The 56387-nt window shown below is 71.1% G+C and carries 53 protein-coding genes (2 of these 53 cut by a window edge); 26 read left to right on the top strand and 27 right to left on the bottom strand.

The features are described 5' to 3' along the window. The 9 genes from ACZ7OY_RS11995 to ACZ7OY_RS11955 all read right to left on the bottom strand — a co-directional run. Positions 1-648, bottom strand: partial view of a bifunctional DNA primase/polymerase gene (locus tag ACZ7OY_RS11995; protein WP_471911297.1) — the 5' portion only. It extends 204 nt beyond the left edge of the window; 648 of the gene's 852 nt are visible here — the first part of the coding sequence; the start codon lies at positions 646-648; its stop codon lies beyond the left edge, outside the window. Beyond that, the gene (locus ACZ7OY_RS11990) at positions 645-1385 is read right to left on the bottom strand and encodes a class I SAM-dependent methyltransferase (RefSeq protein ID WP_471911296.1); all 741 of its coding nucleotides are present in this window, start codon (positions 1383-1385) and stop codon (positions 645-647) included. Before ACZ7OY_RS11990 ends, ACZ7OY_RS11995 begins: the two co-directional genes overlap by 4 nt. A 100-nt stretch (positions 1386-1485) precedes the next feature. Continuing rightward, the gene (locus tag ACZ7OY_RS11985; RefSeq protein ID WP_471911295.1) at positions 1486-3327 is read right to left on the bottom strand and encodes an ATP-binding protein; all 1842 of its coding nucleotides are present in this window, start codon (positions 3325-3327) and stop codon (positions 1486-1488) included. Positions 3328-3646: 319 nt separating this feature from the next. Next, positions 3647-4015 carry a DUF6251 family protein gene (locus ACZ7OY_RS11980; protein WP_471911294.1) on the bottom strand — a complete coding sequence of 123 codons (369 nt, stop codon included), beginning with the start codon at positions 4013-4015 and terminating at the stop codon, positions 3647-3649. Further along, complete coding sequence (locus tag ACZ7OY_RS11975; RefSeq protein WP_471911293.1) at positions 3985-4359, bottom strand: RRQRL motif-containing zinc-binding protein; 375 nt, start codon at positions 4357-4359, stop codon at positions 3985-3987. The genes ACZ7OY_RS11980 and ACZ7OY_RS11975 overlap by 31 nt, the downstream gene beginning before the upstream one ends. Further along, positions 4356-4976: a GGDEF domain-containing protein gene (locus tag ACZ7OY_RS11970; protein WP_471911292.1), complete on the bottom strand. Its 621-nt coding sequence runs from the start codon at positions 4974-4976 to the stop codon at positions 4356-4358. Before ACZ7OY_RS11970 ends, ACZ7OY_RS11975 begins: the two co-directional genes overlap by 4 nt. Further along, positions 4973-6103, bottom strand: coding sequence for a conjugal transfer protein (locus tag ACZ7OY_RS11965; RefSeq protein WP_471911291.1), 1131 nt, complete (start codon positions 6101-6103; stop codon positions 4973-4975). The genes ACZ7OY_RS11970 and ACZ7OY_RS11965 overlap by 4 nt, the downstream gene beginning before the upstream one ends. Then, entirely contained in the window at positions 6100-6366 is a 267-nt protein-coding gene (locus ACZ7OY_RS11960) for a DUF6284 family protein (protein WP_471911290.1), read from the bottom strand. Before ACZ7OY_RS11960 ends, ACZ7OY_RS11965 begins: the two co-directional genes overlap by 4 nt. Positions 6367-6456: 90 nt before the next feature. Next, positions 6457-6618: a hypothetical protein gene (locus ACZ7OY_RS11955; RefSeq protein ID WP_471911289.1), complete on the bottom strand. Its 162-nt coding sequence runs from the start codon at positions 6616-6618 to the stop codon at positions 6457-6459. Positions 6619-7152: 534 nt separating this feature from the next. Between ACZ7OY_RS11955 and ACZ7OY_RS11950 the strand changes: the two genes are divergently transcribed. Together ACZ7OY_RS11950 and ACZ7OY_RS11945 are read left to right on the top strand one after the other, a co-directional pair. Beyond that, the gene (locus ACZ7OY_RS11950; RefSeq protein ID WP_471911288.1) at positions 7153-7920 is read left to right on the top strand and encodes a GntR family transcriptional regulator; all 768 of its coding nucleotides are present in this window, start codon (positions 7153-7155) and stop codon (positions 7918-7920) included. Then, the gene (locus ACZ7OY_RS11945; protein WP_471911287.1) at positions 7917-8486 is read left to right on the top strand and encodes a GNAT family N-acetyltransferase; all 570 of its coding nucleotides are present in this window, start codon (positions 7917-7919) and stop codon (positions 8484-8486) included. The genes ACZ7OY_RS11950 and ACZ7OY_RS11945 overlap by 4 nt, the downstream gene beginning before the upstream one ends. Positions 8487-8667: 181 nt before the next feature. Here ACZ7OY_RS11945 and ACZ7OY_RS11940 read toward each other — a convergent pair whose 3' ends face one another. Beyond that, positions 8668-9999: a hypothetical protein gene (locus ACZ7OY_RS11940; RefSeq protein ID WP_471911286.1), complete on the bottom strand. Its 1332-nt coding sequence runs from the start codon at positions 9997-9999 to the stop codon at positions 8668-8670. A 937-nt stretch (positions 10000-10936) separates the two neighbouring features. On the opposite strand from ACZ7OY_RS11940, the gene ACZ7OY_RS11935 reads away from it, so the two are divergent. The 9 genes from ACZ7OY_RS11935 to ACZ7OY_RS11895 all read left to right on the top strand — a co-directional run bounded on the left by ACZ7OY_RS11935 (position 10937) and on the right by ACZ7OY_RS11895 (position 21949). After that, the gene (locus ACZ7OY_RS11935; protein ID WP_471911285.1) at positions 10937-11359 is read left to right on the top strand and encodes a GntR family transcriptional regulator; all 423 of its coding nucleotides are present in this window, start codon (positions 10937-10939) and stop codon (positions 11357-11359) included. Further along, a complete protein-coding gene (locus ACZ7OY_RS11930; RefSeq protein ID WP_471911284.1) occupies positions 11337-12251 on the top strand; it encodes an ABC transporter ATP-binding protein in 915 nt (304 codons plus the stop codon). Before ACZ7OY_RS11935 ends, ACZ7OY_RS11930 begins: the two co-directional genes overlap by 23 nt. Then, on the top strand, positions 12248-13150 hold the full coding sequence (locus tag ACZ7OY_RS11925; RefSeq protein WP_471911283.1) for a hypothetical protein: 903 nt from the start codon (positions 12248-12250) through the stop codon (positions 13148-13150). The genes ACZ7OY_RS11930 and ACZ7OY_RS11925 overlap by 4 nt, the downstream gene beginning before the upstream one ends. Positions 13151-13554: 404 nt before the next feature. Continuing rightward, on the top strand, positions 13555-14283 hold the full coding sequence (locus ACZ7OY_RS11920) for a hypothetical protein (RefSeq protein WP_471911282.1): 729 nt from the start codon (positions 13555-13557) through the stop codon (positions 14281-14283). Between the two features lie 195 nt (positions 14284-14478). After that, on the top strand, positions 14479-14802 hold the full coding sequence (locus ACZ7OY_RS11915; protein ID WP_471911281.1) for a hypothetical protein: 324 nt from the start codon (positions 14479-14481) through the stop codon (positions 14800-14802). A 4-nt stretch (positions 14803-14806) separates the two neighbouring features. Further along, on the top strand, positions 14807-16306 hold the full coding sequence (locus tag ACZ7OY_RS11910; RefSeq protein ID WP_471911280.1) for a C2 family cysteine protease: 1500 nt from the start codon (positions 14807-14809) through the stop codon (positions 16304-16306). 5 nt (positions 16307-16311) lie between these two features. Next, positions 16312-17040 (top strand): hypothetical protein, encoded by a 729-nt coding sequence (locus ACZ7OY_RS11905; protein WP_471911279.1) that lies wholly within the window; start codon positions 16312-16314, stop codon positions 17038-17040. Positions 17041-17200: 160 nt separating this feature from the next. Further along, on the top strand, positions 17201-18097 hold the full coding sequence (locus ACZ7OY_RS11900; protein ID WP_351614876.1) for a glycosyltransferase family 2 protein: 897 nt from the start codon (positions 17201-17203) through the stop codon (positions 18095-18097). Between the two features lie 396 nt (positions 18098-18493). Then, positions 18494-21949, top strand: a complete 3456-nt coding sequence (locus ACZ7OY_RS11895; protein WP_471911667.1) for an AfsR/SARP family transcriptional regulator — start codon at positions 18494-18496, stop codon at positions 21947-21949. Between the two features lie 92 nt (positions 21950-22041). Here the strand turns inward: ACZ7OY_RS11895 and ACZ7OY_RS11890 are convergent, their stop codons facing one another. The 3 genes from ACZ7OY_RS11890 to ACZ7OY_RS11880 are packed head-to-tail and all read right to left on the bottom strand — an operon-like array spanning position 22042 to position 25280. Then, on the bottom strand, positions 22042-23733 hold the full coding sequence (locus ACZ7OY_RS11890; protein ID WP_471911278.1) for a bifunctional 3'-5' exonuclease/DNA polymerase: 1692 nt from the start codon (positions 23731-23733) through the stop codon (positions 22042-22044). 56 nt (positions 23734-23789) lie between these two features. Beyond that, positions 23790-24578 carry a Clp protease N-terminal domain-containing protein gene (locus ACZ7OY_RS11885; RefSeq protein ID WP_471911277.1) on the bottom strand — a complete coding sequence of 263 codons (789 nt, stop codon included), beginning with the start codon at positions 24576-24578 and terminating at the stop codon, positions 23790-23792. Positions 24579-24635: 57 nt separating this feature from the next. Then, positions 24636-25280, bottom strand: coding sequence for a LysE family translocator (locus ACZ7OY_RS11880; protein ID WP_471911276.1), 645 nt, complete (start codon positions 25278-25280; stop codon positions 24636-24638). 102 nt (positions 25281-25382) lie between these two features. Here ACZ7OY_RS11880 and ACZ7OY_RS11875 point away from each other — a divergent pair, with 102 nt between their 5' ends. After that, the gene (locus ACZ7OY_RS11875) at positions 25383-26498 is read left to right on the top strand and encodes a DUF2786 domain-containing protein (protein WP_471911275.1); all 1116 of its coding nucleotides are present in this window, start codon (positions 25383-25385) and stop codon (positions 26496-26498) included. A 119-nt stretch (positions 26499-26617) separates the two neighbouring features. Here ACZ7OY_RS11875 and ACZ7OY_RS11870 read toward each other — a convergent pair whose 3' ends face one another. After that, positions 26618-27151 carry a DUF4232 domain-containing protein gene (locus tag ACZ7OY_RS11870; protein WP_471911274.1) on the bottom strand — a complete coding sequence of 178 codons (534 nt, stop codon included), beginning with the start codon at positions 27149-27151 and terminating at the stop codon, positions 26618-26620. A 79-nt stretch (positions 27152-27230) separates the two neighbouring features. Further along, positions 27231-27764 (bottom strand): hypothetical protein, encoded by a 534-nt coding sequence (locus ACZ7OY_RS11865; RefSeq protein WP_471911273.1) that lies wholly within the window; start codon positions 27762-27764, stop codon positions 27231-27233. A gap of 771 nt (positions 27765-28535) precedes the next feature. Here ACZ7OY_RS11865 and ACZ7OY_RS11860 point away from each other — a divergent pair. After that, positions 28536-28796 carry a DUF397 domain-containing protein gene (locus ACZ7OY_RS11860; protein ID WP_351619530.1) on the top strand — a complete coding sequence of 87 codons (261 nt, stop codon included), beginning with the start codon at positions 28536-28538 and terminating at the stop codon, positions 28794-28796. A gap of 130 nt (positions 28797-28926) precedes the next feature. Here ACZ7OY_RS11860 and ACZ7OY_RS11855 read toward each other — a convergent pair whose 3' ends face one another. Further along, the gene (locus ACZ7OY_RS11855; RefSeq protein ID WP_471911272.1) at positions 28927-29427 is read right to left on the bottom strand and encodes an ATP-binding protein; all 501 of its coding nucleotides are present in this window, start codon (positions 29425-29427) and stop codon (positions 28927-28929) included. A 342-nt stretch (positions 29428-29769) separates the two neighbouring features. Here ACZ7OY_RS11855 and ACZ7OY_RS11850 point away from each other — a divergent pair, with 342 nt between their 5' ends. From ACZ7OY_RS11850 to ACZ7OY_RS11840, 3 genes are all read left to right on the top strand, one after another. Next, on the top strand, positions 29770-30594 hold the full coding sequence (locus tag ACZ7OY_RS11850) for a helix-turn-helix domain-containing protein (protein WP_471911666.1): 825 nt from the start codon (positions 29770-29772) through the stop codon (positions 30592-30594). A gap of 236 nt (positions 30595-30830) precedes the next feature. After that, the gene (locus ACZ7OY_RS11845) at positions 30831-32291 is read left to right on the top strand and encodes an aldehyde dehydrogenase family protein (RefSeq protein ID WP_471911271.1); all 1461 of its coding nucleotides are present in this window, start codon (positions 30831-30833) and stop codon (positions 32289-32291) included. A 166-nt stretch (positions 32292-32457) separates the two neighbouring features. Then, the gene (locus tag ACZ7OY_RS11840; protein ID WP_471911270.1) at positions 32458-33006 is read left to right on the top strand and encodes a DinB family protein; all 549 of its coding nucleotides are present in this window, start codon (positions 32458-32460) and stop codon (positions 33004-33006) included. Positions 33007-33152: 146 nt separating this feature from the next. Here the strand turns inward: ACZ7OY_RS11840 and ACZ7OY_RS11835 are convergent, their stop codons facing one another. Both ACZ7OY_RS11835 and ACZ7OY_RS11830 read right to left on the bottom strand, forming a co-directional pair. Then, the gene (locus ACZ7OY_RS11835; protein ID WP_471911269.1) at positions 33153-34559 is read right to left on the bottom strand and encodes a glutamate decarboxylase; all 1407 of its coding nucleotides are present in this window, start codon (positions 34557-34559) and stop codon (positions 33153-33155) included. Positions 34560-34586: 27 nt separating this feature from the next. Continuing rightward, complete coding sequence (locus ACZ7OY_RS11830; protein WP_471911268.1) at positions 34587-35873, bottom strand: ion channel protein; 1287 nt, start codon at positions 35871-35873, stop codon at positions 34587-34589. Positions 35874-36159: 286 nt separating this feature from the next. Between ACZ7OY_RS11830 and ACZ7OY_RS11825 the strand changes: the two genes are divergently transcribed. Next, positions 36160-36921, top strand: a complete 762-nt coding sequence (locus tag ACZ7OY_RS11825; protein WP_385527605.1) for a MerR family transcriptional regulator — start codon at positions 36160-36162, stop codon at positions 36919-36921. A 24-nt stretch (positions 36922-36945) separates the two neighbouring features. On the opposite strand, the gene ACZ7OY_RS11820 is transcribed toward ACZ7OY_RS11825, so the two are convergent. Continuing rightward, positions 36946-37311 (bottom strand): YbjQ family protein, encoded by a 366-nt coding sequence (locus ACZ7OY_RS11820; protein WP_351615510.1) that lies wholly within the window; start codon positions 37309-37311, stop codon positions 36946-36948. A 141-nt stretch (positions 37312-37452) separates the two neighbouring features. On the opposite strand from ACZ7OY_RS11820, the gene ACZ7OY_RS11815 reads away from it, so the two are divergent. Then, entirely contained in the window at positions 37453-38562 is a 1110-nt protein-coding gene (locus tag ACZ7OY_RS11815) for a DedA family protein (RefSeq protein ID WP_471911267.1), read from the top strand. A gap of 55 nt (positions 38563-38617) precedes the next feature. On the opposite strand, the gene ACZ7OY_RS11810 is transcribed toward ACZ7OY_RS11815, so the two are convergent. Together ACZ7OY_RS11810 and ACZ7OY_RS11805 are read right to left on the bottom strand one after the other, a co-directional pair. Then, positions 38618-40294: a threonine/serine exporter family protein gene (locus tag ACZ7OY_RS11810; RefSeq protein ID WP_471911266.1), complete on the bottom strand. Its 1677-nt coding sequence runs from the start codon at positions 40292-40294 to the stop codon at positions 38618-38620. A gap of 103 nt (positions 40295-40397) precedes the next feature. Further along, a complete protein-coding gene (locus ACZ7OY_RS11805; protein ID WP_162468575.1) occupies positions 40398-40889 on the bottom strand; it encodes an inorganic diphosphatase in 492 nt (163 codons plus the stop codon). A gap of 79 nt (positions 40890-40968) precedes the next feature. On the opposite strand from ACZ7OY_RS11805, the gene dacB reads away from it, so the two are divergent. The 6 genes from dacB to folE all read left to right on the top strand — a co-directional run bounded on the left by dacB (position 40969) and on the right by folE (position 48894). Then, a complete protein-coding gene (dacB, locus tag ACZ7OY_RS11800) occupies positions 40969-42600 on the top strand; it encodes a D-alanyl-D-alanine carboxypeptidase/D-alanyl-D-alanine endopeptidase (RefSeq protein ID WP_471911265.1) in 1632 nt (543 codons plus the stop codon). Between the two features lie 99 nt (positions 42601-42699). Further along, on the top strand, positions 42700-43833 hold the full coding sequence (locus ACZ7OY_RS11795) for a zinc-dependent metalloprotease (RefSeq protein WP_351615498.1): 1134 nt from the start codon (positions 42700-42702) through the stop codon (positions 43831-43833). 224 nt (positions 43834-44057) lie between these two features. Further along, a complete protein-coding gene (gene tilS / locus ACZ7OY_RS11790) occupies positions 44058-45266 on the top strand; it encodes a tRNA lysidine(34) synthetase TilS (protein ID WP_471911264.1) in 1209 nt (402 codons plus the stop codon). A 78-nt stretch (positions 45267-45344) separates the two neighbouring features. Continuing rightward, the gene (hpt, locus tag ACZ7OY_RS11785) at positions 45345-45905 is read left to right on the top strand and encodes a hypoxanthine phosphoribosyltransferase (RefSeq protein WP_152887790.1); all 561 of its coding nucleotides are present in this window, start codon (positions 45345-45347) and stop codon (positions 45903-45905) included. 183 nt (positions 45906-46088) lie between these two features. Beyond that, a complete protein-coding gene (ftsH, locus tag ACZ7OY_RS11780; RefSeq protein WP_471911263.1) occupies positions 46089-48128 on the top strand; it encodes an ATP-dependent zinc metalloprotease FtsH in 2040 nt (679 codons plus the stop codon). A 160-nt stretch (positions 48129-48288) separates the two neighbouring features. After that, complete coding sequence (folE, locus tag ACZ7OY_RS11775; RefSeq protein WP_471911262.1) at positions 48289-48894, top strand: GTP cyclohydrolase I FolE; 606 nt, start codon at positions 48289-48291, stop codon at positions 48892-48894. 118 nt (positions 48895-49012) lie between these two features. Here the strand turns inward: folE and ACZ7OY_RS11770 are convergent, their stop codons facing one another. From ACZ7OY_RS11770 to ACZ7OY_RS11745, 6 genes are all read right to left on the bottom strand, one after another. Next, on the bottom strand, positions 49013-49498 hold the full coding sequence (locus tag ACZ7OY_RS11770) for a DUF3180 domain-containing protein (protein WP_351615482.1): 486 nt from the start codon (positions 49496-49498) through the stop codon (positions 49013-49015). 84 nt (positions 49499-49582) lie between these two features. Further along, positions 49583-50194, bottom strand: a complete 612-nt coding sequence (gene folK / locus ACZ7OY_RS11765; protein WP_471911261.1) for a 2-amino-4-hydroxy-6-hydroxymethyldihydropteridine diphosphokinase — start codon at positions 50192-50194, stop codon at positions 49583-49585. Beyond that, positions 50191-50550, bottom strand: a complete 360-nt coding sequence (gene folB / locus ACZ7OY_RS11760; protein WP_351615476.1) for a dihydroneopterin aldolase — start codon at positions 50548-50550, stop codon at positions 50191-50193. The genes folK and folB overlap by 4 nt, the downstream gene beginning before the upstream one ends. A 248-nt stretch (positions 50551-50798) precedes the next feature. Then, the gene (locus tag ACZ7OY_RS11755) at positions 50799-51311 is read right to left on the bottom strand and encodes a nuclear transport factor 2 family protein (protein WP_471911260.1); all 513 of its coding nucleotides are present in this window, start codon (positions 51309-51311) and stop codon (positions 50799-50801) included. Beyond that, complete coding sequence (gene folP / locus ACZ7OY_RS11750; RefSeq protein WP_471911259.1) at positions 51308-52213, bottom strand: dihydropteroate synthase; 906 nt, start codon at positions 52211-52213, stop codon at positions 51308-51310. Before folP ends, ACZ7OY_RS11755 begins: the two co-directional genes overlap by 4 nt. 178 nt (positions 52214-52391) lie before the next feature. Further along, on the bottom strand, positions 52392-54203 hold the full coding sequence (locus ACZ7OY_RS11745; RefSeq protein ID WP_471911258.1) for a phosphatidylglycerol lysyltransferase domain-containing protein: 1812 nt from the start codon (positions 54201-54203) through the stop codon (positions 52392-52394). A gap of 234 nt (positions 54204-54437) precedes the next feature. On the opposite strand from ACZ7OY_RS11745, the gene ACZ7OY_RS11740 reads away from it, so the two are divergent. Both ACZ7OY_RS11740 and ACZ7OY_RS11735 read left to right on the top strand, forming a co-directional pair. After that, entirely contained in the window at positions 54438-55565 is a 1128-nt protein-coding gene (locus tag ACZ7OY_RS11740) for an alpha/beta hydrolase (RefSeq protein WP_471911257.1), read from the top strand. Positions 55566-55638: 73 nt separating this feature from the next. Then, positions 55639-56387 carry the 5' portion of a hypothetical protein gene (locus ACZ7OY_RS11735; protein WP_471911256.1) on the top strand. It continues 886 nt past the right edge of the window, so only the first 749 of its 1635 coding nucleotides appear in the window; its start codon is at positions 55639-55641; the stop codon falls past the right edge of the window.

Raw genomic sequence — 56387 nt, 5'->3', positions numbered from 1 at the left:
GCGCTGCTCCGCCATGGCAATGCCGCGATCGAGGTAGGTAGGCGTGCGGTGAGGGCACTCCCCGCCGCGGGCCAGTGCGGGCACCGTGACGCACGCCGGACGGGCCGGGGCCAGCTCCTTCACGGTCAGCGCGCGAACGGCGTCCGGCAGGGCCGTCATGGTGCCAGTGCCAGGGCCGAGCCATCGGGCGTAGGCCATGGTCGACTTGATGTCCACGCCGGGCCGTACGGCGTTGGCGGACTGCATGGCACCCCGGTAAAGCCAGTGCTCGCCCCGGGTCGTCGGCACGGTCCGGGTGGCAGGCAGGCTGGCGCGGGCCCAGTCGACGGCCGCCGCGTCGTCCAAGTCCACCACGGTCAGCCTGCCCCCGCCGGGGTGGTAGGCCACGGCGGCGGCGGTCCGCCACGCGCGGCCCCACGCGAGCGAGGTGAGCGTGTGCGGGTCGGTGGTGGCGGCGGCCCAGCCGTGGCACGGCTTCGAGCAGTGACAGGGCCCGGGATCCGCCATGGTGGGCCGTCCCTTGCACCGGTTGCCGGTGCAGGCAGGGCAGTTGCCGAACGGGAGCTTCCCGGCCCGCAGGGGCAGCACGGGAACACCGTGGGAGGCGAGCGTGAGCGCGGTGTCCAGCAGGTGCGGAACGGCGCTCACGCGGCCACCTCCAGCCGGGGAGCGAGGGAGGCGAGGAAGGCGAGGCCGATCCACTCGGTGTAGGCGGGCGGGAGTGCCTCGCGCAGGCGCAGGTGGTCGGTGGACCAGTCGATGGCCTTCGCGTCGCGGATCTCGTCCACGGTGGCCTTGCCGCCGCCCTTGCCGTAGGCGGCGACGTACGGGCCGTCCCGCCAGACTCCGTGGCGATAGCCCCGGACGTAGCCGCGGTGGCGAGGGTGGACGGGCTGAGGGAAGGTCCAGCGGCCGAGTTCGAAGTAGCGGTGCATGAGCACGGCCAACCCGAACTGTTCCCCGCACAGCCGGATGTCCTTGCGGACCTCGGAGCCGGCCACGTTCTCCATGACGTACGGCTGGCCCGTGGCTTCCAGGGCGGCGCGGGTCGGGGCGATGAGTCGGGGGTAGGTCCGGCCGATCGCGGCGTTGCGCGCGGCGTTCGTGCCCTTGGTCGGGGCGCCCTCTCCCTGGCAGGGAGGCGAGGCGTGGATGAAGTCGAATTCGTGGCCGTGGGCACGGATGAACTCGATCGCGTCGCCCTGGTGGAAGGCGTCACCGCAGTAGTCCGGCTGCGTCTCGATGTCGACGCCGGTGATGTGACAGTTCGGCCCGAACGCGCGCCGGTAGCCGTTGGTGGCGCCGCCGATGCACGAGAACGCATCGAGCACGCGGAAGGGTTCGAGCCCGGCGAGGGCTCGCCGGATGTCGCTGGGTTGGGTCATGCTGGAGGTCTCCAGTTCGTTTGGGTTGGGCTGGATTGGCGGCGGCCCCGGTTCTTGGCGGAAGGGGGGCCGCCGTTGTCGTTCGGTCGGGCGGAAGCGGTCAGGCTGCTTCCTGGCCCGGCAGGAGCCTGCCGTCGGCGGTCCTGTGCACGGCTCCGTCGGCGGTCAGGGCCCTGATCTCGCGGGAGACGGTGCCCTTGTTCAGGCCAATCCGGTCGGCCACGTCCTTGGCCGTCCGCGCACCGGCCTGAACGGCCGCGAGCACCTTGTCCCGGTTGCTCAGCGCACCGGACGATGCGGCCGTCTCCTTGACCAGGTGCAGTGGTCGCGGCGACTGCCCGCCGGTCGACTGGTCCGGGGTCCAGATCGACTTGGGCAGGGCGCGTACGCCCTCGTCGTCCAGGGTCCAGGTGCGGAGCATGCGCGGCCCGTAGCCCTTGAGGTAGCCGTGGCCCCGGTATTCGCGGCCGTCGGGGATCTGGTGGGGGGCGTAGTGCGCGCAGTCGTCCAGGGCGACCTGTGCCTGTGTCGTGCCGGCCACCCGCAGAGAGAACCTGGTGAGCAGGTTCGGTGCGATCAGCTTGTGCACGCCCGGCGCCCCGCCATCGGTCAGCGGGTACTGCGTCGCCCACCACAGGACGACACCGCGCGAGCGACCGAGCGAGGACAGCTCGATCAGCCGTTGCAGCCGGTCCTTGTCCTTGCTGATCAGGGCGAGGATCACTTGTCCCTCGTCCACGACGACGGTGAGCTGACGGCCGTCCCAGACCGAGATGCCGCGCTGCTTCATGTCGACCTTGCGGCGGGTCATCTCTGCGTGCGCGTCGTCCACGGCGTCCGTGATGTCCTCGTGCTCCACGGCGACGCGGCACGAGTTCTCCCAGATGTTGGCCTCTTCGCCCTTGCCGTCGATGAGCAGCAGGTCCCCGCGCAGGTGGGCGGTGGCCATCAGTGGGCGGAACGACCAGGACTTGCCGGTGCCGGACGCGCCGGACACCAACAGCCGCTCGTCGAACGGGATCAGGACCTCATCGCCGGTCTCGGTGTCCAGTCCGAGGCTCATCGCCATCGGATCGGCCGGGATCCGGTCCGGGGTCCACAGCGAGGAGACGCCCGCGGCTGCCGACCGAGTCGCCAACGTGAGGACGGCCCAGCCGCCGCGCGAGGCGGACGTGATCCGTATGCGCAGCGCGGTGCGGGCACCGAGCAGCGCACGAATCGAGTCGAGCTTGTCGGTGAGCGACTTGACCGTCCACGTCCCATCGAGGCGGATCTCGCACCGGATGCCGCCCGGCTCGATGGCCGGGGGCGTGGTGACCGTGCCGGACAGGCCACGGTCCGGGGCGTGCTCGACCCAGTACGACGGGTCGAGACGCTCCATGAGCTGCCGCTCCTCTAGCGACACCGACTCGTCCACTGGCACCCGCAACTTGCGCCGTCCGAGCGCGAGACCGGCCACGTTCGCGCCGATCAGCACGGCCGAGGTGGCGGCCGGCCACAGCGTCAGGTTCGAGGCGGACATGACCACGGACGCGGCGACCGTGGGCACGGCGTGCAGCGAGTGCACCTGAACCGCCCGAGCCTTGAGCGTGCTCGGGTAGTTCACGCGAGCGGCCTTGAGCTTGGCGCGGGTGTCCCGCTCGTGCCGCGCGGCTGCCTTGCTCGCCACCCGAGCCGCGCGACGGCCAGCCGCGAACGGATTGTTCGACGCGGCTCGCGCGCTGAGTTGCTGGGACTTGGCGGTGGCGTGCGTGGACCGCGCGGCGTTGTGCTCCTTCTGCGCGGCCATGAGCGCCTTGAGGTGTTCGGGGGTGCGCAGCTTGTCCCGCCGGTCCGCCTCAAGATCCCAGCGGGCGGCGAACGGAGCACACACCGGAGCGAGCGAATCCAAAGCGCTGTTGGTGGTGTTGGCGGTGTTCGACCATGCTTGCTTCCAGTCCACGAAAGGGTCCTCCAAGACCGTGGATGAGGGCCGGTGCGCCGTTGCGTGGCGGCACCGGCCCGCTCGGGTTGCAGGGGGCGGTGCTGTCGGTTGCGTCGACAGCACCGGTTGAACCCCTGCAACCACCTGTGACCTGCGAAGTTGCAGAGTTGAGCGGTGGGGAGGGGTGGGGGCCCTACGCGCACGCGCGCGTAGAGCGCCGGAAAACAGGGCCGTGCAACCCCCTCGCGGGGCCCTGAAAGGCCGTTCACGGCTCGGGGGGGTCTGGACCCACACGCGAGGGGGGCGAACGCCCTGCGGGCCGTCTACGACTTTCGGATCAACGGCCCTTGCGGCCGAGCCGCTTGGCGGCCTTGCCGTCGCCGCCGCCCACCGAACGGACGACCGTGACCACGCCCCACGCCATGACGGCGGCCAGCAGCGCGAGGATCGCAAGGTTGGCCGCGATGGCGGTGAGCACGCCTACGAGCAGCGGGCCGAAGTAGACGCCGGCCGCGACCGCCCCGGCACCGACCCCGGAGCCGAGCGCCACCCGCTGGACCGTGCGGTCCGGGGGTGCCTGGTGGATGTGCACGACCTGCGGGCCGGTGGTCTGCTGGACCGGCAGCGCGGCAGGGTCGGCGTAGACGTGACTGCCGTCGGGGAGCTGGACGACCGTCAACGGACGGTGTGCGGGGAGCTGTTCCATGACGCACCCTCCGGGGCGTTGTCGGGGAAAGCGCAGGGCGAGCACATGCCGAGCGACGGCGGGATGACGTATCCCGCGTCACGGCGACACTCCGGGCAGGTGCGGCGAGCGTGGTTGGCTTTCGCCAGCGCGGCCCACCGGCCCGGCGTCATCGGCCGGACCGGCAGGGCGAGGTCCAGACGGTAGAGATGGGCGACCAGCGGCGGACGCCCCCGGCGGCGCGGGCGTTCGAGCGTCGCGGCGACGTCCTGCCCGCCGGGGCGGAGCCCGCGGGCGCGGAGTTGGCGGCGGGTGGCGTAGCCGTCGGGGGCGAGGCGCCACCGGTAGACGGGCAGGGTGCTCATGCCGCACCGCGCCGGCCGGGGCGGCGTCCGGCGACCGAGCCGAGCAGCCGCCCGAGCCGCACCGCCCGGTGCGGCCCAGAGCGGCCCGAGCGTTTCGCCGCGTACATCGCTTCGTCCGCGCGGCGCATCAGGGCGGACAGGTCCTCGCCCGGGTGGTCGGCGGCCCGCACCCACCCGAGAGAAACGGTGGTGTGGGCGTCGGGGTTGGTGTCGACGGGCCGGGCCAGGACGCGGGCGAGGGTGTGCAGCCGGTCGGCAGCCGTGTTGTCGCGGTCGACGATGACGGCCGCGAACTCGTCCCCACCGAGCCGTCCCGCGACCCCGCTCGGGGCGGTGCCGTGGGCGAGGCGAGCGGCGGTCGCGGCGAGCAGGGCGTCACCGGCAGCGTGACCGTGCACGTCGTTGACCCGTTTGAAGTGGTCGACGTCTGCCAGGACCACGACGGCGCGGGGGTCGCGCAGCAGACGGCGGGCTCGCCGGGTGAACGCATCCCGCGTCCACAGTCCGGTGAGCGGGTCACGGCGCGCCGTGGTCAGCCGACGGTGCAGCCACCGGGCGTGGACCGCCCATCCGAGGACGGGCGGCGCGGCCGGTAAGAGTGCGGCGAGGGCGTTCACGGTGTCGCCGCGGGGGTGGTCGTGGCGCGTTCGGCGAGCAGGGCGTCGCGTAGCTTGCGCGCGTTCGCGGGCGAGGTGTGCAGGGTCCGGCGGATGCCCTCCCCGGTCACCTCGTGATCCGGTAGCCCGGCTGTCGCCTTGCGCGCCTCGGTCATCAGTTGCTCGAAGGTGCGCCGGGTGCGGGGCGTCTTGGCGGCGTCCGGTACCCGCCCGGTCGCCCGGTGCGGCCGGGGCGACGCTGCGGGGATCGGCCGGGCGGGCGCGGGGGCGATCGGGATCGGCTTCGCGGCCGGGACGACGGCGGGCATCGGCTTCGTGCCGGTGGTCGACTTGCCCAGGTCGACCGGGGCCGGATCGGGCACGACAAGCCGTGTCAGCACGACCGTGGGCCTGCTCGATACCGCCAGATCAGAGGTAGACCGTTCTCGACTGTTTTCGACTGATTTCTCCGTGTTCTCGATCGGGGTGGGATCGAGGGCGGCGGGGGTGAACATCGCGGCGAGTGCGGCGTCCGCGCCGGTCGTGACGCGCTCGCGCTGGACGTCCAGCAGCCTCGATCCGAGCGACGCGTCACCGGTCCCGACCCGTCGGGCCAGACGCCATGAGGCCCGGTCTGACCGTTTGCGCGCCCTTTCGCTGGGGTGGTTGGCGGCGCGGGCACGGTGGTAGGCGAGGGACTGCACGACGCCCGCGGACCGGCGCTCCGCCTCGGCGTCATGGCCGCTGATGTGGACGACGATGCGGCGGGCGAGGAACGCGGCCCCCTCGGCCGAGACGCACATGCCCATCGGGGTCACGGCGTAGATGACGGTGTGCCCGGCGTCCGTGCCCGCGGTCGCGGCCATCACCGACGCAGCGGCCGGCAACGCCCATAGCCCGAGGCGGATCGTGTGGGGCGAGGACTGGCCCAGCATGGTCAGACCGAGCAGGACCAGGGCGAGCACGGCCGTGGCGCCTTCACCGGCGGCGACCGCACCGAGTGCGGTCCCGCGCCCGTAGGCGGCACTGATGTTGCTGAACGTTCCGGCACCACCGGCAACCCCGGTGGCGACCATCGGGACGAACGCGGCCGTCAGCACGATCTTCTGTGCGCGGCTCAACGACCGGCGGGAGACGGTGGCGCTCATGCCGCACCCCCCGCTGGGGTCGTGCCGGCCGTGCGGTTGGTCAGCTTGGCCCGTTCGGCGAGTACGCGGGCGAGCGCCCGGCGGATCCGGCGGGCGTCGACCTCGTTCGGGGCGTGGTCCATGGCGATGATCTGCGCGTCGATCAGGTCGACGTCCGCCAGGATCAGCGGCATCTCCGACTCGATCGCGGACAGCTCCGCGTCGGTCGGCTCTACGAAGTCGGCGAACGCCGTGAAGGCGTCCAGAACCGTAATCTGGTCCATGGGTCGTGTTCTCCCTAGTCGGTGCTACGGCCCGACAGCGCCCCCGGAGTGGCTGCTCCGGGGGCGCGCCGTTGTAGGTGGTGGTGCGGGTCAGCCGCGCTTGTTCTTGTTGCCGCGGCCGTGGGTGGCGTCCAGCTCCGCGGTGGCGTTCTTGCACTTGCCGGACGCGATGCGGTCGTAGACGGCCTGGCTCTTCTTCACGCTCTCGGGCGAGGTCAGGTCGGACGACTGCTGCGACTTCTTGCCGAACATGCGGGTCTCCTGACGTGGTCGTGGGTGCCTCATCAAGCGGGCAGGGCACCGACCGACGGCCGATGCCCTGCCCGCATGACGAGTGACGGGAAAGCCCGCCACTGTCATCTCGCGGCTCCGTCCGCGCCTCACTCCCTTCCGATTGGCCGGCGCGCGGTCACCGCGCCACTCAGTCGTCACTCGCTGAGTGGATGCGCCCTGGATGCCATGGACTGGGTGCGGCCCAATCACCGGGATCCCCGTTGATCCGGGCCCTGGGTGTACACCCGAGGGTCAGACCAGCGGCTTAGCCGATGACACCGATCGATCCGTGAAGACGACGGGCTTCTACGTCTCCCCTGCCGCTCGAACCGCGTGTAGGCGGGTACGGCGGAGTCCTGCTGCGCAGGGACATGCACTCAATGGCGTTGCACCACCTGCTCAACTTGTTGGTACAAGCTGACAGGGATGATGCTGCACCCATGGGCAGACGGGCGTCAAGAGGTTAGGGGCTACATGTACCTACAAGTTGCGCGAGTGCGTCATGATGGGGCCATGAACAAGCAGCCGAAGTACCGGCAAGTCGCTGACGTTCTGCGTCGCGAGATCAACAACGGCGTCTATGCGCCGGGGGCGCGGCTGCCCTCTGAGAACGACCTACAGCAGCGCTTCGACGCGTCCCGGAACACGATCCGCAACGGTCTGAGCCTGCTCGTCAGCGAGGGGCTCATCTCGTCCAGCCAAGGGCTTGGATACGAGGTCAAGTCGCATGAGGTGTTCGAACTCAACGCGTCTCGGTTTGAGGACCTGACCTTCCCGCAGAACGGGGATGCCTACAACACCGACGTGACGAACGCTGGCCGGCGGCCCCACCAGACGTTCCGTGTCGAGGTGCTGCCGGCGACGGAAGGCGTTGCCGGGCACCTCAAGATCGAGGCGGGTACGAAGACCGTATTGCGGTTCTGTCATCGCTACGTGGACGACGTCCCGTGGTCCACGCAGGCGACCTACTATCCGGCGTGGCTGATCGAAGAGTCACCACGACTGGCTGAGCCGGGAGACATAGAGGAAGGCACGACGCGATACCTCGCAGCTCGGGGTATCGAGCAGGTTGGGTACTTCGATGAGATCGCGGCCCGGATGCCCACACCGGAGGAAGCCCGACTACTGGAGATCGGAGCAGGGGTGCCGGTGATGATCTGGACTCGAACCGGCTACTCGACAGACCGGCCGATTCGGTGCACGATCACCACGTTCCGGGGCGACCTCAACCGCATGAACTACGAAATCGGCGAGCTGTCGGCCCGAGGTGAGAGCGCGTGATCATCACTTCCGCAGAACCGCACGACGTGACCAAGCTGTTGGCCTTTCGCCAGGAAGCAGCCACCTGGTTGCGGGACCTTGGATCTGATCAGTGGAGTCGCCCCTACCCTGCCGACAAGTTGCTGGCCACGATCGAGGCAGGCACCGTGTTCATGCTTCGTGATGGCCACACCACAGCCGCCACGATCACGCTCACCGCGGACGCCGAAGACGGGCTGTGGACTGAAGACGAGCTGACCGAACCGTCGATGTTCATCAACAAGCTCACCGTTGCTCGCGAGTACGCCGGTCAGAACCTGGGTGGGCGGCTGGTCGATTGGGCTTGTGATCGCGCATACCGCGCAGGCGCCAAGTGGGTCCGCCTAGATGCATGGACGACGAACGAGGGGCTCCAGCGGTACTACCTCGGGCAGGGGTTCACTTATGTCCGTACCGTTCGCGAAGGTTTCGCCCCGAACGGCGGCCCGAGGGTTTCCGGTTGGTTGGCGCAGCGTGCGGCAGGGCCAGCAGATCACGGCTTCACGGATCGTGCGCCGACTCCCAAGCGGCTCCCGTTCGCTGCCTGAACCGAGTGTTGCCGCGCCTCGTTGGCCAACCTCCGGCAAGCGGGGCGCATCCGCAGCGATCAGACCGGTCGACGTCCGGCCTGAACGGGCGAGTCGGCCGGCAGACCCTTAGGCGCACCGCCGCTGCCCCAAGCCGCGCATGGGGCAGGGTCTGTGAACTCGGGACCTCCTGGCCCTGCAGCTACGTGCCAGCGTGTCCATCAAGGATTACTTCGGTTGCCAGCAAGCGGGCCAACATGATGTCAGGCCACAGCGCATCGGCTTCAGGCCCCTCAGGCAGGAGCGGCGGGGCCTCGCCATATCTAGGATCGTCCTTAGCGTGAACGATCCTGTTGCGAATGCCATACACGCGATCCGCTACCTGTGAGGCCAGAGAGACTTTGGGGTTTGAGGGATTTACTGTTTCTACGCCCGCAATCGGCCCCTTATTTCCGAAATGGCTTAGGTGATTGCCGGTATCAAAGAAGTCTGTCAAAGCCTCAGGTCGTACACATTCATCGATCAGTGTGCGTAGCTGCGCCGATTCGGACATGTGTGTTGATCGCTCGCCTACCATGAAAATGCGCAGCAGGTCGTCTCTGCTGGACTTGTTGAATAGAGGGTCGGAGAGTTCCTTGGCGATCTTCCTCAAGGCTCGACGCTTTACCGCAGACGCGAGGTTGTGCTCCAGGATCTGATAGTAAGAAAGGAAAGCGAGGGGTGGGTTATCTATGGCAGAAGCGGCGAAACCGAATAGGGTGGCCATCTCCGGTTTGATTGAAATCTCTGGGAATCGGATAACTGACGTGGCTGCCCTGCGCTGAAGGATGCTTCTGTCGCCTCGCTCTGCAAGCCACCTGTCGACGCTAAATCGAATGCCGTTTCTGACGTCAAGTTCGTAGAGTAGAGAGGAGACTACCTCACTAGCATCCTTCTCGATGCGGTCAGGTTCGCCACTGTCAAGATAGACCTTCACCGTTAGCCCGAAGGAGCCGAAACGGTCCCTTTCTCTGGGTGTGTACCTAGCGTAGGCGGTCAGCGCGTAGCAGGCAGGCGAGGCAGGGGATATCTCCAAGCAAGTGCCGTTTCCTGCGATATGGAGATCGGTGTGAACGTGATCCTCTCTCCTTAGGGTGGTGATCCTCAAATCACCTTCAGTGTGACGGCATACGGTTTCATTGGAGATGGTGGCGCGGCGCAGCCGCATACTGCCATTTCCGAGCATCCTGGGATCCTGCAATACCATCTCAGCATATCCGGCCTCTGGCGCTACGATACCGCGCAACGTTGAGTGAGGTACAACTCCCGATTGGAGCTGGCTTCGAAGGTCGGGGAGGGAATTGCGTGGCAGTGAAACGCCAAACCGAGACACCTGATTCTCGCGACGAGATGTCATTTTCTCGTAGGGGGTAAAGGTGACATGCCCGTCGCCCGCGTCTCTCAGAGATATCTTGAATTGAGTGAGTAGTCGAATGGCCTCCTCTTCTACCTCGTCGAACTCGTGAGTAAGAGATTCTTCTTCCTGTTCACTCACTCGCGCTCTCCCTGTTGCGATTGCCCTTACTGATTCCATTGACCAGAGTAGAGTGTTGTTTGCTCGGATGTCTGGTGTTTCAGGAAGGCGCGTTGAATGCCCCCCAGTCGCATAGGGTGTCTCCCACCTTCATGCTCATAGCGACCGAGCGCGCAGCCGGGCGTGGCCAGCCGGGGGCGAAGAACGGGAGGCCCACCGCGCTGCAGAAGCGGCGCGTGCTCGTGCCGTGCGCGGGCCTACATGATTGAGGGAAAGTTGCATCCTTCCTGAGGGAGGGGGTGTAGGCAACCTCTGTCCCGGACCGGGCTGCTGCTGGCTCTGACGGCAGTCGCCGATGGCAACGAGGACGCACGGCGAAGCACGACGGGCACACGTTCATGCAGGGCATGAGCCGCAAGCAGGCCCGGACGCCAAGGCCAGCAGTGGACCAGGACGACGTGTAAGGCGGAGGTCAGGAAGCGGGCGGTGGTGTCTGCCTCGCCAGGTCATGAGAGATCGGTACCCGGTCTCAGTTCCAGTCTCAGTTGTCGTTCGTTCCGAGAGGGTTCGCTTCCGTCCACTGTCGTCCGTCAGGCCGGTGGCCAGCGGCGTGTGACTCCTAACAGATGCCAGTGGACACCCCCGGACCAAGATCGGACAACTCGTAATGCGTAGGTCTCGGGTTCGAATCCCGAAGGCGGCTCAGTTCAACCCCAGGTCACGTCATTTGTGATCTGGGGTTTTCTGTTGTCCGGGGTGTGGTGGCGTGCGCGGCCGGCCCGGCGTGGGTTGCTTGCGTGGGCGGTGCCCGAGTGAGGCCCGAGTGAGGCCCCAGTGAGGCCCGAGCGATGTGTGAGCCGAGAGGCCGAGGCCGGCGTGGGTGCCGGGCAGGGGTTGACCTGTCCCGTTCCCTCAATGCATCATTCCACTAGTTCATTGGTTGAATGGGGGTTCGGTCGTGGGGTTCGCCTTCCGGATCGATCGGGGCGGCGGGATTCCCGCCTACGTCCAGATCGTCCAGCAGGTCCAGCAGGCGCTGCGGCTGGGCTTGTTGGTGCCGGGGGACCGGCTGCCCACCGCCCGCGCGGTGGTCGAGGCGACCGCGCTGAACCCCAACACCGTGCTCAAGGCGTACCGCGAGCTGGAGTCCCAGGGCCTGGTCGAGAGCCGGCGAAGACACGGGACGTTCGTGACCGGCACCCTCGGCGCCCCCACCGCCGCCGCCGACTCGCCCTGGCGGGCCGAGCTGGGGGAGGTGGCCGCGCGGGCCCGGGAGGCCGGGCTCGAGCGGGACGACCTTGCCGCGCTCTTCACCGACGTACTCGAAGACCTCTATCCCCCGAAGGAGCAGGAACCCGATGCCGCACCCCGACAGTCCTGACGTGGCGCTCGCCGCCGAGGGCCTCACCGCCCGGTATCGGCGCCGAGGTCCGGACGTCCTGGACGGTGCCTCCTTCACCGTCCCGGCCGGAGTGGTGTCCGCGCTCGTCGGCCCCAACGGCGCGGGCAAGTCCACCCTGCTGGAGCTGGCGGCCGGGATGCGGCGGCCGGACGCCGGCACGGTCGAGGTCTGCGGCGGTCCGCCCCGCGCCGGGCACCCCCGGGTCGCCTACCTCGCCCAGCACCGCCCGCTCTTCCACCGGTTCACGGTCGCCGAGACCTTGCGCACGGGCGCCCGGCTCAACGAGGGCAACTGGGACGCGGAGCTGGCGGAGCGGGTGGCGGACCCGTCGCGGTTCGACCGGAACGCCCGGGTCGGCGATCTGTCCGGGGGCGAGCGCACCCGGATCGCCCTGGCGCTCGCCCTGGGCAAGCGGGCCGATCTGCTGCTGCTGGACGAGCCGATGGCGGACCTGGACGTGCTGGCGCGACGGGAGGTGATGGGCCTGCTGATGGCGCATGTCGCCGACACCGGGACCACGGTGGTGATGTCCTCGCACATCCTCTCCGAGCTGGCCGACGCCTGCGACCACCTGCTGATCCTCGACGCGGGCACGGTACGGCTCTGCGGCGACATCGACGAACTGACCTCCGCCCACGCGGTGGTGACCCTGCCCGGCGGCGCGGACCGGCTCACCGGCCACACCGTCGTCGAGTCCCGTCCGGCCGGGCGCGGCACCAGCGCGCTGATCCGCCCCGCCGGACCGCTGCCCGAGGACTGGGACGTCCGGTCCCCCTCCCTGGAGGAACTGGCCTTCGCGTATCTCGCCGGGTCCGGGGCGCCCGGCCTCTCCCGCTCCACTCCGTCGCACGTCAAGGAATCCGCCGCATGAGCCCCACCGCCGTCATATCCGTAGCCGGCCCGGCCGCGCCCGGCCACCGGGCGCCGCTGTTGCGGCTCGCTGTCCGGCAGTACCGGATCCTGGCCGGCCTGGTCCTGCTGTCGGCCCTCCTCGTCGGAGCCCCGATCCTCCTCCATCACGCGGACTGGGCCGACGCCGTCGTCCTGCGCGACCGGGCCGGCGGCTACTACCGCTACCTCGCGCACCCCGGCATGTACGACCTGACGGGCAGGCTGCTGGACGACGGCGGCCGCATCTCCTTCCAGCCGGCCCTCCTCGCCGCGGTGGCCGCGGGTGTGCTGACCGCCCGCGAGTGGGAGACCCGCCGGGTCACCCTGGCCCTGACCCAGTCGGTCACGCCCGCGCGGTGGTTCGGCGTCCACTGGGCCACCGTCGCCGTGATCTTCACGGTGCCGACCCTGTTGCTGGCGATGCTGTACCACCACAGCGCCACCTTCGCGGCCGGGCACGATCTGCTCGTGCACGGAGCCGCGGTGGCGGGCGCCTGCTTCGCCATCGGCCCGGTCACCGTCGCCTACACCGTCCTCGGTGTCGCGGCCGGCGCGTACACCGGCACCCTGCTGCGCCGCACCTGGCCCACCCTGATCGCCGCGCCCGCGCTGACCTGGCTGGCGGCCGCCGTCCTGGTCCGCTCGCGCCTGGTCCTGCTGGTCGACTTCCCCCTCTTCGCCAAGGTGAACGGCTACCACTCCGGCGGCATCCTCGGCCTGCAGCTCTTCGGCGCCCAGCCCCAGGACAGCTATCTGATCAACTCCCTGGACACCGGCGACTACTGGCCCTACCAGCTCGCCTCCGGCGCGCTCGTCCTCGCCGTGGCCGCCCTCCTCGTCCTGTCCGCCCTGCGCATCGTGCGCCGCCGCACGGCGTAGTCCGGGCCCGCGCCGGGCGGACCCGCGGTCCGTCCGGCACGCCCCGGCCCGTCCGGCGAAGCCCGCGTCGGCGCGGCCGCCGGGGTGGTCTCTCCGGCACTGCCCCGGCCCGCACCCGTCGTGGTTCTCGGCCCGCGTCCTTCGTGGTTCTCGGCCCGCACCCGTCGTGGTCGCCGGCCCGCGTCCTTCGTGGTCGCCGGCCCGCCCGCGTGGCCGCCGGCTCGCCCGTCGGCCGTCACCCGGCCCTGCCCGACGCGTCGTTCACCGACGCCGCAGCGGCCTCTCTTCGATCCACCGGTACCGCCGGCACGTCACCCCGATGTGCCGGCCGGTGCCCCCTGCCCTGGCGCGGGCCGGCCCACAGGCAGCCCGCCGCCTCCTCACGAACCCGAAGCGAGCACCACATGCAGACCACCCACCCCGGCACCGACGGCCACGAGATCCGCCGCTACCTGGACGCAGTCGACCAAGCTGCCTCCGCCTTGTCGCCCGGCGCCCGCGCGCGGCTCACCGGCGGCCTTGCCGAACGCATCGCCGTCGCGCTGGCCGAACGGCCCGGCGAGGTCGCCGCGGTCCTCGCCGAGTTCGGTGACCCGTACGAGATCGGCGCCGACGCCGTCCGCGGGGCGGGCCCGGTCGAGGAGCCGTCCCCCTGGACCGCGCCCGGGCGGGTCGTGGGGCTCTTCACCGCTTGCACCGTCCTCGGCATCGTCGACCAGGTGTCGCCGAGCGATGCGGTCCACGACGTCCTCCGCTTCCCCGTCCTCCTGCTCATGCTCGGCGGCATCGCGGCCCTGAGCCTGTCCGGCTGGTGGAGCCGGGCACAGAAGTGGACCGCCCTCGCCTGGCTCTTCGTACCCAACTGCCTCGTGATCGCCGTCACCGCGCTCACGGGCGCCACCGTCACCACCGAGATCACCGGCCTCGACAACCTCGGGGTGGTGACCTTCGTCGTCGGCGAAGGCATCCGCGCCGGCCTGTACCGGTGGCTGTGGCTGCGCCGGTCGGAGCCCGCGCCGCGCCGGGAGCCGTCCGGCTTCCCCCGCTGGGCCAGCATCCTCGTCATCGCCGTCGCGGCCGTGTTCGTCGCCGTCGAGGCCGGTATGTGGATCACCGCGCTGCTGGGCTCCTGACCGCAGCCCCCTCCGGAGGCGCTCCACGGCATGCCCGGGTCCGGCGCGCGAGCGAAGGTGAGCGCAAGTGGGCGAAACGGTAAGGGACTTCGTGACAGTACGGTAACTGTCCGATACGCAAAGGTGCTTGAGCGTTTCTGCCCTTTGTTAGCGTGGGCTGACAGTGGCTTGCGGCCCATCGACTACGGGGATGACATGAGCAGACCGGGGGACGAACAGGGCGAGACGCCCGCGCAGTTGCGGAAGCGGGCGGAGGACCTGCGGGAGTGCGCTCGCAAAGCGAGGACCCTCGCGGGGTCGCTGGGCGGCTATCTCGACAACGCGGTGAAGCAGGCGACGCCCGCGATCTGGAAGGGGCCGTTCGCCGACACGTCCACCGCGACGCTGGGGGCCCGCAAGAAGTCGCTGGGTTCCATGGCCGGTGATCTCATGGCGGACGCGCGGCGCTGGGAGACCGAGGCACACAACCTCGACGAGGAGGCCGCCAAGGCCGCCAAGTCGGACAAGCCCGGGGGATGAGCCGATGCCTTTCGTCGGATTCGACAGCGCGAAGATACGCAGCCTCGGCCGCGACCTGAAGACGCTCGGCGACAACGCGGGCAAGCTGCACAGTGACGTCTCCGGGGTGCTCACCCAGGCTCAGAGCCTGCTGCGCGGAAAGCCCGCGACCACGAGCGCGGCCCTCCAGCCGCTGGTCGGCAACCCCCTGTCGGGCTGGCCGTTCGGCGGCGGCACCCTGCCGGGGTCGCTCGGCCACGAGCTGCACGACATGTCCGACTCGATCACGCGCCGCTGCAACCAGCTGGACCTGTGCAACGACCTTCTCGACAAGGGGTACGCCATCGACCCGGCGCTCGCCTTCGCCGACGAGAACGCGCCGGACGAGAAGAAGATCACCGATGCGCTGTCGGCCGTGGCGGCCCTGGACGGCAAGGACTTCGGCGACGACGGCAACCGCGACGACCTGGAGAAGGTCAAGAGCATGCTCGACGGCATGACCGCCGCCGAGCTCGACGCCTTCTTCGCCAAGGTCCCGGCCGAGGACCTGCGCCGCTACGGCGACCTGGCGAAGAAGACCGACGACAGCGGCATGTGGTGGTGGGAGTCCCACGACGGCATCCCCGACGACCAGTTCCGCGACCACCTCAGCCTGCTGCTGAAGAAGGCAGGCCCGTCGCACTGGGCCAAGCTGGAGGCGGCGTTCCCGGGGATCCAGCCGGGCTTCGACACCACGGACGCATGGCTCCAGGGCTACAACTCGCAGCTGAACCAGGGGGTGAAGGGCATGCACTACGGCACGCCCGGCGACCCCTTGTTCGCCACCCCGGGCAAGGTCGACGCGTCGAGCATCTCGCAGGGGCAGTTCGCGGACTGCTGGTACATCGCCTCCCTCACCGCGACGGCCCAGGCGAACCCGAAGTTCATCGCCGAGGGCATCAAGCAGAACCCCAACGGCACGGTGGACGTCCGTATCTGGGACAAGGACGGCAAGCAGCACTGGGTCACCGTCACCCCGGATCTGCCGATGGACGAGAACGGGAACCTGGTGTCGGCGCACGGCACCAAGGAGACCTGGCCCGCGTACTACGAGAAGGCGTTCGCCCTGATGTACGGCGGCGACGACGGCGGCACCCCGGACAACCACCAGGGCGACAAGCTCTACGACCGGGCCGAGAGCGGCGACTACGGCGCCACCGAGTGGGACAACACCGACAAGGCGCCGCCGTACGTGACCGGGCACGACTCCAAGTCGATCGACAACAACGTCGGCGCTCTCAGGAAGTCGTTCGAGTCGCACCACCCGGTGATCGTGGCGACCGGTTCGGTCGACCCCAAGGACGTACCGAACGAGTGGAAGAGCAGTTTCGTCAGCCGGCACGTGTTCTACGTCAAGGGGTTCACCGCCGACGGCAAGGTCATCCTCGGCAACCCGTGGGGCGGCGGCGCCCCGGACGTCGAGGCGACGCCCGAGCAGTACGAGAAGTACTTCAACAGTCCCCAGGAGCTGCAGGTGGCAGGGTGAGAGACATGAGAATCGCTGGGGCCGTCTGCCTCACGCTACTGCTGGCCGGCTGCGGCGCCGCGGGGACACCCGAGGCCTCGGACAGCACGGCGCCTCCGGCGTCCGCCTCGTCCACCCCGTCCTCCCGGCCCGCGCCGGCCGCCGACAAGGGCCCGGAGTGCGAGGGCGCCAGGAGCGCCGCGGGAGTGCATCTCCTGCGGGGCGGTGCCACGGCACTGCCGGACGGCGGCAAGGCGACCTACGCGGAGGCGGCGGCCGACGGCCGGCACCGCACCGCCGTGCTCTCCGCCGACGACGGCAGGCGGACCGTGGCGCCGGGGGGCAAGGTCACCCTCGGCGGGCACTCCTACACGGTCGCCCAGATCTGCACCTACCGCGTGGTCCTCACCACGGCGGACCACAGCGGCACGAATCAGGGAGCACAGATGGCCACGTGGCCGACGACGCAGGACGGTCACTGGCGGCTGCGCTGGCACGTGCCCGACAACGGGCCCGCCATGGGAGCCGTCCTGACCGACGTCCAGGACGGTCCGGCGCGGGCCTCGATCAGCGTGACGGCACCGGGCCAGGGTCAGCTCGCCTTCTACGACGACGTGCGCAAGGGCGGCACGGTCGAGATCGCGAACCGGCTGTGGAGGGTCGAGGCCATCGACCCCGGCAACATGGGCGTCGACATGAACGCGCCGGACTTCAAGGCGGGCCATGTGGACCTCCGGGAGCTCGGCGAGGCCTGAAACGGGCGGAGGTCGGTCGGTGGAGAGGCCCAACTCCCCCCGCTGTAAGGAAAATTGCCGCAAACGGGACGCAAAGTTAACCGGAGTCGAGGGAACTCCCTTACCTGCGGCAACATCTTGGTGAACGACGGGCATCTCCGTCGGCCGGATGGGGTGAGGGATGTTGGTGGAGCCGAGAATCGCCGTTGCGGTGGTGACCATGGGGAACCGGCCTGCCGAGGTCGACGCCCTGCTGGAGTCGGTGGCCAAGCAGGACCTTGCGCCCGCCCGGATCGTGATCGTCGGCAACGGCTGCCGGCTGCCCGAGTTCGCGCACCGGCTGGCGCTGCCCGGTGAGGTCACGGTCGTCGAGGAGAGTGAGAACCTCGGCTGTCCGGGCGGCCGCAACGTCGCCCTCGCCCGGCTGCGCGAGTTCGGTGACATCGACGTCGTGGTGGAGCTCGACGACGACGGGCTGCTCGTCGACGCCGACGTGCTGAGCCGGGTGCGGGAGCTGTACGCCGCCGACCCGCGGCTGGGCATCGTCGGCTTCCGCATCGCCGACGAGCACGGCGAGACGCAGCGGCGGCATGTGCCACGGGCCGGGGCGGCCGACCCGATGCGGGGCGGGTACGTGACCGGATTCCTCGGCGGCGGACACGCCCTGAGCATGGCGATGCTGGCGCAGACCGGCGACTGGCCGGCCGCGTTCTTCTTCGCGCACGAGGAGACCGACCTGGCCTGGCGGGCCGCCGACTCCGGCTGGCACATCCTCTACGCACCCGAACTGCTGCTCCAGCACCCGAAGACCTCGCCCGCCCGGCACGCCATCTACTACCGGGTGACCGCCCGCAACCGGGTGTGGCTGGTCCGGCGCAGGCTGCCCCTGCCGCTCATCCCCGTGCACCTGGGGGTGTGGATCCTGGTCACCCTGCTGCGTACCCGGTCGGCCGGCGGACTGCGGGCCTGGTTCGGCGGCTTCGTGGAAGGGTTGCGCGAGCCGGCCGGGGAACGCCGGCCCATGCGCTGGCGGACCGTCTGGCGGCTGACCCGACTGGGGCGGCCGCCGGTCATCTGAGAACGCGGACAGGGTCCCGGTCGTTCACCTCTGACGACCGGGACCCCTCGCGTTCCCGGACCCGGCCGGGGCGGCGACACTCCCCCGAGTTCCGCGTCGTCGACGCGTGCGCCGTCGGGGCCGGATCCGATGTATTGATCACATCAGGACTGGCCAACAGATCGCTAACATGTGGCCAACGGTCTGCTCCGTCGCCGCCGCTCGACCGGCTTGAAAGCGATGGGCGGTGCGGGCGGACCGGCCGTGCCACGTGGGCATCGGCGGTCGGACCGCCGCGGCGGAGTGGCGCGGCGCAGTGGCGGGATCCTGTCGTGCAGGGGCGAGAATCGGCCGTGCGCCGATTCCGCCGGAGGGCGCGAGCGGACAGGCGTGCGGGAAGGTGCAGTGAGCGGCGTGATGGGGTGCGCGCTGCGGTTCGGACTGCTGGGACCGCCTGTTCTGTACGACGCCTGCGGCACCCGTGACGCCTGCGGTGCTCGTGATGCTTGTGGCGCTCGTGACGCCTGTGGTGCCCGTGATGCCCGTGACGCCTGGGGTGTCCGCGACGCCCGTGACGCCTGTGGCACCCCCGATGTCCGTGCCGTCGGCAGTCCCAAGGTGCGGACACTGCTGGCCGCGCTGCTGCTGGAGGCCGGCCGCGTCGTCTCGGTCGGGTCGCTCAAGGACACGCTGTGGGGCGGCGCGCCGCCCGCCTCCGCACAGGCCTCGCTGCACAACCATGTGACCCGGCTGCGCCGGCTGCTCGACGACCCGGAACGGCTGCGTGCGACGCCGCCCGGATATGTGCTGCGCGTCGCCGAGGGCGAACTGGACGTCCATGTGTTCGAGCGACACCTCGCCGTGGCCCGCGGCGCGCATGCCGCCCGCGACTGGGAACTGGTCGTACGCGAGTGCCTGGCCGCGCTCGCGCTGTGGCGGGGCACCCCGTTGAGCGGGCTGCCGTCCGAGGTGGGCGGGTACGCCTTCGTCCAGCGGCTGAAGGAGGCGCGGCTGCTCCTGGAGGACTGGCGTTACGACGCCGAGCTCGCCGTGGGCGGCAGCCGGCTCGGCGCCCTGGTGCCGGAGCTGGCCGCGCTGGCCGCCGAGCACCCGCTGCGGGAGTCGTACCACCGCCAGCTGATGCTCGCCCTGCACCGCACCGGCCGCCGGGCCGAGGCCCTCGCCGTCCACCGCGATCTGCGCAGCCGTCTCATCGGGGAGCTCGGCGTCGAACCGGGCCCAGGCGTGCGCGAGGCGCATGTGGAGGTGCTGAGGGGCGCGCCCGGCGCACTCACCGCCCCTGCGGCGCCTTCCGCACCCGCTGCGTCTGCGGTGCCGCGCACCGTGCCCGCGGCACCCGCGGCGCCCGCGGCACCCACCGCACCTTGCGTGTCCGCCACACCTTGCGTGTCTCCTGCCCCGCGGGCACCGGGCGCACCGGCCGTGCGGACCGGTCCGGCAACGCGGACGGTTCCGGCGGCGCGGACCGTTCCGGCCGTGCCGGGCGAGACGGACACCCCACCCCCGCACACCCTGGCCGAAGGCGCCCCGCACGTGTCTGCCGAAGGCGCCCCGCACGCCCCGCACGCGTCTCCCGAAAGCGCCCCGCGCACCCCCGGTGAAAGCGTCCCGCGCGCACCCCGGCCCGCCCAACTGCCGCCCGCACCCGCCCACTTCACCGGACGCCTCGATGTCCTGGAGACCCTGCGGCGGACCCTGGCAGCCGACCCGCCCGGCGCGGACGGCACGCACGGCACGGACGGCACGCATGGTACGGATGCCAGGGACGGCGCTTCCGGCTTCTCTTCCCTCCCGCTCCCGCTGGCCGTCGTCAGCGGCATGGCCGGGGTCGGCAAGAGTGCCCTCGCCCTGCATGTCGCGCACGGCCTGCGGGACCGCTTCCCCGACGGCCAGCTGTACATCAACCTGCACGGTGCCACCCCGGGCATGACCCCGCTCACCCCCGCCCAGGCGCTGACCGCGCTGCTGCGCGACCTCGGCGCCGACCTCCGGCACATCCCCGAACACCAGGACGCGGCCACCGCGTTGCTGCGCTCCCTGCTCGCGCCGACGCGCACGCTGATGGTGCTGGACGACGCCGCGCACGCCGCGCAGATACGCCCGCTGTTGCCGGCCGGCCCCGGCTGCGCGGTGATCGTCACCAGCCGGTCCCCGCTGACCGCCCTCGACGGCGCCCGCCGTTTCCCGCTCGGCCCGCTCTCCGGGCAGGACAGCGCGGCGCTGCTGCGCTCGGTCTCCGGCCGCGACGGCCTCGACGCCACCCACCCGCTCGTCGAGCTCACCGGCCGGCTCCCGCTCGCCCTGCGGGTCGTCGCCGCCCGGCTGGCCGCCCGTCGGGCCCTCACCCCGGACGTCCTCGCCGGTCAGCTGGCCGCCACGGGACGGCTGCACCATCTGGAGTACGACGATCTGAGCGTCCGCCGCTCCCTGGCCGTCGCGCACGACGCGCTCGCCGCCTCCGAGCGCGAGACCGACCGGGACGCGGCCCGCGCACTGCGCCGCATCGGCGCGCTCGACCTGCCTGTGTACGGCGCGCCCCTGCTCGCCCGGCTGACCGGCACCGACGAACGCCGTGCCGAGGCCGCCCTCGACCGCCTGGTCGACGTGGCGCTCCTGGAGGAGACGGCGTACGGCCGCTACGCCCCCCACGACCTGGTGCGCGACTTCGCCCGTGAACTGGCCGACAAGGATCCCGGCCCGCACGCCGGGGGCGGACCCGCGCCCGCCGTCCTCGCCCTGCGCTGGTACGCCGCCGTCGCCGACCGGGTCCTCACCGCGATCGTGGAGCCCGGCTACGAGCAGGACGACCGCCGCTGTCCGACCCCGTCCCAGCCGCCCGGGCATCCGGCCCACGAGGTGGCGCCCTTCGGCAGCCCCGAGGAGGCCTTCGCCTGGGGCGACCTGGAACTGGAGAACGTCGTCGCGCTCGTACGGCGCCACCCGGCGGACACGGCCGATGCCGTCACCGCCGCCCATGTCTCCACTCTCGCGCGGCTCCTGTTCCCCTACGTCCAGCGCAGTGGTCGATGCGCCGAGATGGAGGTGCTGGGGCGGGCCGCGCTCGCCGCGGCGCGCCGGCTCGGGGACGAGGCGGCCGAGGCCCACGCGCTGGGCGACCTCGCCGCCCTGCACTTTCTGACCGGCCGCCAGAAGGACGCGCTGGCCCTCAACGACCGCGCCCTGGCCCTCTGGCGCCGACTGGAGCGGCTCTCCCGGATCCGGCGCTGCCTCAACAACCGGGGTCTGCTGCTCGAAGGGCTCGGCCGGTACGAGGAGTCCGGCGCGGCGCTGCGGCAGAGCCTGGAGTACTCGCGGCAGCTGAACGACCCGTACGGCGAGGCCGTCACCCACAGCCACCTGGGCAATCTGTACGAGCACACCGACCCCCGGGCCGCGATCGAGCAGCACCGGCGCTCCCTCGCCCTCGGCGACGAGATCGGCGCCGTCATCCTGCAGCACTCGGCGCACTGCAATATCGGCTACGCCCATCTGACCCTGGGCGAACCGGCCGCCGCGCTGCCGCACTTCGAGGAGAGCCGGCGCATCCGCGGCGGCCACGGCGACTGGCACGGCGAGTCCCAGACCAGGCTCGGCCTGGTGCGCACCCTGCGGCTGCTCGGGCGCGGCGGCCCCGCCGCCCGTGAGTGCGCCGAGCTGCTGCGCCGCGCGGACGCCCGCGCCGACCGCTACACCGGCGGGCTCGCCCGGCACCAGCTCGGCCTGCTGCTCCGGGAGCGGGGACGTGTCGAGGAGGCGTACGAGGAGTGGCGCGCGGCCCTTGCGGCCCTGGACGGGACGGACGAGGAGGCGGTCGTGGCGGAACTCGTGGCGCTGCTCGCCGGACCCCGCTGATTCAGCCGTCCCCCGTGCGCCGATCCAGCCGTCCTCCGCGTGTCCGAAGAACGCCCTGCCCGGCCGCCCGCCGGGCAGCGGACCGCGGCCGTTCACTTCGCGTCGGCATAGCACTGCACCACCGCCGTCGTGAACGGGAACCGTACCGGGGTGTCCCCGAACGTCAGCCGTCCCGCGAGGTCCGCCGCCTCCCGGATGGCCGCCACGACCGTGTCGGCCTCGTGCGCCGGACAGTGCACGATCACCTCGTCGTGCTGGAAGAAGACCAGCTCGGCCGCCATGGCGGCACAGGTCCGCCGCAGCGCGGCCAGCAACAGCAGGGTCCAGTCGGCCGCGCTGCCCTGGACGACGAAGTTGCGGGCGAAGCGGCCGCGGGCGCGGGCGTCGGTAGAGGCGTATCCCGGCATCCAGCCCTGCTCGGCGGGCTGCCCGGCCGGCTCCTCCTGCGGCATCCCCGCCTCCTCCGCTCCTTCGTCGCCGGCCCCGGCCGCGGGCGGACAGGTGCGCCCCAGCCACGTCCGCACCAGCCGGCCCTCCTGGCCGGCCTGCGCCGCGTCGTCGACGTACGCCACCGCTCTGGGGAAGCGGCGTCTGAGGGCGGCGAGGTTCTTCAGGCCGTCCCCGGAGGTCTGGCCGTAGACCGCGCCGAGCACGGCGAGTTTGGCCTGGCCGCGGTCGCCGGAGAAGGCGCGGTCGGAGACGGACTGGTACAGGTCGTCCTCCCGGGCGGCCACCTCCATCAGGCCGGGGTCACGGGAGATCGCGGCGAGCACTCGCGGTTCCATCTGGTCGACGTCCGCGACGACGAGCCGCCAGCCGGGATCGGCGACGACGGCACGCCGGATGACCTTGGGGATCTGCAGGGCGCCGCCGCCGTTGGTCACCCAGCGCCCGGTGACCGTCCCGCCCGCGAGGAACTCCGGCCGGAACCGCCCGTCCCGCACCCAGTCCTGGAGCCAGGACCAGCCGTGCGCGACCCAGATGCGGTACAGCTTCTTGTACTCGATCAGCGGCTTCACGGCCGGGTGGTCGAGGGACTCGATCTCCCACCGCCGGGTCGACCTGACCTTGATGCCGGCCTGGGCGAAGGCCTTGACGACATCGGCGGGCAGATCGGGCCGCACCCGGCGGCCGAACGCCGCCGACACCTCGTCGGCGAGCTCGGCCAGGCGCCGGGGCTCCCCGCCGCCGGTGTAGCGCTCGCCGAGCAGTTCGCGCAGGACCTCGCGGTGCACGTCCGCGCTCCACGGCAGTCCCGCGCGGTTCATCTCGGCCGCCACCAGCATCCCCGCCGACTCCGCGGACGTCAGCAGCCGCAGCCGGTCGGGGCGGGCGGACCGGTCGTGCCGCCGCTGCTGCTCGGCGTAGACCTCGACGAGGTCCGTCAGCGGCAGCCGGGTGCCCTGCGGTTCGAACAGCGGGGACTGCGCGCCGGGCTCCGCGGACCGCTGACGCGGATCGGGCGGTACCGGACGGTCGCGCAGCCGGGCGAGGGCGGCGGCCGCCGACCGGGGTTCGCCGTAACGGCCCTCGTGGCCGAGGAGGAGGGTCTCGGCGTCCTCGATGTCGTAGCACCGCTCGACCCGCACCCCACTGGCGAGCAGCCGCGGGTACACCTCGGCGGTGGCGCGCCACACCCAGCGGAAGACGTCCGGCCTGCGGCGTACGGCCTCGGCGAGGTCCGGCTCCCGCACCACCGGCGCGGCGGGCAGCCCGTCCGGACCGAGGGGGGCGATCTCCACGCCACCGTCCTCGGTCGGAGCGAGCGCCCACCGGTCGGCCATGCAACGAGTCTCGCAGGAGCCTCTGACAACGGCCCCGACCTGCGGTTTCCGCCGGGCTACCGCTCCTCCTCCCGCTCCTCCTCCCGCTCCTCGTCCTGGGACTGGGACTGGGACTGCAACCGCTCGTGGTCCAGCCGCATCGTCTCCAGCAGCTCCACGACGAACGCCTCGGACCGGGCCTTGTCGATGCCGAGCCCGCTCAGCACGCCCTCGCCGTTCTCGAACTCCAGCAGGGCGAGCAGGATGTGCTCGGTGCCGACGTAGTTGTGGCCGAGGCGGAGGGCCTCGCGGAAGGTGAGTTCCAGTGCCTTCTTGGCGGCGGGGCCGTAGGGGATCAGCTCCGGGGCGTCTTCGGCGGCCGGCGGGAGCGCGGCCGCCGCGGCCTCGCGGACCGCGTCCAGGGAGACGCCCTGCGCGGTGATCGCCCGTGCGCCGAGTCCCTCGGGCTCGGCGAGCAGACCGAGGACGAGGTGCTCGGGCAGACCCTCGGCGCCGCCCGCGGCCTTGGCCTCGTTGTGGGAGGCCATGACCACGTTGCGGGCGCGCGGGGTGTACCGGTTGAAGCCCTGGCTGGGGTCGAGGTCGGTCGACTCCTTCGGCACGAACCGCTTCTGCGCCGCCTGCCGGGTGACGCCCATGCTCTTGCCGATGTCCGTCCAGGAGGCGCCCGAGCGGCGCGCCTGGTCCACGAAGTGGCCGATCAGATGGTCGGCGACCTCGCCCAGGTACTCGCCGGCGAGCACCGCGTCCTGGAGCTGTTCGAGGGGTTCCGCGTGGACCTTCTTGATCGCGGAGATGAGGTCGTCGAGACGTACGGATGACGTGATGGTCGGTTGCGTCGACATGTGTCAACCTTAGGTTGACACGAGAAGGGTGTCAACCTAAGGTTGACAACCGAGAGGTCATTGGGGCGAGGTGGCAAGCCGCAGCGCCAGCGCCGTGAAGACCGTCCCGCTGAACACGTCGAGTCCGCGTGCCACCCGGCGGCTGCGGCGCAGCAGTGCCGACAGCTTCCCGGACAGCAGCCCGACCGAGCTGTCCACCGCGAAGCCCATCGTCACGATGGTCAGGCCGAGCACCAGGAGCTGCTCCGGCACGTGGCCCAGCCTCGGATCCACGAACTGAGGGAGGAAGGCGATGTTGAACAGGATCACCTTGGGGTTGAGCAGGTTGGTGACGGCGCCCTGCCAGAACGCGCGCCGCAGGTCGGGTCCGGCGGGCGCGCCCGCCGTGCCCGCCGTGCCCGCCGTGCCCGGCAGCGACCGGTCCCGGAACGCCTTCACGGCCAGATACAGCAGATAGCCCGCGCCCGCCCAGCGCAGCACGTGGTAGAGCACCGGCAGCGCCGCGAACAGCGCCGACAGGCCGAGCGCCGCGGCCGCCGAGTGCACGAGCATGGCGCAGGCGACCCCGCAGGCGGCCAGCACCCCGGCCGTGGGACCGCCCCGCCCGCCCATCGCGACGATGAACATCATGTCGGGGCCGGGGGTGACGCAGAGCGCGAAAGCGGTGACGAGGAACGCCGCGTACAGGGATGTGTCCACCATGGCCGTCATGCTGGAACCCGTGCGGAGCCCCGGGCGACCGGGTTTCGGGGGCTGAGACACGGGCGGCTTCGGCGTCCCGGGACCTCGTGGCACGATCGACGGGTGAGCCGTACGACCAGCACCGTCGAGCGTGCCTTCGAGGCCGCCCTCTACGACGCCACCGACACCGCCCTCGACACCGGCGCCTCGCTGCTCGCGTCGGACCCCACGGCCGACGCCGAACTCGACGCCCGGGGCAGGGAGTTCGTGGCGGCGGCCTGGCGGCGAGGCTGGCAGCCCGCCGACCTCGTCCGCTACGTGCGCCGCGAGCTGGACGACGTGCACCTGCGCCTGTGCGTGGCGCTGATCCGGGCGCAGGCGCCCGCGGACGGTCCGCGCGGTCCCCGCTGGGCGGCGCAGCTGGACGAACTGGCCGAGATCGGCGCGCCGCCCGGCGCCGACCGCTTCTCGCGGGCCGGCGCGGTCCTGGAGCTGTACCGCCTGCTGCTGCGGCTGCCCACGCTGGAGCCGCTGGCGCAGCCCGTGCGGCGGCAGGCCGGGACCGGGTCCGACACCCGGATGCTCGGCCGGATCCGTGCGCTGCTGGCCAAGGCGGAGGCGACCGGGTTCCCGGAGGAGGCGGAGGCGCTGAGCGCCAAGGCGCAGGAGCTCATGGCCCGGCACAGCGTGGACGAGGCGCTGCTCGCCGCCCGTGCGCCGGCCCCGGACGCCCCCGGCGCCTGCCGGATCGGGGTCGAGCCGCCGTACGAGCAGGCCAAGGCGGTGCTGCTGGACGCGGTCGCCGGCGCGAACCACTGCCGGGCGGTGTGGAACGAACCTCTCGGCTTCTCCACGGTCGTCGGCTTCGAGGCCGACCTGGAGGCGGTCGAACTCCTCTACACCTCACTGCTCGTGCAGGCCACGACGGCGATGACCCGGGCGGAGGCGGCCCAGCGTGCCGGCGGCCGCAAGCGGACCAAGACGTTCCGGCAGTCGTTCCTCGCCGCGTACGCCCATCGCATCGGCAGCCGTCTGACGGTCGCGGCGAAGACGCAGGTGACGGACGACCTGCTGCCCGTCCTCGCCTCCCGCGAGGTCGCGGTCTCCTCGGCCATGGACCGCATGTTCCCGCAGACGGTGACGACCCGGCTGCGCGGGGTGAGCGACGAGGCGGGCTGGACCGAGGGCAGGGAGGCGGCCGACCGGGCCCGGATGGGCTCCCGTCCCCGGCTGCCCTGACCCGACGACGGCCGCCGACCGGCCGCCGTCGTCCTTCGTCCGCTGCCGTCGACCGGCCGCCGTCGCCCCCTGTCTGCTGCCGTCGTCCGTCCGCCGCCGTCAGTCGCCCTCCGCCGCCGTCAGTCGCCGGCCTGCTGGAAGGCGCTCACCGAGACGTCCGGCTTGTCCGTGCCGGCCTTCAGCGCGACATCGCCGTACGTCCAGTCGAAGCTGTGGGTGGTGTCGGCGCCGGGCAGGCTGAACTTCAGGCTGTCGGCCGCGAAGCTCTTGGCGCCGCCCGCCTCGCCCCGCACATAGGTGAGGGTGAAGGAGGCGGTCGCGTCCTTGGCGAGGGGCAGCTTCTGCGCCTGCGCGGCCTCGTCCTTCGGGACGTCGGCGGAGGCGCTGCCGGCCTCGAGGGCGACGGCCGGGAAGCCGTTCAGCGTGCACTCGGATCCGGTGTTGGTCACGGTGACGGAGACGTTGCCGGTGTCCCCGGCGGCCGGGGCGGCGTTGACCGGGCCGACCTCCAGGCCGACCTTGCCGATCGCGCACGCGTTGCCGGCGGCGCCACCACCGGCGGTCTTCTCGTCACTGGTGCCGCCGCCGCCGTCGCACGCGGTGAGCAGCAGTGCCGCGGCGAGGGCGGTGACAGTGATGGGCAAGGCGCGCATGAGTTCCCCTGAGGTCGTGTCGGTGCCCCTGGATCATCACGCATGGACCGGTGGTCCTGTCGCGCGACCCCGTTTTTGCTCAGGACCCCAGGTTCGCCGTGGGCAGCCCCGAGGGCAGCTGTCCGCCCTCCGACCTGGTGTAAGTCTCCTTGCCGAGTTCTCCCTGCCAGGTGACCTTCAGCGTCGTCCTGTTGACGGAGTCGACCATTCCCGTGGCCCGCTTGCTGCTGCCGTCCGTGCACTTGAGGTGGATCATCAGCATCCCGGCCTCCTCGCCCGCGGTGCCGCTGCACACACTGCCGCCGGTGGCGAAGAGGCCCGCCTGCTTGCCGGTGATGACCAGGGCCACGGCCTGACCGTCGGTCGTGGCGAGCCAGCTGCCCTCCAGGGAGTCGGCGGCCGCGGTCGCCCTGCCGGTGCCCCCGGTGTCCGCCGTGGCCGTGGCCGTGGGCGCCGGGCTCGCCGAGGACTCGTCCGTGGCACCGCCACCGCCGCACGCGCTCAGCGCGAGCACCCCCGTGAGCCCGGCGCCCAGGGCGGTGAGCCGCATCCGCCGGCGGGAGGCCCCGCGCGCCGCACCGCGCGAAGGCCGGGAGAAGGTCGCCGAAGTCACTGGAAACTCCCAAGCGGTAAGCGGGCCGGCCCGCGGGCCGGGAGGACCGCAGCAAGCTATCAGGAGGCCTTCAGGACAGGCCTTTTCGGCCGCAGCCATGGCGTGGAACCTCCGCCTCCATGGCCGAAACCGTGGGACCCCCACGGCCGGAAGGCGATGCCCTGCGGCGCGCCTCCGACGCGCCCTCCGAGGCGGCACCGCCGGTCGACGTACCGTTGCCACACCCGACTGCCGGAGGGGATCCGGGACCTGCGTCCAGCGGTGTCCGCGTGCCGGACGGTCACGCATCCGGCGAAGAGCGGACTCCGGTTCCGCGCCGGATCCGATGCCTTGTCCCGCACCGGGGGAGGACTCCCCGGTCATCCGCGGGGACCAGTGGTTCCGGCCGCCGCGCGCCCGGGCCTGGCGTCGAGGGCGTACGGTCCCGGTGTCGTAGAAGCGGAACACCACATCTACGCCAGGGAACGGACGATGCCCGTCCGCAGGACCGATACCGATCCGTCATCCTGCCCATCGGACGATCATGTCGATGGTGGAACACGGGGGCGCCGCCGCGCGTCTGTCTCTAGTGCACGTGCGCATGCCCCGCCGGCTTCGGGGCAGACGCCGTAACGGCTTCGGTAAAGGGGTCGTCAAAGCTGTAATCGCGGGAACACCCCGCGTGCACGTGCATCTGCCCATGCATCTGCACATGAACACGGCTATGATCCAGGGCTGTTGACTACTGCATCAATTGGCCACACCAGCCAGTGCACCACCTGGGAGCGACCTGTGGACCACGATGTTGACGGGGGGTACGACGTGTACAACGGCATGGCGGCCACACAGTTGCACGGGGTGGCCTGGCAGAAGAGCCGACACAGCAACTCGCAGGGCTCCTGCGTGGAGTTCGCCCGGCTGCCTGGCGGTGATGTGGCGGTGCGGAACTCGCGGTTTCCGGACGGTCCCGCTCTCGTCTACACGCGGGCCGAGATCGAGGCGATGCTGCTCGGCATCAAGGACGGCGAGTTCGACCATCTGATCGCCGGCTGACGGTCCGGGTCGGCCGGGAGCGGCCGGGGCTGTGCCCCCTTCGCGACACCCATGACGCAAGTAGGACCCGTAACGCGCATAGCGTACGTAACGCGCGTAGAACCGCGGCGCCAAGAAGCGCCGCGGTTCGTCATTCCGCCGGGGGCGGCAGATGGAACAGCGCCCAGACCACCTTGCCGTTGAGCGTGCCCGCCAGCGGATGCCAGCCCCAGCCGTCGCTGAAGGAGTCCACCAGGAACAGACCGCGGCCCGACTCCGCCGAGAAGTCGTCCGCCGGACGGGTCGCGGGGCTCTCGTGGCTGGGATCGCGCACCGCGCACACCAGTCGCTCGGTCCAGCGCATCAGGTGCAGGCGTACGGGCGGCTGCTGTTCCGGGTCGCAGGCGGTGCCGTTCGGCAGGGCGTGACGCAGGGCGTTGGTGACCAGTTCGGAGACGACCAGGCAGATGTCGTCGAAGCGTTCGTCTATCGCCCACTGGTCGAGGGTTCTGCGCGTGAAGCGTCTGGCCTCGCGCACCGCCTCGTAACGGGCGGGAAGAGCGCAGGAGGCGGCGCTGGACACGGCCGCGGGATCCAGCGGCGGAAGGCCCTGCCGTAACGGCTCGAGCATGGTCGATCCATTCGTCCCCATGCGAGGCACTCCCGGGAATTCGCGGTCGTTGCGATGCAGCGGTGGCGCGGGACCATGGTTTCGGATGCGCACAGCAGATGCAAGGGCAGATGCACGTGCACGTGACCGAATTGGACCCGCCCGTACCGCTTCTTGGCCATTTTTTCCGCCATCTTCTCGGCCTGTCCCTACCGTCGTCTGTCCTTTGCTTGCTCCTTCCTGTGCGCATGGGTTGCCTTCTTTCCGTCTCTGTAATCGGGCGAGTACTGCTCGGAGTGTTTTAGTGGCAGACTTCGGCGCCTAAGGACGTTGGGGAGGCTGGCGAACGTGAGCGCGGGAGAGCCAGGATCGGTGGTGCGGCGCATGCTGCTCGGCTCGCAACTCAGGCGGCTGCGCGAGTCGCGCGGGATCACCCGCGAGGCCGCGGGCTACTCCATCCGCGCTTCCGAGTCCAAGATCAGCCGGATGGAGTTGGGCCGGGTGAGCTTCAAGACGCGGGACGTCGAGGACCTGCTGACGCTGTACGGCATCACGGACGAGGCGGAGCGCTCCTCGCTCGTCGCCCTCGCCCGCGAGGCCAACGTCGCCGGCTGGTGGCACAGTTACTCGGACGTGCTGCCCAGCTGGTTCCCCACCTATGTGGGCCTGGAGGGTGCCGCGTCCGCGATCCGCGCCTACGAGGTGCAGTTCGTGCACGGCCTGCTCCAGACCGAGGCGTACGCCCGCGCGGTCGTGCGGCGCGGTATGAAGGGCGCGAGCGAGGCCGACGTCGAACGGCGGGTGACGCTGCGCCTGGAGCGGCAGAAATACCTCTTCTCCGAGAACGCCCCCGACTTCCACATCGTCCTGGACGAGGCCGCCCTGCGCCGCCCCTACGGCGACCGCGAGGTCATGCGCGACCAGCTCCAGCACCTCATCGAGATCTCCGAGCGGTCCAACGTGCGGCTCCAGATCATGCCGTTCGGCCTCGGCGGGCACTCCGGCGAGTCCGGCGCCTTCACGATCCTCAGCTTCCCCGAGTCCGATCTGTCGGACGTCGTCTATCTGGAGCAGCTGACCAGTGCGCTGTATCTGGACAAGCGCGAGGACGTCGCCCAGTACGAGCACGCGCTGAAGGAACTCCAGCAGGACAGCCCCGGCCCGGACGAGAGCCGGGATCTGCTGCGGGGGCTGCTGCAGCTCTCCTGAGGGCTGTCCGCCGGACAGACCCCGGGCCACGCCGTCGGATTCCGGCCGTCCCGGGGCGTTCCGGCGCGGCGTAGGGATAACCCTCGACCTTGTCGTGCGGTCTTGCGTTTCCCGTTCCGGCCGCTCCAACTCGCCTGCTTCGCACGTACGATGACGTGTGATCAGACCAACAGTCGATCGGGGGTTGACCGGGTGTCTGCCTCGACTGCTTCGGCGGCAAGGGGATTGAGGATCACATGGCGTCCTGCTTCACCGACCTGGCCATGCAGTACATCGACGGCGAGTGGCGCCCCGGTACCGGCTCCTGGGACATCATCGACTTCAACCCCTACGACGGCGAGAAGCTGGCCTCGATCACCATAGCCACCATCGACGAGGTCGATCAGGCCTATCGCGCGGCCGCCAGGGCCCAGAGAGCATGGGCCGAGATCAACCCGTACGCCCGCCGGGACATATTCGACCGGGCGCTCAGACTGGTCGAGGAGCGCGAGCAGGAGATCACCGAGGCGATCACCGCCGAGCTGGGCGGCACCCGGCTCAAGGCCCGGTTCGAGCTCCATCTCGCCAAGGAGTTCCTGCGCGAGGCGGCCCAGCTGGCGCTGCGCTCCGAGGGCCGGCTGCTGCCCTCCCCGGTGGACGGCAAGGAGAACCGTCTCTACCGCGTCCCCGTCGGTGTCGTGGGCGTCATCAGCCCCTTCAACTTCCCCTTCCTGCTGTCCATCAAGCCGGTCGCCGCCGCGCTCGCCCTCGGCAACGCGGTCGTCCTCAAGCCGCACCAGGACACCCCGGTCGTCGGCGGCACGCTGATCGCGAAGATCTTCGAGGACGCGGGCCTGCCGAGCGGTCTGCTGAACGTCGTCCTGACGGACATCGCCGAGATCGGGGACGCCTTCATCGAGCACCCGGTCCCGAAGGTCATCTCCTTCACCGGCTCCGACAAGGTCGGCCGTCACATCGCCACCGTCTGCGCCGCCCAGCTCAAGCGCACGGTCCTCGAACTCGGCGGCAACAGCGCCCTGGTGGTCCTCGACGACGCCGACATCGACTACGCGGTCGACGCGGCCGTCTTCAGCCGGTACGTCGACCAGGGGCAGGTCTGCATGGCCGCCAACCGGGTCCTGGTGGACCGCTCGGTCGCGGAGGAGTTCACCGAGAAGTTCGTCGCCAAGGTGCGCACCCTGAAGACCGGCGACCCGAGCGATCCGCAGACGGTCATCGGCCCGGTCATCAACTCCCTCCAGGCGCACGCCATCTCCGCCGCCGTCGACCAGGCCGTCGCCGAGGGCGCCACGGTCCTCGTACGCGGTGGGACGACCGACAACCTGGTGGAGCCCTCCGTCCTCACGGACGTGCCCGCCGACTCCTCCCTCCTGCACAAGGAGATCTTCGGCCCGGTCGCCCTGCTGGTCCCGTTCGACGGCGAGGACGAGGCGATCCGCATCGTCAACGACACGCCCTACGGTCTGAGCGGCGCCGTCCACACGGCCGACGTGGAGCGGGGCGTCACCTTCGCCAAGCGGGTCGACACCGGCATGTTCCATGTGAACGACGGCACCATCCACGACGAGCCGCTCGTCCCCTTCGGCGGCGAGAAGCACTCCGGGATCGGCCGGCTGAACGGCGAGACCACGCTGGACGCCTTCACCACCCTGAAGTGGATCTCGGTGCAGCACGGGCGCAGCACGTTCCCCTTCTAGGCCTGATCACCTGATCCGCTCCAGGGGCTGGTGCTTCCCGGTGGTTCCCGGGCCTTTCTCGGCCGGGTCGGGGTATCGAGGACAGAAGCTGACCGCATTGGCTCGTAGCTTCGTCGGTGTCGGGCGGGGAGAGGTTCCCCGCCGCACCGAGGAAAGGCAGCCGGTCATGGTCACTCACGTGCGAGCCGAGGCGCAGGGCGACGAGCGCGGAGCACTGCTCTCCTTCCTGGCGGAGCAGCGCGGCGGCATCCGGCGGTCGGTGCTCGGGCTGACCGAGGAGCAGGCGGACTCCCGCCCCAGCGCGAGTGAGCTGTCGCTGGCCGGTCTGGTCAAGCACGTCGCCGAGGTCGAGCAGGGCTGGGTCGCCCGGGCCAAGGGCGAGGCGCCCGCGGTGAAGCGCGACGAGTCCAACTGGCACGAGTGCTTCGCGCTGGCCGACGGCGAGACCGTGGCCGGGCAGCTCGCGTACTGGGAGGGGGTCGCCGCGGAGACGGAGAGGTTCCTGCGGTCGGTGCCGAGCCTCGACGACACCTTCGGCCTCCCCGCCGACCCCTGGTTCCCGCCGGAGGGCCGGGTCTCCATGCGCTGGCTGGCCCTGCACCTGATCCGCGAGACCGCCCGGCACGCCGGTCACGCCGACATCATCCGGGAGTCGCTGGACGGGAAGACGGCGTTCGAACTGGTGGCGCAGGAGCAGGGCGCGTCCTGGGGCTGAGCCCGCCGGATCCCGGGCCGGGCGGCGGGACCACTCCGGCCGCCGGGCCCCGGGGCTGTGGTGGAGCCCGGTCGCCCGACCCGGGTCAGTGGTGGAGCCCGGTCGCCCGACCCGGGTCAGTGGTGGAACCCGGCCGTCGGCCCCGGTCAGTGGTGGAACCCGGTCGCCCGGTCCTTGTCCCGCGTCAGCGGATGCGGCTGCCGGCGCAGGTCCGGCAGGAGGCGGTTCAGGTCCTCCAGGAACAGTTCGGCGAGGTCCGCCGAGAAGCCGTTGCGGCACACGACCCGGATCACCGACAGGTCCTCGCGGTTGGGCGGGAAGGTGTAGGCGGGCACCAGCCAGCCGTGTTCGCGCAGCCGCCGGGAGACGTCGAAGACGTCGTACGCCTTGACGTCGTCGGCGGTGGTGAAGGCGAAGACGGGCAGTTGGTCGCCGTGGGTCAGCAGCCGGAAGTCGCCGAGCTCCGCCACGCGCGCTGAGAGGCCGGTGGCCACGTCCCGGGTGCTCTGCTGCACGGCCTGGTAACCCTCGCGGCCCAGCCGCAGGAACGTGTAGTACTGCGCGACGACCTGGGCGCCGGGCCGGGAGAAGTTCAGGGCGAAGGTCGGCATGTCGCCGCCCAGGTAGTTGACGCGGAAGACCAGTTCCTCGGGGAGGACCTCCTTGTCGCGCCACAGGGCCCAGCCGACGCCCGGGTAGACCAGCCCGTACTTGTGCCCCGAGGTGTTGATCGAGGCCACCCGCGGCAGGCGGAAGTCCCACACCAGGTCCGGGTCGAGGAAGGGTGCCACCATGCCGCCGGACGCGCCGTCGACGTGCACCGGGATGTCGAGGCCGGTGCGCTCCTGGACGGCGTCCAGGGCCGCGCACAGGTCGGCGATCGGCTCGTAGGACCCGTCGAAGGTGGAGCCCAGGATGCCGACGACCCCGATGGTGTTCTCGTCGCACAGCCCGGCCGCGGCCTGCGGATCGAGGTGGTAGCGGTCGCCCTCCATGGGGACCAGCCGGGGCTCCACCTCCCAGAAGTTGCAGAACTTGTCCCAGCAGACCTGGACGTTGACGCCCATGACGAGGTTCGGGCGGGCGCTTGGGTAGCGGTCGGCGTTGCGCTTTGTCCAGCGCCGCTTCAGCGCCATCCCGGCGAGCATGCACGCCTCGCTGGAGCCCGTGGTCGAACAGCCCACGGCGGCCGACGGGTCCGGCGCGTTCCACAGGTCGGCGAGCATCGCCACACAGCGCCGTTCCAGCTCGGCGGTGCGCGGGTACTCGTCCTTGTCGATCATGTTCTTGTCCCGGCACTCGCCCATCAGCACCCCGGCCTGCGGCTCCATCCAGGTGGTGACGAACGTGGCCAGGTTCAGCCGGGAGTTGCCGTCCAGCATCAGTTCGTCGTGCACCAGCTGGTACGCCGTGTTCGGGGGCAGGGGGGCGTTCGGGAGCCGGTGCGTGGGCGGCGCCTCGGTCATGCCGCCGACGGGGTTCGCCTCGCCGAAGAAGGGGTTGACCGACATCGGCCGCTGTTCTTGTTTCTCGGGACCTTTGTGCAGAGCCATGGATGAGCCTCCAGACGGGGAAACGGTTCAGCGGATCGGGGTGCCGTCCTTGTGCAGCTGCATCTGCGGGCGCCCCGTCACCAGCAGCCAGGCCGGCAGCGAGGCGATGCACAGCAGCGCGAGGATGACGGGGGAAGCCACCAGGACGGCGGCGGTGAACAGGCTCACCCAGCCCTGCCGGGTGATGGCCAGGAGCATGCCCAGCACGCCCGACGCCACGCCGACGGCGGCCGGGACACCGGGCACCAGGGCGTGGGCGCACAGGCCGAGGGCGGTGCCCACGAACACGGCAGGGAAGATCCGGCCGCCGCGGAAGCCGCAGGTGGCGGCGACGGTCAGGGCGGCCAGCTTGACGACGGTCATCATGGCGAACTGCCCGGCGGACCAGCCCTCGGGGTCGTGCGCCAGCTCCGCGATCTGGTCCAGCCCCTTGAAGAGCGTCAGCGGCCCGCCCAGGGCCCCCAGCGCCCCGAGGACGAGCCCGCCCGCCGGGAGCATCAGCATCGGGTGCCGCAGCCGCTGGAAGGCGCGGTGGAGGTGGGGGAAGGCGCAGACCGCGGCCATGCCGAGCAGCGCGGCCGCCGACGCGACGACGATCGCCGACAGCACGTCGCCCGCGTCCGGCTCGGCGATCGGGGGCAGATGAAGGTCGAAGGTCGCCTGGTGGACCAGGTCGGTCGTCAGGGCGCCCGCCGCGGCGGCGGCCAGCGGCGCGAAGATGTTGTCCCACAGCTGGCCCTTGATCCGCTGTCCGGCCAGCGCCTCCGAGATGACCAGGGCGGCGGCCACCGGGGTGCCGAACAGGGCGCCGAGAGTCGCCGCCTCCGCCAGCGCCATCCACAGCGGCTCCGGCAGCGCGGGCCGGAATCGGTGGCCGAGCCACACCGCGAGCCCGACGTTGACGGCGATGATGGGGTTCTCGGGGCCGAGGCTCGGCCCGCCGGCCAGCATCAGGGCCGCCGCCAGCAGCAGGCCGGGCAGGACGACGGGCGGCAGCGCGGGGGCGTTCAGCCCCATGGTGGCCGGGTCGGGTCCGGCGTGTCCCGGGACCTTCCACACCACCAGACCCACCGCGATGCCGGTCGCGAAGAGCATGACGAAGATCCACAGCACCGAGTAGCGGCCGATGCCCAGGGAGTCGGGGAGGTTCTCCCACAGGACGCCCTGGAGCTGCTCGGCCGCGACGCTCACGCCGACGAACAGCAGGCTGCTCACCACACCCACGGCGAGAGCGGGCAGGATCAGCGGTAACAGGGCGCGCGGCGGGGCCGCGGGAGAGGTGTCGGGCGCCTGCTGCGCGGAGTCCTGGGCCACGAGATCACCATAAGCGGACGTAATACCTCAAACATCCCGGACATGGCATGTGGGGCGGGCGGGGGCACGGCTGTGGAGCGCGCATCGCATGGAGCGGGGAGCACGTCTCGGTACGCACGGCGCGTTGCGCGGCGCGCGCCGTGCGAGGAAGGGGCGCGCACGGCTGGGCGCGCCCCTGGCGGACGGTCGCCGGGCAGCCGGTCGGCGGACCGTACGGGGAACAGGCTTGCACCTCACGTCACGTGAGGACGCACCGTGGAGCGCGTACCGACGAAAGGAGCGGAAAGTGAGCTACTCCGTGGGACAGGTCGCGGGGTTCGCCGGGGTCACGGTGCGCACGCTGCACCACTACGACGACATCGGCCTGCTCGTGCCCAGCGAGCGCAGCCACGCGGGCCACCGGCGCTACGGCGAGGGCGACCTCGACCGGCTCCAGCGGATCCTGTTCTACCGGGAGCTCGGCTTTCCGCTCGACGAGGTCGCCGCCCTGCTCGACGACCCGGCCGCGGACCCGCGCGCCCACCTGCGCCGGCAGCACGACCTGCTGACCGCCCGGATCGAGAAGCTGCAGAAGATGGCCGCGGCCGTGGAACACGCCATGGAGGCGAACGAGATGGGCATCAGCCTGACACCCGAGGAACGGTTCGAGGTCTTCGGCGACAAGGACCCCGAGCAGTACGCCGAGGAGGCGGAGCAGCGCTGGGGCGGCACGCGCGCGTACGCCGAGTCGCAGCGCCGTACCGCCCGCTACACCAAGGACGACTGGAAACGCATGAAGGCCGAGGTGGCCGACTGGAGCGAGCGCTACGCCGCCCTGATGGCCGCCGGCGAACCACCGGCCGGCGAGCGCGCCATGGACATGGCCGAGGAGCACCGGCTGCACATCTGCGCCTGGTTCTACGAGTGCCCGTACGACATGCACCAGGGCCTCGCCGAGATGTACGTCGCCGACGAGCGCTTCAAGGCCTTCTACGACGCGATGCGGCCGGGCCTCGCCGAGCACCTGAGGGCTGCCATCGTCGCGAACGCGGCCCGGCACACCGCCTGAGCGGCCCGGGGTCCTGGCCCGGTCTCACTCCGGGGCCAGGACCACCGCCGTCCCGTAGGCGCACACCTCGGTGCCCGCGTCCGCCGCCTCCGTGACGTCGAAGCGGAACGCCAGCACCGCGTTGGCGCCACGCGCCTGGGCCTGCTCCACCAGCCGTTCCATGGCCTGGTTGCGGGTCGCCACGAGCGTCTTGGTGAGCCCCTTGAGCTCACCGCCGATCATCGACTTCAGGCCGGCGCCGATCTGGCTGCCCAGGTGCCGGGAGCGCACGGTCAGGCCGAAGACCTCGCCGATGACCTGCTGGACGCGGTGTCCGGGTACGTCGTTCGTGGTCACGACCAGAACGGCAGCCTGGGGCTGCTGGCCGCCTCCGTATTCATCGATGCCCATGCTCACAGCTTTGACCAGACGGACACACAGTGCATCCTGTGGGAAGCCCTGGGAACCTGGTCCCGTGGCGTAGCGTTGATAGTTTTGGGCGGTCCCGCCGCCGCACCGACCGCCCTCCCCCTTCTCAGGAGCCCGGAACCCGTGACTACCCTCGCCCTCGGCCCTGAGTGGCTTACCCCGGACTACCTGATCTCGACCTTCGGGCTGATCGGCATCCTGGTCATCGTCTTCGCCGAGTCGGGTCTGTTCGCCTTCCTGCCCGGCGACTCGCTGCTGTTCACGGCGGGTCTGCTGGTCGCGGACGGCAAGTGGATCCAGCAGCCGCTGTGGCTGGTGTGCACGCTGATCGTGGCCGCGGCGGTCCTCGGCGACCAGGTCGGCTTCCTGATCGGCAAGTTCTTCGGGCCGAAGCTCTTCAGCCGGCCCGACTCCAAGCTCTTCAAGCAGGAGAACCTGGAGAAGGCCCACGAGTTCGTCGAGAACTACGGTCCCAAGGCCATCGTGCTGGCCCGCTTCGTGCCGATCGTGCGGACCTTCGCCCCGATCATCGCGGGCGCCGGCCGCATGCAGTACCGCACGTTCCTCACGTACAACGTGGTCGGTGGCGCCATGTGGGGTACGGGCGTGACGGTCGCGGGTTACTTCCTCGGCCAGATCGACCTCATCAAGAACAACGTCGAGGCCATCCTCGTCCTGATCGTGCTCATCTCCGTGATCCCGGTGATCATCGAGGTCCTCAAGGCCCGCAAGGAGAAGCGTGCGGCCGCGGACGCCCCGGCCGAGCCGGAGTTCCCGCAGCAGGCCTTCCAGCAGCAGGCCCCGGCCATGGACGACGCGACGACCCAGCTGCGCCGCATCCCCCCGGCGGACCGGCCCCACCAGAGCCAGCACCAGCACCAGCAGCCCGGCCACGATCGGTACTACGACCAGGGCACGGACCAGGGCTACGACCAAGGCGCGGACCAGGGCTACGACCAGTACCAGGACCGGCCCCGGCAGCCCTACGCCCAGCAGCACCCGCAGAGCCAGGGTTACGGCGGCCAGCAGTACGCCCAGCCCCAGCAGCCGTACGGGCAGGGGCAGGGCCGGCAGCCCCAGCAGCAGCCCTACGGCCAGCCCCAGCCCCAGCCCTATGCCCAGCAGCACCCCCAGGGCCAGGGCCAGGGCTACGGTCGGCCGCCCTACGGCTCGCAACAGGACTACCAGCAGGACTACCCGCAGGGCGGCCAGTACCCGTACGACCAGGGCTGAGCCCCTGTCGCGGGGCGGGGCCCGGCAGGAGGCGGGGCCGGCGGGCGCGCGGTGGTCAGAAGCCGCGGGTCCGCTTCGCCGCCAGCCGCCCCCCGGTGGCTCCGCCCGGCACCCGCAGGAACAGCCGGGAGATCTCCGACCCCAGGTTCACGCCGATGGCGATGGCCATCGCGAGCGCGGCGGCCTTCGTCAGCGACACCACGCCCTTGTCGACCTCGTTCTGGGCGATCGACAGCAGCCCGAAGTACGTGGCGGAACCCGGCAGCAGCGGCCCGACGGCCGCGGTCGTGTACGGCAGCGCCGACGCGAACCGGTACCGGGACAGCAACTGTCCGAACAGCCCCACCAGGCCCGCCGCCACGGCCGTGGAGGCGACCGGGGAGATGCCGGCGGTGTAGTGCATCGCGCCGTACACCGACCACGCGACGCCCCCGTTCAGGGTCACCGCCAGCACGGTGGATCGTTCCTGCTGGAGCAGCACCGCGAAGGTCAGGCACAGCAGCATGGACGCGCCGATCTGGACCAGCGGCCGCTCGGCGACGCTGAGCGCCGTGTCGGGGTTGAGCTGGGCGCCGAACTGCACGCCGAAGTACAGCACCACCAGCACGCCGACGACGATGCCGACGAACAGGTACATGACCTCCAGCAGCCGTGCGGCCGCGGTGATGTAGAAGCCGGTCAGACCGTCCTGGACCCCGGCGACCAGCGCCCGCCCCGGCAGCAGTGCGAACAGCCCACCGGTGATCACCGCGGACGCCTTCACGTCGACGTGCGCCAGCGTCAGCGCGACCCCTATGGCGGCGGGGGGCATCGCGGCCACCGTGAACTGGTAGAACTCCGGCAGCCCGCGCCCCGCGCACAGCCAGGCCAGCCGGTCGCCGAGCATCGCGCCGAGCGCGGCCGCGACGAAGACCAGCAGATCACCGCCGACGAGCACGGAGGCGGCGCCCGCGAGCAGCCCGCCGGCCGAGGTGAGCACCCAGGTGGGGTACGGGTGCCGGTTGCGGCGGATCTCCGCGAGCCGCCGGTAGGCCTCCTCCAGGGAGAGGTGGTTCTCGGTGTCGCTCAGGTCGTGCACGAGCTGGAAGACGGCCGCCAGCCGGGTGTAGTCGGTGCCCCGGCGGCGCACGGTCCGCGAGGCGGTCAGCGGCCCGTCCACCAGCGACGGCTGGTACGAGATCGACAGCAGGGTGAAGGTGGCGGTCGGCTCGCAGCGGTCCAGGCCGTAGGAGCGGCAGACCGCGAACATCGCCGCCTCCACGTCCTCGGCGCCCTCGCCGCCGGCCAGGAGCAGTTCGCCGATGCGCAGGGTCAGGTCGAGCACGCGCGGGACGGCGGGCGCGACCTCCTCGGCCTTGCGCGCCGTCTCCAGCGCGGGCCGCTCGGCCACCGGCATCCGCAGCATCGTGCGCATCCGGTCCTGCCAGGGGGCGTCCTTGGTCAGGCTGACCCGGGGGACGCCGACCGGCGGGGTGAAGGCGGGCGGGGCGCTGCGGGCGCTGTAGGTCCGCGGTGTGCTGAAGGCCGAGCCCTCGGACTCACCGGACGCCGTCTGCGCCACGTCCAGCCCGTCGGGGACGGCGAACTCGGACGTGGTCTCCGACTCCGTACCGCCCTTGGTGCCCTTGGGGACCGCGAGACCCTCCGGAATCGCGAACTCGGACGTGATCTCCGACTCGTACGTGCTCCTCGCCTCGTCCGACTGCGGCTTGCGGTCCTCCGCTTCCGTCACTGACGCAACGCTCCCTGAACGACGCCTTTCCCAGCCCCAGTATGCGCACAGACATGCCGACGGGCCGCACGCGTGCGCGTACGGCCCGTGGACGGCAGGGGACTCAGTGGCCGCCCTGGTCCTCGAATCGCTTGTAGGACCGCTCGATCTCGGCCTCGGCCTCGGTGCGGCCGACCCAGTCGGCGCCCTCGACGGACTTGCCGGGCTCCAGGTCCTTGTAGACCTCGAAGAAGTGCTGGATCTCCAGGCGGTCGAACTCCGACACGTGGTGGATGTCGCGCAGGTGCTCCACGCGCGGGTCGGACGCCGGGACGCACAGCAGCTTGTCGTCGCCGCCGGCCTCGTCGGTCATCCGGAACATGCCGATGGCACGGCACTTGATGAGGCAGCCGGGGAAGGTCGGCTCCTCCAGGATGACCAGCGCGTCCAGCGGGTCGCCGTCCTCGCCGAGGGTGTTCTCGACGAAGCCGTAGTCGGCCGGGTAACTGGTCGAGGTGAAGAGCCGACGGTCCAGTCGGATCCGACCGGTCTCGTGGTCCACCTCGTACTTGTTCCGCGAACCCTTCGGGATCTCGATCGTGACGTCGAACTCCACCGGTGGCTCCTCCATGATCAGCACATAGTTCTGGTGATTAAGTGTCCCTCACGCAGGTGTGTGATCGCGAAAGGGGCTGGTGGTCGTGCCCGAGCTGAGGCCTTGGCAGGCCGCGAGACCGCATGTGGTGCGGATCGCGGGCGCCGTCCGACCGCGTCTCGTGCGAGCAGTGACGGCCGTGAAGCCGCCTCTCGTACGGGTCGCGACGGCCGTGAGGCCGCGGGTCGCACGGCTGACACAGGCCGTGAAACCGCAGGTCACACGGCCCGTCAGGCCGAAGACCTGGCAGTACACCGCAGGTGCCGCCACCGCCGGTCTTGCGCTGGCCGCCGTCGTGGTGAGCGCCGCCGGGCCCTGGGACGCCACCGGTCAGCGTACGGCCGAGCGGGACCGGGCAGCCGCCCTGGACGGCACGGGTGGCGCAGATCACGGTCGTAAGTCCGATACGTCCGGTACGCAGGCCCGGGGGCCCCGGCCCGCGCCCAGCGCCCCGTCCGTGCTGACCGGCCTCACCGCCGGCGTGACCGCCGTGCAGTCCAAGCCGGGCGCGAAGTCCGTGGCCGACGTCCTGGACCCGCTCCTGGACGACCAGGCGCTCGGCAGCCGGCACACCGCCGTCGTCGTCGACCTCGGCACCGGCCGGCGCCTGTACGGCACCGGGGCCGACGACGCGCTGACCCCCGCCTCCACCACGAAGATCGCCACCGCCGTCGCCGCGCTCTCCGCGATGGGCGCCGACCACCGCTTCACCACCCGCACCGCCCTCGAACCCGGCACGAAGGAGGTCGTCCTGGTAGGCGGCGGCGACCCGACCCTGACGGCCCACGCGGACGACAAGGAAGGCTGGGCGAGCCTGCGCGCCCTCGCCGCCGACACCGCCGCCGCCCTGAAGAAGCGCGGCCTGAGCCAGGTGACGCTGTCGTACGACACGACCCTCTACGCCGGTTCCGCGACCCACCCGATCGGCGTCAACGACAACATCGCCCAGGTCAGCGCCCTGATGGCGGACGAGGGCCGCACGGACGACTCGACGCACGGCCCGGTGGCCCGGGTGGCCGACCCGGCGGCCGACGCGGCCCGCCGGTTCGGCGAGTTCCTGAACTCGGCCGGGATCCGGACGACTTCGCCCGGCCTGTCCAAGGCGAGCGGCCGCGCCGAGTCCCTGGCCACCGTCTCCTCGCCGCCGCTGTCCAGCGTCGTCGAGCGGATGCTGACCAACAGCGACAACGACATCGCCGAGGCGCTCGCCCGCCAGACCGCCGTCGCGACCGGCGGGCGCGCCGACTTCGCCGGCGGCGGGAAGGCGATCCGCGCCCAGCTCCAGAAGCTCGGGCTTCCCCTGACGGGCGCCGAGTTCAAGGACGGCAGCGGTCTGAACCGCGACGACCGGCTGACCGCGAACCTGCTGACGGCCCTGCTGGTCAAGGCCGGTGACCCCGCCCACCCCGAACTCCGCCCGGTTCTCACCGGTCTTCCGGTGGCCGGCTTCACCGGCACCCTCAGCGCCCGCTACAGCGACGGCGCGGCCGGCGTCGTACGGGCCAAGACCGGCACCCTGACCGGCGTCAACACGCTGGCCGGCACGGTCGTGGACGAGGACGGCCGGCTGCTGGCCTTCGCCTTCCTGACCGCGGACACGACCGATCCGGCGGCGGCCCAGTCGGCGCTCGACCGGACGGCGACCGCGCTCGCCGCGTGCGGCTGCGGCTGAACCGGACGGCACGGCGCCGGGTGCCGCCCGGCGCACCGCGGCCCGCGGACACCGTTTCGAGGCCTGCCCGCGGCGGGAACGCTCACGTACCGTTGAGCCATGACGAGCATCGGTGGTGCTGCATCTACTGGGATGGTCGACTGGAATCTCGCGGTGGCGACCGCGACCCGGCTCGTACGGCCGGGCCCCGAGGTGAGCCGCGACGAGGCCCGGGCCGTCGTCGCGGAGCTGCGCCGCCACGCCAAGGCCTCGGAGGAACACGTCCGGGGCTTCACCCGGATGGGCACCGGAGACGTCCATGACACCCCCGTGCTCGTCGTCGACCGCCCCGGCTGGGTCCGGGCGAACGTCGCCGGGTTCCGGGAGATCCTCAAGCCGCTGCTCGACAAGATGCAGGACCGGCGCGGCAACAACCCCGGCGGCGCGGTCCTGGGCATGGTCGGCGGCAAGGTGACCGGCGTCGAACTCGGCATGCTGCTGTCGTTCCTCGCCTCACGGGTCCTCGGCCAGTACGAGACCTTCGCCCCCGCCACCCGCGAACTGCCGGCCGGGCCGGCCGGCGGCGGCCGCCTGCTGCTCGTCGCGCCGAACATCGTGCACGTGGAGCGGGAACTCGACGTACAGCCCCACGACTTCCGCCTCTGGGTGTGCCTGCACGAGGAGACGCACCGCACCCAGTTCTCCGCGGTGCCCTGGCTGCGCGACCACGTGGAGGGTGAGATCCAGTCTTTCCTGGGGGAGACCGACGTCGACCCCATGACCTTCCTGGAGCGCATCCGGGAGGCCGCCCAGTCGCTGGCCGGCGGCCGGCCCGAGGGCGAGGAGGACGACGGCGGCCGCTCCCTGGTGGAACTGGTGCAGACCCCGGCCCAGCGGGAGATCCTCACCCGGCTGACCGCCGTGATGTCCCTGCTGGAGGGACACGCCGACTTCGTGATGGACGGGGTCGGGCCCTCGGTCGTCCCGAGCGTCGCGGAGATCCGCGAGAAGTTCCAGCAGCGCCGCGCCAAGGGCGCCTCGCGCCTGGACACCACGCTGCGCAAGCTGCTGGGCCTGGACGCCAAGCTCAAGCAGTACCGGGACGGCGAGCGTTTCGTGCGGGCCGTGGTGGACCAGGTCGGCATGGACGGGTTCAACCGGGTGTGGACGTCGCCCAACACCCTGCCGACCAAGGCGGAGATCGCCGAACCGGGGGACTGGGTCGCGCGGGTGCACGGCAGGACGGATTCCTGAACCGTGATCGCGGGCCGGTCCGTGGCTCGGGCGCGACACGGGAAAGCCGTGGGACGGATCCGGCCGACGGCAGGCGAACGCCCCTCCAATCACCCGTCCGAGGGACCGTGAGCCATGCGTAGGCGTGCAATGCTCGGGGAACGCCCCGGTTCTGTCACCATCGACACACTCTGAGTGACCGAGCCTCGGGTTCACTCCCGAAAACTTCATGAAGGGAACCGGACATGGGTCCCCATCCTGCGGTCGCGGCGATACGCCTGGCGGTCCGCCGCGTCCTCCACGACATCCTCATCGAACTCAACAGAACAGCCGACGCCGACGACGTCGCCTTCGCCACCGGCACCCTCACCACCGCGGGCACGCCGTCCGCCGCGGGCGCATCGTCCGCCGCGGGCGCGCCGTCCGCCGTGGGTACGTCGGCGGCCGTCGACGTCCCCGGCTCCGTCGGCCAGGCCCCCGGCCGGTACGCCGACCAGGTCCCGGCGCAGGGCACCGACCGCGCGCCCCACGAGCGCCCGGCAGCTCCGCTCGTGCTCGTCGCGTGCTCCGGCGGCGCCGACTCCATGGCGCTGGCCTCCGCCCTCGCCTTCGAGGCGCCCAAGCTCGGCATCCGCGCCGGCGGCGTCACCGTCGACCACGGCCTCCAGCCCGGTTCCGACCTGCGCGCCGACGAGGTCGTGCTGCGGCTGCGCGAACTCGGCCTGGACCCGGTCGAGTCGGTCGCCGTGACCGTCGGCCGCGAGGGCGGCCCCGAGGCCGCCGCCCGCGACGCCCGCTACGCCGCCCTCGACGCCGCCGCGGACCGCCACGGCGCCGCCGCGATCCTGCTCGGCCACACCCGTGACGACCAGGCCGAGACCGTCCTGCTGGGGCTCGCCCGGGGCTCCGGCATCCGGTCCCTGTCCGGGATGGCCGCGGTCTCGGGGGCCGACGGCCGCTACCGCAGGCCCTTCCTCCAGCTCGACCGGCAGACCGCGCGCAAGGCCTGCATGGCCCAGTCGCTGCCCGTCTGGGACGACCCGCACAACGTCGATCCGGCCTACACCCGCTCCCGGCTGCGCCACGAAGGCCTGCCCGCCCTGGAGAAGGCCCTCGGCAAGGGAGTCGTCGAGGCCCTCGCCCGTACGGCCCAGCTCTCCCGTGACGATGCCGACGCCCTCGACGCCTGGGCCAGCCAGGCCGAGGCCTCCGTACGCGACGCGACGGGCCTGCTGGAGTGCGCCAAGCTCTACGCCCTGCCGCCCGCCGTACGCCGCCGGATCCTGCGCCGTGCGGCCATCGAGGCGGGCGCTCCGGCCGGTTCGCTGTTCGCCCGCCACATCGAGGAGGTCGACCGGCTGATCACCGGTTGGCGGGGTCAGGGAGCCATCAACCTCCCCGGCCGGGTCGTCGCCCAGCGACAGGGTGGCAGACTGGTGATCCGGCAAGGCTGAATCTCCCTCCTCGGGGAGACGGCCGGCCTCCCCTTCGGGCAGGGGCCGGGCAGCCGGTGGGACGACCGACCGAAAGTGATGCGGGTGGACGCGAAAGACATGGGTGCCGACCTCAAAGAGGTACTCATCACCAAGGAAGAGATCGACGCGAAGCTGGCCGAGCTGGCCGCGAGGATCGACGAGGAGTACGCGGGCAAGGACCTGCTGATCGTCGGCGTCCTCAAGGGCGCGGTGATGGTCATGGCCGACCTCGCCCGGTCGCTGTCCACCCCCGTCACCATGGACTGGATGGCGGTGTCCTCGTACGGGGCGGGCACCCAGTCCTCCGGTGTGGTGCGGATCCTCAAGGACCTCGACACCGACATCAAGGGCCGGCACGTCCTGATCGTCGAGGACATCATCGACTCCGGTCTGACCCTGTCGTGGCTGCTCAGCAACCTCGGCTCGCGCGAGCCCGCCTCCCTGAAGGTGTGCACGCTGCTGCGCAAGCCGGACGCCGCCAAGGTCGCCATCGACGTGGCGTGGGTCGGCTTCGACATCCCCAACGAGTTCGTCGTCGGCTACGGCCTCGACTACGCCGAGAAGTACCGCAACCTGCCGTTCGTGGGTACTCTCGCGCCGCACGTCTACGGCGGCTGAGCAGGTCGGGCCAAGCCCTCCAGGACGATCGGGAACCCCAGCGGGCCTCGCGGCGTTGGAGCAGGCAGACGGATCGCCAGCCGTCCCGTGCGGCTTCGGTCCACAATGCTGGGGTACCGTCAGAAGAACTGTCTTATCAAACTCACTATGGCAGGAGGGACGGGGCGACACCGCTCCGTATGGATGGACGTGAAGCGATACTTCCGTGGGCCGGTCATGTGGATCGTGCTGGCCGTCCTTGCCGTGGTCGTGTTGATGCAGGTCGTCGGCTCGTCCGGCGGCTACAAGACGGTGGACACCGGCAAGGTCGTCCAGGCGATCAACGACAACAAGGTCGAATCGGCCAAGATCACTACCGGTGACGAGCAGACCATCAAGGTCTCGCTCAAGGACGGCGTGAAGGTCGACGGCAGCTCGAAGATCCAGGCGAGCTACATCGGCGACCAGGGCGTGACCATCGCCAACACGCTGCAGACCAAGTACCAGGACAAGCAGATCCCCGACGGCTACACCGTCACCCCGACGAAGCAGAACGCTTTCCTCGGCATCCTGCTCTCCCTGCTCCCCTTCGTCCTCATCGTCGTCGTGTTCCTGTTCCTGATGAATCAGATGCAGGGCGGCGGCTCCCGGGTCATGAACTTCGGCAAGTCCAAGGCGAAGCTCATCACCAAGGACACCCCGAAGACGACGTTCGCGGACGTCGCGGGCTCGGACGAGGCCGTCGAGGAGCTCCAGGAGATCAAGGAGTTCCTCCAGGAGCCGGCGAAGTTCCAGGCGGTCGGCGCCAAGATCCCCAAGGGCGTACTGCTGTACGGCCCTCCCGGCACCGGCAAGACCCTGCTGGCGCGTGCCGTCGCGGGCGAGGCGGGCGTGCCGTTCTACTCGATCTCCGGTTCCGACTTCGTCGAGATGTTCGTCGGTGTCGGTGCCTCCCGAGTGCGTGACCTGTTCGAGCAGGCCAAGGCGAACGCCCCGGCGATCGTCTTCGTCGACGAGATCGACGCGGTCGGCCGTCATCGCGGCGCCGGCCTCGGCGGTGGCCACGACGAGCGCGAGCAGACGCTGAACCAGCTGCTCGTCGAGATGGACGGCTTCGACGTCAAGGGTGGCGTCATCCTGATCGCCGCCACGAACCGCCCGGACATCCTCGACCCGGCCCTCCTGCGCCCCGGCCGCTTCGACCGCCAGATCGCGGTCGACCGCCCCGACATGCAGGGCCGTCTGGAGATCCTCAAGGTCCACCAGAAGGGCAAGCCGGTCGCGCCCGACGTCGACCTGGCCGCCGTCGCCCGCCGCACCCCCGGCTTCACGGGTGCCGATCTGTCCAACGTGCTGAACGAGGCCGCGCTGCTCACGGCCCGCAGCGACCGGAAGCTGATCGACAACCTGATGCTGGACGAGGCGATCGACCGTGTGGTCGCGGGCCCGCAGAAGCGGACCCGGATCATGTCGGACAAGGAGAAGAAGATCACCGCGTACCACGAGGGCGGTCACGCCCTGGTCGCGGCGGCCTCGCCGAACTCCGACCCGGTCCACAAGATCACGATCCTGTCCCGGGGCCGTGCCCTCGGTTACACGATGGTGCTCCCGGACGAGGACAAGTACTCGACCACGCGCAACGAGATGCTCGACCAGCTGGCCTACATGCTGGGCGGCCGCGCGGCCGAGGAACTGGTCTTCCACGACCCGACCACGGGCGCCGCGAACGACATCGAGAAGGCCACGACCACCGCCCGCGCGATGGTCACGCAGTACGGCATGACCGAGCGGCTCGGCGCGATCAAGTTCGGTGGCGACAACACCGAGCCCTTCCTCGGCCGTGAGATGGCTCACCAGCGCGACTACTCGGAAGAGGTCGCCGCCCTGGTGGACGAGGAAGTCAAGAAGCTCATCGAGAACGCGCACAACGAGGCCTGGGAGATCCTGGTCGAGAACCGCGACGTCCTCGACAACCTGGTGCTCCAGCTTCTGGAGAAGGAGACGCTCGGCAAGGAGGAGATCGCGGAGGTCTTCGCCACGATCGTCAAGCGGCCGCCGCGGCCCGCCTGGACCGGCTCCTCCCGCCGTACGCCGTCCACCCGTCCGCCGGTGCTCTCCCCCAAGGAGCTGGCACTGACGAACGGCGCGAACGGCGCGACGCCGGCCATCAGCACCGTGAAGTCGACCGCTGCGGAGTCCGCGCCGGCGACGGAACCGGTCACGGAGGACCGACCGGAGAGCTGACCCTCCCGGCCGTCCCCGGTGGCCTCACCAGGCCCGGAATGGATGCCGCGCCCCCCAGGTTCTAGCCTGGGGGGCGCGGCATTTCGGTAGGCCCGCAAGGGGGACGCGGTGGCCTGCCCGCCCGCCCGCACGCATGACAGGTACAGGAACGAGGCTTCAGATGACCGACCCCGTGACGCTCGACGGCGAGGGCTCCATCGGCGAGTTCGACGAGAAGCGCGCCGAGAACGCCGTGCGCGAACTCCTCATCGCGGTCGGCGAGGACCCGGACCGCGAGGGGCTCAAGGAGACTCCGGCACGGGTGGCGCGGGCGTACCGGGAGATATTCGCGGGGCTGTGGCAGAAGCCCGAGGACGTGCTGACCACGACGTTCGACCTGGGGCACGACGAGATGGTCCTGGTGAAGGACATCGAGGTCCTCAGCTCCTGTGAGCATCACCTGGTGCCGTTCGTCGGGGTGGCCCACGTCGGCTACATCCCGTCCGTCGAAGGAAAGATCACCGGTCTTTCGAAGCTGGCCCGGCTCGTGGACGTCTACGCCCGCCGGCCGCAGGTCCAGGAGCGGCTGACCACGCAGATCGCCGACTCGCTGATGGAGATCCTGGAGCCGCGCGGGGTCATCGTGGTCGTCGAGTGCGAGCACATGTGCATGTCCATGCGGGGCGTGCGCAAGCCCGGGGCGAAGACGATCACGTCGGCCGTGCGGGGACAGCTGCGCGACCTGGCCACCCGCACCGAGGCCATGAGCCTGATCATGGCGCGCTGACGCCCGCGGCGGCGCCGCGGGCCGGGCCGTGCGGCCCGGGCTCCGGCCGGCCCCGGCACTCTCCCGGCCGCGCCCCGGACGCGTCCGTGCGGGCCGGACAGGCCTTCCTGCCGCGGTCCTAGGCCCGTGTGGCCGCGCCGTTGTCGTGCTCGTCGTCCTCCGGGAGGCGGCACACGCGCTCCAGGAAGATGGCGGCCGCTATCACGCCGAACCCGGCCAGCACCGAGAAGCCGGCGTAGATGGCCTGGTCGCGGCGGGCGGGGATGTCGAGGGACTCCAGCAGGAAGACACCCGTGCCGCCGTACATGCCGGCGACGAGAGCGGCCACCAGGGCGCTGGCCTGGCCGAAGACGACCGCGCGGGCCGCCATCAGCGGGTCCACGCCCTTGGCGTCGGGCAGGCGCTCGCGCTGGGCCTTGAGCCGGGCGCGGATCGACAGGGCCGTGGCGAGGAGGATCACCGCGATCACGGCGAGGACGATGGGGGCGGCCAGCGGGACGCTGGGAAGGGTCCCCAGCGCGTTCCACAGGCGGGCACCCGCCCAGGAGAGCACTCCGGCGACGACGAACACGCCTGCCAGCACCCTGATGCGAAGCTCTCTCACGGTGTTCCTTCAGCTCCCCCGGACAGCGGTCGTGGACGGCCCGCACCCGGTGGGCCGTCCCTGTGGTCGTCTAGACCCTAACGACTACTCGGGCAGCCGGAGTTCCAGGTCCTTGCGCGCCGTGACACCGTCCAGGGTGACGATGCCCAGGAGAGCGGCGATCGGGCCGCGGCCGGGCAGCTCGGCCTCGGGTTCCACGTCGTGCCAGGGGGCGAGGACGAAGGCCCGCTCGTGGGCGCGCGGATGCGGGAGGGTGAGCCGCGGGTCGTCGCTGACCGTGTCGGCGTAGGCGACGATGTCGACGTCGAGGGTGCGCGGACCCCAGCGCTCGTCGCGCACGCGGTGGAAGGCCTCCTCGATCGCGTGGGCCCGCTCCAGCAGCGAGGACGGCGGGAGGGTGGTCTTCAGGATCACGACCGCGTTGAAGTACGACGGCTGGCTGCCGGGCTCGACGCCCCACGGCTCCGTCTCGTACACCGGGGAGACGGCCTTGACGCGCACGCCGGGGGTGTCCTCCAGCGCGTCCACGGCGGCCTGGAGGGTCTCCAGACGGTTGCCGAGGTTCGAGCCGAGGGAGAGCACCGCCCGTTTGGGGTTGTGCAGGGTCGTGTCGGCGGCGTCGACCTTCTCGACGACGGAGGCGGGTACCGGCTGTACGGTCGGGTCGCTGTGACCCCCGGTGAGGGATGCGGTCATACTCGGCTCCGGATGATGGTGACGGTCACGTCGTCGAACGGGACGGTGATCGGGGCGTCCGGCTTGTGGACGCAGACCTCGACCTCCTCGACCCCCTCGTGCTTCAGGCAGGCCTGGGCGATGCGCTCGGCGAGCGTCTCGATGAGGTTGACGGGCTCGCCCTGGACGATGGCCACGACCTCCTCCGCCACGATGCCGTAGTGCGCGGTCTTCGCCAGGTCGTCGTCGGCCGCGGCCGGCCGGGTGTCCAGGCCGAGGACGAGGTCCACGATGAAGGTCTGCCCCTCCTCGCGTTCCTTGGGGAACACACCGTGGTGCCCGCGGGCCTTCAGGCCGCGCAGCGCGACACGATCCACGCGAATCACTCCTGCAATCGTCGGTGACGGCCGGTCCGTACCGTGTGCGCGCGGCACACCGGCCTCAAACGAATCTACCTGCGAGCACTGACAGTGCCGGGCCGGCGGCGCACCGGCCCCGGCCGACCCCGAAAGTTTCCTCGGGGATTTCCCCCCGGGAAACCCGGCGGCTCACAGGCCGGTAGCGGCTTCTACCCCGCGGGCCGCGATTCCAACCACTTTCGTGGTTCCGACGGTCCCACACCCCCTCAGGAGGGCGTGCCGGGGGTGTCCTCCTCGTCCTCCTCGCCGGTCTCGGCCAGCACCGGCGAGGCGTGGTGCGACCAGAGCTTCCAGCCGGCGGCCGTGCGGCGGAACACGTTCGTGGCGACCACCAGCTGCCCGACGAGAGGTCCCAGCTCCTCGCCGTCCTTCGGGGCGGGCCCGCCGCTGAGGATGTTCTCGGTGCAGTTCACCAGGGCGGTGTCGCCCGTGACGGAGACATGCACGTCGGTGAGGAAGAACTGGATGTACTCCGTGTTCGCCATGATCAGCGCGTACGACCTGAGGACCTCGCCGCGGCCGGTGAGCACGGGCCAGCCCGGGTGCACGCAGGAGATCACGCCGGCGTCGGCCGGATCGTGGTACTCCTCGTCGACACCGAGGTCGGCGGGGGTCAGCCAGAGCGAGGTCAGCTCCTCGAAGTCGCCGCGCTCCAGCGCCTCGTAGAAAGCGGTGTTGGCGGCCTCGACCTGCTCCACGTCGGTGTGGGGAGAGCTCACCGGGCTCCCTCGGAGGTGCCGGTACCGGGGGCGCCGTCCGGGGTGCGGGCCCCCTCCACGGCGCGTGCGACGCGTACGGCGTCCGCGGTCGCGCGTACCTCGTGCACCCGTACCGCCCAGGCGCCGGCCTGCGCGGCGAGTGCGGAGACGGCGGCGGTCGCCGCGTCGCGCTCGCGGGCCGGGGGCGGGGCGCCCTGCGGGCCCGCCAGGACCCGCCCGAGGAACCGCTTGCGGGAGGCGGCGACGAGCAGGGGGTGGCCGAGGGCGCGCAGCCGGTCGAGGTGGGCGAGCAGGGCCAGGTCGTCCTCGGCCTCCTTGGAGAAGCCGAGCCCGGGGTCGACGACGATGCGGTCGGGGGCGATGCCGCCCGCGAGGACGGCCTCCACGCGTGCGTGCAGCTCGTCGACGACTTCGGTGACGGCGTCGGCGTAGGCGCCGCGGACGGCGTCGCCCTGGAGGAAGCCGCGCCAGTGCATGACGACGAAGGGGGCGCCCGTCTCGGCCACCACGGAGATCATCGCGGGGTCGGCGAGACCGCCGCTGACGTCGTTGACCAGGCGGGCGCCGGCGGCGAGGGCCTGGGCGGCGACGGAGGCGCGCATGGTGTCTACGGAGACGACGACGCCTTCGGAGGCGAGCCCGCGGACCACCGGGATGACGCGCTTGAGCTCCTCCGCCTCGTCGACGCGGGTGGCGCCGGGACGGGTGGACTCACCGCCGACGTCGACCAGGTCCGCGCCCTCGGCGACCAGTCCGAGGCCGTGCTTGACGGCGGCGGTGGTGTCGAACCAGCGGCCGCCGTCGGAGAAGGAATCGGGGGTCACGTTCACGACCCCCATGACCGCGCAGCGGTCCCAGTCCGGAAGACCCGCCACACGCCCGCGTCCGCTCTGCTTGCTCATATGTTCAGCGTAGGCCCAGGGCAGGGCCGCAAGACCCGCAAGGTCCGCGGGCCGGGTGCCCGCCACGGGCCACGGACGGGTCCGCGTCCGGGTCCCTGGGCCGGTCCGCGTCCGTGGCCGTGGGCGGGTCGGCGTCCGGGTCGGCGTCCGGGCCCGGCGCGGTGACCGGCCCGGACGCTCAGATCACGTGGACGCCTCGTTCCGCCAGCCCGTGCGCGCACGGGCGGGGGCTGGCCGAGCGGCGGCGCAGGAAGCCCGGCAGGGGCAGCGCCAGGTTCACGAAGCCCTCGGCCTGCATGGCGGCGAAGCCGATGCGGGGCAGGTCGGCCGAGGCGCGGTAGACGACGAAGCGCGGTTCCCACCGGGGCTGGAACTTGGCGTTGAACTTGTACAGGGACTCGATCTGGAACCAGCGGGAGAGGAAGACCAGCAGCCCGCGCCAGGCGCGCAGCACCGGACCCGCACCGATCTTCTCGCCGCGGGCCAGCGCCGAACGGAACATCGCGAAGTTGAGCGACACGCGCGCGATGCCGAATTTCGGGGCGGCCTGGAGCGCGGCGACGATGAGGAGCTCGTTCATGCCGGGGTCGGCCGAGCGGTCGCGCCGCATGAGGTCCAGCGACGCGCCGTCGGTGCCCCAGGGCACGAAGTGCAGCACGGCCTTCAGGTCGCCGTACGGTCCCGGTTCGGCGTCGGCCTTGTGGGCGGTGGCGATCAGGCAGTCGGCGTCGGAGGCGTCGCCGATCCGGCCGAGGGCCATGGAGAAGCCGCGCTCGGTGTCGGTGCCGCGCCAGTCGGCCGCGGCCTGCCGCACGCGCTCCAGCTCGGCCTCGCCGAGGTCACCCACGCGCCGTACTCGGGTCTCGTAACCGGCGCGCTCGATGCGCTTGACCATCTGGCGCACGTTGCGCATCGCGCGGCCGGCGAGCGAGAAATCCGCGACGTCCACCACCGCCTCGTCGCCCAGTTCGAGGGCGTCGAGGCCGGTCTCGCGGGTCCACACCTCCCCGCCCGTCTCCGAGCAGCCCATGACGGCCGGGGTCCAGGAGTGGGCCCTGGCCTCGTCCATGAAGCGCTCGATGGCGCCCGGCCAGGCCTCGACGTCCCCGATGGGGTCGCCGCTGGCGAGCATCACACCGGAGACGACCCGGTAGGTCACCGCCGCCTTGCCGCTGGGGGAGAAGACGACGGCCTTGTCGCGGCGCAGCGCGAAGTGGCCGAGGGAGTCGCGGCGGCCGTGCCGGGCCAGCAGGTCGCGCAGCCGCGCCTCGTCCTCCTCGGTGAGCCGGGCGGCCGGGTGCTCGGGGCGGAAGGCGAAGTAGATCGTGGTGACCGCGGTGAGCATGCCGAGGGCGCCGAGGGAGAAGGCGACCGTCCAGGAGGTGCTGCCCTGGTAGTCGACGGGGCCCTCGAAGCCGAAGAGGCCGTACAGGACGTGCGTCAGGCGATCGGCCAGGCTCGGGTCGCCGATCATGCGGTTCGGGTGGACGCTGACGATGACGAGTCCGAGGACGAGGGAACCGGCGCCCATGAGGACGAAGTTGGCAAGGGCACGCCATCGGCTGCGTGGATCGGGCAGGGCGGCGAACTGGTCGCGGTGCAGCAGCAGCGGTGCGAGCAGGGCGAGCGAGATCAGCACTCCGACCGGGGAGTGCCGGTACGTGAACTGCCCGACGGCACCCGCGGGCAGCAGCGCCACCGCGGCCCGCCAGGCCCGGCGTTTGCTGCGCCTGAGGCCGTGCGCGAGGAGCAGCAGCAGTACGCCGCTGCTGAGCGAGAGCGCGGCCGCGAAGGGGCCGACCGAGCCGGGCAGCACCTCGGCCAGGGAGTGCATACGGCTGTGCCGGAACCGCGGGAAGACGCCCGCGGCGATGTCCAGGACACCGACCAGGGCACACATTCTGCTGACGAGAGCAGGTACGGACTCCGGGCGCGGCCCTCGCAAGAGGCGCCCCACTCGGCTTGATCGGTTCGGAACCCCGCCCGACATTTCCCCATCTTCCCTGACAGACATCGCATCCCGTGGTTCTGCGAGAGACCTTGAATCCGGTGCCGTTTCGGGCATCCGGCGACATTGCGCCCTCTAGGACGGTGTCTCGGGGGGAGAGGTTCACTCCTTCCGACAAAGCCGCGTCAAAGGCAATGGAAAGTCCCGGACAAGTGCTCGCGAAAGATCGCGTCGAGCGCGGGGGGCTCGGACGGGAAGCGCAGGCGGGAAAGCCTTATGGGGCTCACGAGCAACAAGGTGCTGGTGCTGGCGATAGTTCTCGCCGTGCTGCTGTTCGTCGGCACGGTGTGGTGGTGGCCGCGGCTGGCCCGGCGCACCTGGTGGGCGGTCGTCGGGCGCGTGGGCCTTCTGTTCGTCACCCAGCTGACGGTGTTCGTCTGTGTGGGGCTGGCGGTCAACCAGGCCTTCGGGTTCTATGCCGACTGGGCGGATCTGTTCGGGCGCGAGAAGGACCAGGGGGTGGTCGTCGACCACACGGTGGGCCGCGGCTCGGGCGGTCCGCTGGAAGTGGTCGGCACCAGGCCGGTGACGGATCAGGGCAGTGTCCGGCCGCAGGTCGGCGGGCAGATCCAGAAGATCGACGTCTACGGCCGCAGGACACACATAGCCACGCCCGCGTACGTGTATCTGCCGCCGGAGTACTTCCAGTCCGCCCACCGCACGCGCACGTTTCCCGTGGCGGTGGTCCTCACCGGATATCCGGGCACCGCCGAGGCTCTGGTGGACAAATTGAACTATCCGCGCACGGCGCGGGAGCTCGCCAAGGACGGCCGTATGCAGCCGATGATCCTGGTGATGCTGCGGCCCACCGTCGCGCCGCCGCGCGATACGGAGTGCGTGGACGTCCCGGGCGGGCCGCAGACCGAGACGTTCTTCGCCGCGGATCTGCCGGACGCGGTACGGGCGCATTACCGGGCGGGCGGGAAACCGGGCAGCTGGGGCGTCATCGGCGACTCCACCGGCGGTTACTGCGCACTGAAGCTGGCCATGCACCACCCCGGTGTCTACGCGGCGGGCGCGGGCCTGTCGCCGTACTACAGGGCGCCCCACGACCCCACCACCGGCGATCTCTTCCACGGTGACGAGCTGCTGCGCCGGCGGGCGGACCTGCTGTGGTTCATCAAGCACGAGCCGGCGCCCGACACTTCACTGCTCGTCACCAGCAGCAAAGTCGGCGAATCCAACTACAAAACCACGCTGAAGTTCATAGAACGGGTGCAGGCGACGAACCTGACACGGATCTCGTCGATCATCCTCGAAAGCGGCGGACACAACTTCAATACCTGGCGCCGGGAGATCCCCGCGACGTTGCAGTGGATCAGCGGGCGACTGAACGAAGGCTGAAAAGGCTTCGGTATGGCTGCGTTTTTGGGCTGCGGGGCACCACCACTTGCCTACGCGCGGTAAGTTTCTGGCCATGCCACGTGGACGTCACCGCCATTCCCCGCCCCTGCACAGGCTGTTGCCGCCTTCGGTGATCGCCGGCGTCTCCGTCGTCTGCGCTTTCGCCCCCTGGGTGTTCTCGCAGGCGATGGTGCTCCGCGGTCTGGCCGCGGCCGCCGCGACGACGGCCGTCCTGGGCGCCGTCGTCATGCGCCGCTGGGATGCCCAGGCGGGCAAACAGGTCGCCGACCTCACCCGCGCGCGTGCGAGTGACGACTGGCGGCACGAGGAACGTGTCGCCGAACTGGAGACCGACCTCGAGGAGTCGCGCGAGCTGCGCGTGAAGCTGGAGCAGCGGCTGCGGGCGAAGCGCGCCGAACTCGCCCGGCTGCGCAACGAGCACGCCGCGCTGCTGCGGCGGTACGCGACGGCGGAGACCGAGCGGGCGACCGCCCTGGAGGGCCGCCGGCTGCTGGAGATAGAGAGCGCGGCTCCCGCGCGGGCACTGCCGCCGGGTACGGCTTCGGCCGCGGCGGAGGAGACCGAGGCTGTGGCTGCCCCGGCCGAGACCGACGCCGAGGCCGCTGCCGGGACGGACATCGACGCCGAGGCGGAGCTCGACATCGATGCCGACGCCGACGTTGACGCCGATGTCGACTTCGACGTCGACGTCGATGCCGACTTCGAGGACGAGGACGAGGACGCGGGGACGGCCGACGAGGGCGCGCCGGTGGCTCCGGCGGCCTTCTCCCCCGAGGGGTCCAAGCTGTTCCTGCGGGCCAA

The sequence above is a fragment of the Streptomyces sp. NPDC107559 genome, from assembly GCF_055657365.1.
Note: the sequence above shows the minus strand (reverse complement) of the source record. Positions and strands in the feature narration are given on the sequence as shown.

What these genes read in the sequence shown, in the direction of transcription:
- ACZ7OY_RS11885 (WP_471911277.1), bottom strand. Translation starts at nt 24,578, where the DNA reads ATGTCGACGCAACCGACCATCACGTCATCCGTACGTCTCGACGACCTC.
- ACZ7OY_RS11740 (WP_471911257.1), top strand. Translation starts at nt 54,438, where the DNA reads ATGGGGCTCACGAGCAACAAGGTGCTGGTGCTGGCGATAGTTCTCGCC.
- ACZ7OY_RS11880 (WP_471911276.1), bottom strand. Translation starts at nt 25,280, where the DNA reads ATGGTGGACACATCCCTGTACGCGGCGTTCCTCGTCACCGCTTTCGCG.
- ACZ7OY_RS11745 (WP_471911258.1), bottom strand. Translation starts at nt 54,203, where the DNA reads ATGTCGGGCGGGGTTCCGAACCGATCAAGCCGAGTGGGGCGCCTCTTG.
- ACZ7OY_RS11855 (WP_471911272.1), bottom strand. Translation starts at nt 29,427, where the DNA reads ATGGGGACGAATGGATCGACCATGCTCGAGCCGTTACGGCAGGGCCTT.
- ACZ7OY_RS11960 (WP_471911290.1), bottom strand. Translation starts at nt 6,366, where the DNA reads ATGGACCAGATTACGGTTCTGGACGCCTTCACGGCGTTCGCCGACTTC.
- ACZ7OY_RS11840 (WP_471911270.1), top strand. Translation starts at nt 32,458, where the DNA reads ATGGTCACTCACGTGCGAGCCGAGGCGCAGGGCGACGAGCGCGGAGCA.
- ACZ7OY_RS11980 (WP_471911294.1), bottom strand. Translation starts at nt 4,015, where the DNA reads ATGGAACAGCTCCCCGCACACCGTCCGTTGACGGTCGTCCAGCTCCCC.
- ACZ7OY_RS11955 (WP_471911289.1), bottom strand. Translation starts at nt 6,618, where the DNA reads ATGTTCGGCAAGAAGTCGCAGCAGTCGTCCGACCTGACCTCGCCCGAG.
- ACZ7OY_RS11915 (WP_471911281.1), top strand. Translation starts at nt 14,479, where the DNA reads ATGAGCAGACCGGGGGACGAACAGGGCGAGACGCCCGCGCAGTTGCGG.
- ACZ7OY_RS11895 (WP_471911667.1), top strand. Translation starts at nt 18,494, where the DNA reads ATGGGGTGCGCGCTGCGGTTCGGACTGCTGGGACCGCCTGTTCTGTAC.
- ftsH (WP_471911263.1), top strand. Translation starts at nt 46,089, where the DNA reads ATGGACGTGAAGCGATACTTCCGTGGGCCGGTCATGTGGATCGTGCTG.
- ACZ7OY_RS11845 (WP_471911271.1), top strand. Translation starts at nt 30,831, where the DNA reads ATGGCGTCCTGCTTCACCGACCTGGCCATGCAGTACATCGACGGCGAG.
- ACZ7OY_RS11850 (WP_471911666.1), top strand. Translation starts at nt 29,770, where the DNA reads ATGCTGCTCGGCTCGCAACTCAGGCGGCTGCGCGAGTCGCGCGGGATC.
- ACZ7OY_RS11920 (WP_471911282.1), top strand. Translation starts at nt 13,555, where the DNA reads ATGCAGACCACCCACCCCGGCACCGACGGCCACGAGATCCGCCGCTAC.
- ACZ7OY_RS11930 (WP_471911284.1), top strand. Translation starts at nt 11,337, where the DNA reads ATGCCGCACCCCGACAGTCCTGACGTGGCGCTCGCCGCCGAGGGCCTC.
- ACZ7OY_RS11925 (WP_471911283.1), top strand. Translation starts at nt 12,248, where the DNA reads ATGAGCCCCACCGCCGTCATATCCGTAGCCGGCCCGGCCGCGCCCGGC.
- ACZ7OY_RS11835 (WP_471911269.1), bottom strand. Translation starts at nt 34,559, where the DNA reads ATGGCTCTGCACAAAGGTCCCGAGAAACAAGAACAGCGGCCGATGTCG.
- ACZ7OY_RS11820 (WP_351615510.1), bottom strand. Translation starts at nt 37,311, where the DNA reads ATGGGCATCGATGAATACGGAGGCGGCCAGCAGCCCCAGGCTGCCGTT.
- hpt (WP_152887790.1), top strand. Translation starts at nt 45,345, where the DNA reads ATGCGGGTGGACGCGAAAGACATGGGTGCCGACCTCAAAGAGGTACTC.
- ACZ7OY_RS11795 (WP_351615498.1), top strand. Translation starts at nt 42,700, where the DNA reads ATGACGAGCATCGGTGGTGCTGCATCTACTGGGATGGTCGACTGGAAT.
- ACZ7OY_RS11905 (WP_471911279.1), top strand. Translation starts at nt 16,312, where the DNA reads ATGAGAATCGCTGGGGCCGTCTGCCTCACGCTACTGCTGGCCGGCTGC.
- ACZ7OY_RS11990 (WP_471911296.1), bottom strand. Translation starts at nt 1,385, where the DNA reads ATGACCCAACCCAGCGACATCCGGCGAGCCCTCGCCGGGCTCGAACCC.
- tilS (WP_471911264.1), top strand. Translation starts at nt 44,058, where the DNA reads ATGGGTCCCCATCCTGCGGTCGCGGCGATACGCCTGGCGGTCCGCCGC.
- ACZ7OY_RS11965 (WP_471911291.1), bottom strand. Translation starts at nt 6,103, where the DNA reads ATGAGCGCCACCGTCTCCCGCCGGTCGTTGAGCCGCGCACAGAAGATC.
- ACZ7OY_RS11950 (WP_471911288.1), top strand. Translation starts at nt 7,153, where the DNA reads ATGAACAAGCAGCCGAAGTACCGGCAAGTCGCTGACGTTCTGCGTCGC.
- folP (WP_471911259.1), bottom strand. Translation starts at nt 52,213, where the DNA reads ATGAGCAAGCAGAGCGGACGCGGGCGTGTGGCGGGTCTTCCGGACTGG.
- ACZ7OY_RS11890 (WP_471911278.1), bottom strand. Translation starts at nt 23,733, where the DNA reads ATGGCCGACCGGTGGGCGCTCGCTCCGACCGAGGACGGTGGCGTGGAG.
- ACZ7OY_RS11900 (WP_351614876.1), top strand. Translation starts at nt 17,201, where the DNA reads ATGTTGGTGGAGCCGAGAATCGCCGTTGCGGTGGTGACCATGGGGAAC.
- folE (WP_471911262.1), top strand. Translation starts at nt 48,289, where the DNA reads ATGACCGACCCCGTGACGCTCGACGGCGAGGGCTCCATCGGCGAGTTC.
- ACZ7OY_RS11975 (WP_471911293.1), bottom strand. Translation starts at nt 4,359, where the DNA reads ATGAGCACCCTGCCCGTCTACCGGTGGCGCCTCGCCCCCGACGGCTAC.
- folK (WP_471911261.1), bottom strand. Translation starts at nt 50,194, where the DNA reads ATGACCGCATCCCTCACCGGGGGTCACAGCGACCCGACCGTACAGCCG.
- ACZ7OY_RS11870 (WP_471911274.1), bottom strand. Translation starts at nt 27,151, where the DNA reads ATGCGCGCCTTGCCCATCACTGTCACCGCCCTCGCCGCGGCACTGCTG.
- ACZ7OY_RS11910 (WP_471911280.1), top strand. Translation starts at nt 14,807, where the DNA reads ATGCCTTTCGTCGGATTCGACAGCGCGAAGATACGCAGCCTCGGCCGC.